A 57,671-nucleotide genomic window follows, 5' to 3' on the forward strand; every position below is an offset into this window, starting at 1 on the left:
TACTCAGTGTGAAGAAAAGCATGGCGTTGATGAGGTAGAGGCCATTCTAGATTCTTGTCACGCACTCATGAACTATGGCGTAGATAGATACAAACGCCCTGAAAAAATATCCATTGCAGAAGAAAAAATTCGTCAAGAAGACAGAGAGGCTTACCTTCAATCACAAGTAAATGACCTATGGCGAACCGTTCCAAAAACCAAGCAAGAAAACAACGAAGAAAAAGAAAGATTCCCCTCTGAGCCACAAGAAAATATTCTGTATTTTATTGAAAAACACGCACCACTATTAGAATCATGGCAACGGGAATTGGTCAGGATTATTCGTAAGATAAGTCAATATTTTTATCCACAAAAACAAACACAGGTAATGAATGAAGGGTGGGCAACATTTTGGCATTACACTATTTTAAATCATCTTTACGATGAAGACTTAGTGTCCGATAAATTCATTTTAGAATTCTTACATAGCCATACCAATGTAGTGGCTCAACCAAGCTATAACAGCCCTTATTATAGTGGGATAAACCCTTATGCATTAGGGTTTGCCATGTTTCAAGATATTCGCCGTATCTGTGAAGAGCCCACAGATGAAGATAGGGAATGGTTCCCAGATTTAGCAGGAAGTGATTGGTTAGACGCCGTTCATTTTGCGATGCATAACTTCAAAGATGAAAGTTTCATAAGCCAGTATTTATCACCTAAATTAATACGTGAATTTAAATTATTTGCCATATTAGACGATGATAAAAGTAAACACATTGAGATTAGTGCTATTCATGACGATGTCGGTTATCGAGAGATTCGAGAAAAGTTAGCTGCTCAATACAATTTGAGTAATTTAGAACCGAATATTCAAGTATGGAATGTGGATGTAAGAGGTGACCGTTCATTAATATTAAGGCACGTCCCACACAATCGAATTCCTTTAGATAAAGGACACCAAGAAGTAATGAAGCACTTACACCGTTTATGGGGGTTTGATGTGGTATTAGAAGAGGTTATTTCATTTAACCGGGCAGAAATAATTTCATCTTGTCCAAAGCGTAATTATTACAATACCACGATTTAATCACCTAAAAACATCACGACATAGATAACAAAAAGCCTTGAGATATAACTACCTCAAGGCTTTTTTAGTTAATACGTATTCACGTTACAATTTAAAAATAATTCAAACTATAAAGTCGCTAATGCCGCATTCAACGTTGCACTCGGACGCATTTCTTTTGCAGCAAGTTCAGCAATCGGTTGGAAATAGCCCCCAACATTGCCAACAACACCTTGCGCTGCATTTAACTCTTCAACTATTTTAGCTTCATTTGACGTTAGTGTTTCAGCCAATGAACCAAAATAGGCTTGAAGTTCTGCATCACCCGTTTGCGCTGCAAGTTCTTGAGCCCAATACATTGCTAGATAGAAATGGCTACCACGGTTATCCAACTCACCGACACGACGTGATGGCGATTTATTCGTTTCAAGGAACTTAGACGTTGCAGCATCAAGTGTATCAGCAAGTATTTGTGCTTTTGCATTGCCAGTCGTCACACTTAAGTGTTCAAACGACGCCGCTAATGCTAAGAATTCACCTAAAGAATCCCAACGTAAATGGTTTTCTTTTTCGAATTGTTGAACGTGTTTTGGAGCAGAACCACCCGCCCCCGTTTCAAACAGGCCACCACCATTCATAAGAGGGACAATAGACAGCATTTTCGCTGATGTTCCAAGCTCTAGAATTGGAAATAAATCCGTTAGATAATCACGTAATACATTACCCGTTACCGAGATCGTATCTTCGCCTTTAATAATACGCGCTAACGTAAATTCAGTCGCCGCAACTGGAGACAAAATTTGAATATCAAGACCTGCTGTATCATGATCTGCAAGGTAAGTATTTACTTTCTTAATCAGTTCAGCATCATGTTGACGATTAGTATCAAGCCAGAAAATAGCCGGAGTTCCAGTTGCACGAGCACGGTTTACCGCTAATTTAACCCAATCTTGGATTGGTGCGTCTTTTGCCTGACACATACGCCAGATATCGCCTTCACCAACGGAATGTTCAATCAGTGCGGTGCCTGTCGCATCAACCACTCGAACGGTACCCGCAGCAGGAAGAATGAAGGTCTTATCATGAGATCCATATTCCTCTGCTTTTTGAGCCATTAATCCTACGTTTGGCACAGAGCCCATCGTTGTTGGATCAAACGCGCCATTCACTTTACAGAATTCAATAACCGATTGGTACACACCAGCATAACAACGATCTGGGATCATTGCTTTCGTATCTTTTAGTTGACCATCTGGTCCCCACATACGACCAGAAGTACGTAATGCAGCAGGCATAGAAGCATCAATGATTACATCACTTGGTACATGAAGATTCGTGATACCACGATCTGAATCAACCATTGCAAGCTCTGGTTGATATTCATAAACCGCCGCTAAATCCGCTTCAATCGCGTCTTTTTCAGCATCAGGAAGCGATACTATTTTAGTATAAACATCACCAACACCATTATTTGCATCAACACCAAGTTTTGCAAATGTCGTCGCGTATTTATCAAAGACTTCTTTATAGAATACTTTAACCGCGTGACCAAAAATAACTGGATCAGAGACTTTCATCATCGTCGCTTTCATATGCAGTGAAAGCAGAACATCTTCTTCTTTGGCTTTTTTAATTTCAGCTTCGAAGAATTCAACCAATGCTTTTTTGCTTAGACAAGAACCATCAATGATTTCTTTGTCTTTCAGTGCCAGTCCCTCTTTCAGTACTGTTACATCGCCATTATCAGCAACAAATTCAATATTAACGTTTGTTGCACCGTCAATCGTCACTGATTTTTCGCTTGCGTAGAAGTCACCTTCACTCATGCTTGCAACGTGTGATTTTGAATCCTTCGCCCACGCACCCATTGAGTGTGGGTTATTACGCGCGTATTGCTTAACCGCACCCGGTGCACGACGATCAGAGTTACCTTCACGAAGGACAGGGTTAACTGCTGAGCCTTTAATTTTATCGTAAACCGCTTTAACGGCTTTTTCTTCGTCCGTTTTTGCTTCTTCAGGGTAATTAGGCAGAGCATAGCCTTTCGCTTGAAGCTCTTTAATTACCGCATGAAGTTGAGGAATCGACGCACTGATGTTCGGAAGTTTAATGATGTTTGCTTCAGGCGTTTTAGCGAGTTCGCCAAGCTCTACCAATGCATCACTAATACGTTGGTCTTCTGTTAGGTATTCAGAAAAATTTGCAATGACACGACCCGCAAGTGAGATGTCGCGAGTATCAACATCAATGTTAGATGATGCTGCAAATGCTTGAATAATTGGAAGAAGTGAATGCGTCGCCAATGCTGGCGCTTCATCAGTGATGGTATAGATAATCTTAGATTTTTGCGTTGTCATTTAATTTCCCTATTTAATCTACAAAACCAATAACAAAACGTATAATAGGCTTTGTAATTTACCGACTTTATTTTTATTAGTCTTTTGTTTCACGCGCGTACTATAGCGAAAAGCCGTGAACTTTAAAACTAAACACCACAAAAGCTTTACAATTTTGCAAGGTAGTTAACATGACATTCAAGCGTTCTCCAAATTGGAAAAAACCGGCCTTTAAGAAAAAAACCACACAAAAGCCACGCCCTGCACCAGAAGATCGTAAAGTCCTTATCTTTAATAAACCTTTTGATGTATTGAGTCAATTTACCGATGATCAGCATCGACAAACTCTTGCAGATTTCATTTCTGTGAAGGATGTTTACGCAGCAGGACGCCTTGATCGTGACAGTGAAGGATTATTAATTCTTACCAATGATGGTGTGCTTCAAGCACGGTTAACACAACCTGAATCTAAGTCACCAAAAACCTATTGGGTACAGGTTGAAGGTGCTCCGACAGAAGACGATTTAGAGAAGCTTCGCCAAGGCGTTGAATTAAAAGATGGGATGACACTTCCCGCAAAAGTTGAAGTAATGACAGAGCCTGAACTATGGGAAAGAAACCCTCCCGTTCGCTTTAGAGCCGCTATTCCGACAACATGGATAACAGTGACTATTATTGAAGGAAGAAACAGACAAGTTCGCCGAATGACGGCTCACATTGGGTTTCCAACGTTACGCTTGATTCGTTACTCTATGGGAGATTGGACGATCAAAGATGTCCCTCATGGAGAATGGAAAGAAGTGACAATTAATAGTAATAAATAGAAATGTAGCAAATAAGTTAAAAACAACTACGTATTTACGTACTTTTCACTTAGACTAAATAGATAATCACATGAGAATAAAGGAATAAAAATGAAGATAATCATCAAGGTAGCAGGGATAGCTAGCGTATTATTTTTAAGTGCTTGTGCTCCAGCAGATAGAGAAGACATTAATTCTACCGAACTCACTAATGAGCACTATGACAATCAAGAAAGACAGCAACAAAACTGCATGTTGACTGGCGAAATTGGTTGCGCAAACTAGCATTATTGAATAAAAAAGGCGAGATAGAGTTTACACTCTGTCTCGCCTTTTTATTTGATCATTGCTTGGGATTATCCAAGTAATCTCGGTATTATTCGTCGCCCATAAAGCTCATGTCTGGCAAAGATTCTAAATTTTCTTTATAACGCTTTTGGTTAAATTCAGCGCCATTTTTCATCACATCAAACACTTCAATCGCGAGTACACATGCCATCATTTCAATCGCATCTTCACGAGGATTACCCGTCATAACTAAACGCATTAGTGTTTCTTTAACTGCAATTGGGCTGCCGTCTTCAATTTGATTTTTTACGGTTTCAATCAAAGTTTCTTCCGTCATGAAATCGTCTTGTTGATCTGTCATTTGTTCTGCTCACTCTATAATTTCGCTTACTATGCCATAAATGAAAAGAAGAGTGACAATTATTTAGTGTTGAACATTTTCTTTCCAGTTTTGTCTTGATCTGACCAGAAATTAATATTGAATTGAGCATCCTCACTTAACTCAACTCGGTGCCAATACTGAGGAGGGCTTGTCGCAAACTCGCCCGCGTTAATGACCACTTTAACTTCAGGCTCTATTGCCTCTTCATCTGCAAAACCATAATAGGTAACGACACCTTCCATCACACACAACTGCCCAAACACATCAGCCGCAGTATTGTGGTGGCTAAGCAATGCCGCAGGTACATTGTCACGAGTAAAAAAAGGGGTTGAACGTTGAATCGTCCAATTTGCTGGAATACGTAAATGACTCATAATAACTCTCCAAATAAATGTAATGCTTCTATGTGTAATTACCAATAATTCTCAGAGCTAAACTGCCCTGCTTTCTTACGAAGATGTTTTTGAAACCCTAATTCATTTAAGGCGCTTGCTGTGTCTTTAACCATGCAGGGATTACCACAGAGATATAAGAAACTATGCGCTTTATTAAGGGGACATTGGGTTTGTTTTTCGATGCTTCCATTGAGTAATAAAGACGGGATTCGTCCACGTAGAGTTCCGGTGACATGTTCTCTAGAAACAATTGGCACATAATGAAGCCTCCTATTAAACCGATGAAGTAATCGCTGAATTCGATCGTGATAAATCAACTCAGCATGTGTTCTTACTGCATGAACTAAAATAATATTTTTAAATCGAGTCTCAAGTGACGGTGTTTCTAAAAGAGAGATAAAGGGGCCTATCGCCGTTCCCGTTGACAATAACCATAAATCATCCACATGCACTGGAACTTCATCTAACGTCATAAACCCCGCGGCATCTTTACCAACAAAGATATCATCGCCTGAATTTAAGCGATGAAGACGAGGAGATAACTCCCCGAGATCATCTGCAATGATCAGAAACTCCATATGTTGATGCCCTATCGCTTGCTTAGGGTTATTCACAATCGAATACGCCCTTCTTACCCAACCACCACTGCCATCAGGCAAGGCAAGTTTCGTAAATTGCCCAGCAGTGTAAGCATCAATCGGGGCCTCAACATACAAACTGAATAAACGATCGGTCCAATCATAGCGACTCAGAACCACGCCTTTTATTAAGCCATGAGGAATTTCTGTCATAATTCACCTCTATTAATTCGTATTATGTATCTCTCTAAATAAAGGAAATGCCTTTTTCATCTGTTCTTTTGTCACAACAAATCCGGTTAGGTTATCCTTTTCATCATAAGCTTTAGCACATATCCCCTGTTCATCAAGTTCAATAGACCAACGATGGATATGACTTGATGTATTACCCGCAAGCTGTATTGGATAGTGTGGAGTTTTCACCTTCACCATCATATTTGGTAATGCCAATGCAGTTTCTGTACCCAATAAGGTTTTTGCTAACGCATTAGCACTCAATAATATTGGCTGAAGATACGCCATTACCTTACCTTCAATTTCTGCGCAATCGCCTAACGCATACACATTTCTAACCGATGTTTGTAAGGTTGAATCCACCACAACTCCACGATTAACACGAATATCAGCGTCTTTCGCTAACTGAGTATTGGGTTTTAGACCAGCGGCTGAAATAACACAATCAACTTGATAAGACTGACCCTTCATTGTCGTGACTATAAAACCACTACCACTCTGATTTACACTTTGAACACCATCAGAAAGCGTAATAATCACGCCTTTATCTCTGCACGCATTCTCTAAAGGCAAAGAAATAAAGTCAGGGATCATATTGGCAAGAAGATGCGTATTCGGCTCAACCACCGTTACGTGTTTACCTGCACCCGCAAGATCCATTGCTAACTCTGTGCCTATCAGTCCACCACCAATAACGAGTATGCTTTGTGAACTCACCACTTTTTTATGAATAACCGCAAATTCTTTTAAGCTGTTTAACGTAAGGATCTCACTACATCCGTCCCCTTTAAAAGGTGGGATAAACGTTTGAGAGCCCGTGGCTAATACCAATTTAGCGTAAGAAAACACCTCGTCTTTCACCGTAATGGTTTGACTGATGGTATCAATCGACTCAACTAAAGTACGGGTATGCAATACCACATTGTATTGTTCAGAAAAATCGGAGCCTGATAGCGTCACTACATCATCATGACTCTGTTGCTTTGAAAACACATGACTTAAATCTGGCTTGTTATAATCGTGGCCATCATCATTCGTAAATACATGAATAGGACAATCTACGTCTGTACGACGGATCGTTTTAATTAGTTGATAAGAAGCAAAACCACTGCCAATAATAACGATTGGTAAACTCATTATTTCACTCCCTATTTAACTTCAACAAAGACATCTTTGCCTAAATTACACTCAGGGCATAAGAAATAATCGGGCACATCAATCCACGCCGTGTTTGGTTCCACCCCTTGATTTGGTTCACCGATTTCAGGATCGTAAACCCAATTACACACAGTACATAACATGCATTGTTTATCGCCATTTGACGCATTTGCATTAATGTCACTTTTAGCTGCAGAATTCATTGATGGATCAACCATGGCCACAGGCTCAGCAATAGACGCCGGAATGGTTTTCTTTTCAACATTGATCGTCTGAAACGTTGTAGTTACGGGTTTTAAGGCCCACTGCTTTGCTATAAATTGTCCATGTTCTCGGCACAATTGCATCGCTTTACCATCTGGACGCCATTTTGCTTTTAAGCCTACCGCCGTTTCAAAACCTGCATCAGTTAAACGAGAATGTATTCTGTCTACCGCTCCGCCATTCCAACCATAACTCCCAAATGCTCCTGCTTTTTTCGCTCGAAATCGAAGCCCTGTAATTTCTTCCAGCATACCTGCGATCTTAGGCATCATCACATTGTTCATGGTTGATGAGCCAACCAAAATCCCTTTTGAACGGAACACACTGGTTAAAATGTCATTCTTATCTTGTCGAGACACATTAAAGACTTTTACCGCGACACCAGGATCTACATCGTGAATACCTTGTGCAATCGCATCTGCCATCATTCGAGTATTGTTTGACATAGAATCATAGAAAAGCGTAATTCGATCTTCTTGGTAGTTGTCAGCCCACTCCAAATATTGATGAATGATTTGAGTTGGGTTATCTCTCCATACACACCCATGAGAGGTTGCAATCATGTCTACGGGTAAATTAAAGCTTAATACTTCTTTAATTTTTGCCGTCACTAACGCACTGAATGGCGTAAGGATATTGGCGTAATAACGTAAACATTGATCCATCAACTCAGTTTGATCGACTTCGTCATTAAATAAGCGTTCATCACAATAGTGCTGACCAAAGGCATCATTACTAAACAAAATTGCATCACCTGTTAAGTATGTCATCATGCTGTCTGGCCAATGCAACATTGGTGCTTCAACAAACACCAATTGTTTGCCATTACCAATATCTAATGCATCACCCGTTTTAATTGGCTTAAAGTTCCATTCAGGGTGATGATGGTGACCAACGATTGAATCAATCGCATTTTCAGTACAATAAATTGGTGTACCTGGGATTTTTTCCATTAATGCAGCAAGCGCACCTGCATGATCTTCTTCTGCGTGATTTATAACAATGTAATCAATGCTTGTGAGATCAATTTCCATTTCTAGGTTTTGAATAAATTGATGACTAAAACGATGATCAACCGTATCAATTAATATCGTTTTTTCTTCTTGAATCAAGTAACTGTTGTAGCTTGTGCCTTTGGTCATTTTAAATTCAGTACCATGGAAATCAGAGACCTCCCAATCACGTTGGCCAACCCAGTTAACATTGTTTTTAATATGAATAGTCATTATTTGTCTCATTTAATAATTAGCGTTACTCGTCATATTGCATCGAGCATGCCAACTATCTATCTATTTGTTTTATAAGTAAATAATAAAAACAAGATACCGAAAGGTGTCAATTTGACACTTATTTACTTCTGTCAAAAAGACAGTACAATAGTCAAATTGACATTAAGAAAGAGGGGTAACAATAATGAAAAACATTAAAGAAGAATGGATTCAGATAGCCTTAGATTTAACGTCTGGATTATCAAATAAAGATCGCTTTGAACGCTTACTCTCGACGATAAGAAACGCCTTAAAATGCGATGCTTCAGCCTTGTTACTGTTCAAAAATCAATATTTTTCTCCTTTAGCCATTAATGGTCTTGATGGTGATGTCATTGGTCGTCGCTTTTCCATTTCACAACACCCTCGTTTAGAAGCGATAGCCAGAGCCGGTGACATCGTTCGGTTCCCACCAGACAGCGATTTACCCGATCCTTATGATGGATTAATCGCAAATAAAAAAAGCCAGTTACACGTCCACTCCTGCATAGGCCTTCCTCTCATCGTCAATGAACGTCTCATTGGAGCGGTAACCATTGATGCATTCGATCCTGCCCAATTTGATAAATTCACAAATAAAGAATTACGTATCATCAGCGCATTAGCGGCAACAAGTTTGAACACCGCCTTACTCATGGAAAGATTAGAAAAACAATCAGGAGAAAGTAGCACAGCGTCTTCTTTTGAAAGTCCACAACACCACGCGGCCGAGATGATTGGTGAGTCTCAAGTAATGCAAGAGTTGCAAAACAACATTAACGCCGTAGCCAACACCGAATTGTCAGTCTTAATTACAGGTGAAACGGGAGTCGGAAAAGAATTAGTCGCCAGTGCTCTGCACGAAAGATCGGCGCGTTCAAATCAAAATTTAGTCTATTTAAACTGTGCAGCGCTACCAGAGTCGGTCGCAGAAAGTGAGTTGTTTGGTCATGTAAAAGGCGCATTCACAGGCGCAATAAGTAACCGAAAGGGAAAGTTTGAATCCGCAGATAATGGCACGTTATTTCTTGATGAAATTGGCGAATTATCTTTAGCGCTGCAAGCCAAATTACTGCGTGTTTTGCAGTATGGTGATATTCAACGTATTGGGGACGATAATCACATTAAAGTGAACACTCGAATTATTGCTGCCACCAACAAAATGCTTCATGAAGAAGTCAAGAATGGCAATTTTAGAGCCGATTTGTATCACCGCTTGAGTGTCTTTCCCATTTTTGTTCCCCCACTAAGGGACCGAGAAAATGACATTACGATTCTCGTTGGGTATTTTGCAGAAAAAAGCCGCATCAAATTAGGTGCTTCAAGTTTACGTATCACTCGAGAAACAATCGCCCTTCTTAACGATTATTCATGGCCAGGAAACATCCGAGAGTTAGAGCATGTAATGAGCCGAGCAACCGTACTTTCTAGAGCACAGAGTAATGAAACGGGCTTAACCCTTACGCCGCTGCATTTTTCAATTAAAAAAGACACTGACTTGGAAGTAAGCCCCATTCAACAAACAGAAAACACACTCATAGATGAAACGAAAGGATTACGCCTTGCAATCGACGAATTTCAAACACAATTAATAAAAAAAACACATCAAGAAAACCAACACAATTGGGCGGCTACCGCCAGAGCTTTGCAGCTTGATACAGGAAATTTACATCGTTTAGCCAAACGCTTAAAACTAAAGGACTAAATCAACATAAATAACCTACATTTCACAGATATAATCTGTGATTTTAGTCTCGGATCTGTCCCATGCAAATTCTTTCTGGTAGAATCTGCTTCAAGTTTTATTAGTGGTGTTAAAGAATGTCAGACAACAGCCAAAAGAAAGTCATCGTCGGAATGTCCGGTGGTGTAGACTCTTCAGTATCAGCCTACCTACTTCAGCAACAAGGATACCAAGTTGAAGGTCTTTTCATGAAAAACTGGGAAGAAGACGACAACGAGGAATATTGTACCGCAGCTGAAGATTTAGCCGATGCACAAGCCGTGTGTGACAAATTAGGTATTCACCTTCATACCATTAATTTCGCAGCTGAATATTGGGACAACGTCTTTGAATATTTCCTAGAGGAATACAAAGCGGGTCGCACGCCAAATCCAGACATTCTTTGTAATAAAGAAATTAAATTTAAAGCATTCTTAGAGTTTGCTGATGAAGTGTTGGATGCCGATTTTATTGCAATGGGTCACTACGTTCGTCGTACTTTCCCAACCGCAGAAGAAATCGCAAATGGTGCTAAACCACAAATGCTTCGTGGTTTGGATTCAAACAAAGATCAAAGTTACTTTCTGTATACATTAAGCTCAGAGCAAGTTGCACGCAGCCTGTTCCCTGTTGGTGATCTAGAAAAACCAGAAGTACGTCGCATTGCCCAAGAGCAAGATTTGATCACGGCGAAGAAAAAAGATTCTACTGGTATTTGCTTTATCGGTGAACGTAAATTCACTGAATTCTTAGGCAAATACCTACCAGCACAACCAGGTAATATTGAAACGCCAGAAGGCAAAGTTATTGGTCAACACCAAGGCTTGATGTACCACACTCTAGGCCAACGTAAAGGTTTGCACATTGGTGGCTCTAAAGGCGGCGGCGGTAACGAAGACCCATGGTTTGTTGGTGAAAAAGATTTAAAACGCAATGTACTTATTGCTGTACAAGGTCATGACCACCCATTATTGAAATCACAGGGCTTATTAGCCTCTCAACTTGATTGGGTTGATCGCACTGCGATCAAAGCACCATTGAGCTGCACGGTAAAAACACGTTACCGTCAAACTGATATCCCTTGTACCATTATCCCTATCGATGATGAGAACATTAAGGTGATTTTTGATGAACCACAAATTGCGGTGACTCCAGGTCAATCTGCAGTTTTCTACTCAGGTGAAATTTGCCTAGGTGGCGGTATCATCGAAGAACGTATTTAAGGAGTCCTAGCGTGGCGAACACTTTATTTGACAGAACCATTGCATTTGCTGGCATTTGCCAAGCGGCAAGCTTAGTACAAAAAATGGCGAAAGATGGGCATTGTGATCAAGCCGCGTTTGATACCGCTATCCAATCTATTTTGGAAACCAATCCAAATAATACGGTAGGTGTTTACGGGAAAGAAGCCAACTTACGTGTTGGCTTAGAATGCCTTGTACGAGATTTTGATAACACACCAACAGGCAGCGAATTAACTCGCTACCTGATCAGTTTAATGGCATTAGAGCGCAAACTTGCAGGTCATCGTGATGGCATGAGTAAGCTTGGTGAACGCATCAGTACCATTGAACGCCAATTAGACCATTTTGATATTCATAACGAACAAATGCTCAGTAACATTGCGAGTATTTATTTGGATGTGATCAGCCCTATGGGCCCTCGTATCCAAGTTACGGGTACACCATCTATCTTGCAACAACCAATGACTCAACATAAAGTTCGCGCATTACTACTATCAGGTATTCGCTCTGCGGTACTTTGGCGTCAAGTAGGCGGAAAGCGTCGTCATTTGATTTTTGGTCGTAAAAAAATGGTCGAACAAGCAAAAATTATATTAGCTCGAATTTAAAAAATTAAAGCCTACTTGACTATCAGGTAGGCTTTATCCTTTAACCTTTATAGATATCTAGGAGATTCACATGGAATTGTCAGCATTAACTGCTGTTTCACCTGTAGACGGTCGCTACGGAAGTAAAACAATTTCTCTACGCAGCATCTTTAGTGAGTATGGCTTACTGAAATACCGTACTGTTGTTGAAGTTCGTTGGCTTCAAAAATTAGCAGCTACGCAATCGATTGCGGAAGTGGCTACATTAAGCGCAGAAGCGAATCAATTCTTAGATAACATCGCTGCAAACTTCAGCGAAGAAGACGCTATGCGTATCAAGGACATTGAACGCACAACAAACCACGATGTTAAAGCCGTTGAATATTTCCTAAAAGAGAAAGTCGCTGAGCTTCCAGAGCTTCACGCTATCAACGAATTTATTCACTTTGCTTGTACTTCAGAAGACATTAACAATACGTCTCACGCTCTTATGCTTAAAGAAGCACGTGACACGATCGTTCTTCCTGAAATCCGTAACGTTATCGATGCAATTAAAGCATTAGCGAACGAGTACCGTGATATTCCTCTTCTTTCTCGTACACACGGTCAGCCTGCTTCACCTTCTACAATGGGTAAAGAAATGGCGAACGTTGCATACCGTATGGAACGTCAATACAAGCAAATCGAAAACGTTGAGATCCTAGCGAAAATCAACGGTGCTGTTGGTAACTACAACGCTCACCTTTCTGCTTACCCAGATGTTGATTGGCACAAATTCAGTGAAGAATTCATCACTGAATCTCTAGGCGTTAACTGGAATCCGTACACAACTCAAATCGAACCGCATGACTACATTGCAGAACTATTTGATGCGATTGCACGTTTCAACACAATCCTTCTTGATTTTGACCGTGACGTTTGGGGCTACATTGCTCTTGGTCACTTCAAACAAAAAACGATTGCGGGTGAAATCGGCTCTTCAACAATGCCACACAAAGTTAACCCAATCGATTTTGAAAACTCAGAAGGTAACCTAGGTCTTGCTAACGCAATCTTTAATCACCTAGCGCAAAAACTGCCTGTATCTCGCTGGCAGCGTGACCTTACCGATTCTACGGTTCTTCGTAACCTAGGTGTTGGTTGTGGCTACGCAATCATTGCATACACGTCGACTCTAAAAGGCATTAGCAAATTAGAAATCAATCGTGCAGCACTTGAAGCTGAGCTAGATAAAAACTGGGAAGTTCTTGCAGAACCGGTTCAAACAGTAATGCGTCGTTACGGCATCGAAAAGCCATACGAAAAACTAAAAGAGCTAACTCGCGGTAAACGCATTGATGGTGAAGGCATGCGTTCATTCATCGACAGCTTAGAAATCCCTGCAGACGAAAAAGTTCGTTTAAAAGAGATGACGCCAGCAAACTACATTGGTCAAGCTATCGAGCTAACTGACAAGCTGTAATCTTTACGGTTATTTATTAACCTAACCGATTTATAAGCACTAAAAAGCCCCGTATCAAACGCCTTTAAAGAGCGATTGTTACGGGGCTTTTTTATTTAGTATTACTCATTCAAGATTACATTACGCACTCTGTCATGTCTTGTGCACGTTCGACACCTTTCTCAATTAAGCTTTCAGCATTTTCATTTGAAATTGTTGCCATTACTTTATCAACCACATTTTCTGCTGTTGATTCTGATGATGCCGCCACTAAACAGCTATACGCATTCGAAATGTGTGCTTTCACTTCAACCAATGCTTCTGGGTTGCTGTAATCGGCATTCAACGCTTCATCAACCGATGTTGCAAATGCTTTTGCTGATATAGCTGCATCACCAAATTCATCAATATTAAGATCACTTAAATTAATTAATTCTAATTTTGTTTGAGCCATGTCTACTGCTTTATTTGCTGCGTTTTGTGCTTTATCAATGGCTTCACTTGCGTCATCACAACCCACTAAAACAACCGAAAATAATAAAGGTAACAATAGTTTTTTGTTCATTTTTTATCTCACTATAAAATTGCCAATATAACCAAAACAGAGTAACAGAAAATTAATTAAATGAGATGGTTAGCGTGTATCTAAGTATGAACCGCGGAGTATAAATGAATCTCCGTGAACTCAATGTGAACACCGGTGTAAATTTTATTCATTCAATTCAGTTATTTTAGCTAATGAATATTCACTCCAAGTCGATAAGTAATTCTATAAAATAATTTTAGTTTTGAGGGATTATGTTTAAATCAATAAAAACACGTATCGCGGTAAGTGCCGGACTTGCCATCTTTATCACATTAAGCACCGCCATGTTTTTTACTACCGTATCTTATAACGGAGTAAATAAAGAAATAACAAAACATGTCTCTGATCAACTCGCTGAAAATATTGATTATAAATTACTGTCTATTGCGAATCAGCAAAGTGCGGAACTCAATGGTCAGTTTTCCCCAGTGATCAGTAACTTAAAACAACTAAAATCATTGCTAGAACTGTCAAACCAACACCAAGCAGACGCAAGTCTTCTTATTGAGCAATTCATATCATCATTAAAAATACAAAATGACAGTGTATTTGCAGGTTATATGGTGTGGGAAGACGCTAATTTTACTAAAGATGAATCGGTTCTTACTCAAAAAGCATTAAATAAAGAAGGCGTTCTATCTCCATTCTTCTCTCCGACCAATTCAGGCTTTGAAGCCATTGGAATGGACAGCTTTAAAAACACCGCGTTAAACAACAATGGCGAACGTACTGATGAATGGCATTTAGCGCCTTTTGAAACGGGCAAAAGCTTTGTAATGGAACCTTACTATTACAACGTAAGAGGAAATGAAGAGCTTATTACGACGATCAGTTTGCCGTTACGACATAACAATAAGATTGTTGGTTCTCTTGGTTTTGACTGGTCAATAAAAAGCTTCCAAGCAATAAGTCAAAAATCAGCAAAAGCAACAGGAATGCCTGATGCGATTGTCTCTATCGCCTCATGGGACGGACGATTACTATCTTTTAGTAAAGATGGGAGTTTAGTCGGTCAAAAAGTAGCAGATGAATTTGCACGTAATTGGGGGTCGATTCAGCAAGAAGCGAAAAATAATAAGTCATTCTTAAAAGACATCGGCCATTTGAAAATTGCTGTCTCTACCATTAATACAGGGGCAAAACCGTGGATAGTCATGGTGTCGATTCCTTCTGAAATTTTGAAAAAAGAAATTACCGATTTCAATGTGTTCAGCACTGAATTAGGAAGCGAAGCGCTTTCTAATGGTTTATTAAGTGGCGTCATCTCTTCAATTGTTGGTATTTTTATTATTTTCCTTCTGGCAAAAAATATTGGTTCAACACTGTCTAATCTCACGACTCGCTTTGAAAACATAGCTCAAGGTGATGGCGATTTAACACAGCGCATTGAGATAGACTCTAAAGACGAAATTGGCCAGTTAGCTTTTTGGTTTAATACTTTTGTAGAGAAAATTCAACTCACTCTTCATAACGCCAAAAACACCGCTGAATTGGTGTCTCAATCATCAATGAACACCATGGCTGAAACTGAAAAATCACAAATTAAGCTGCAAAATCAAGTTAATGAAGTGACCCAATTAGCAACGGCGATTAATGAAATGAGTGCAACGGCTCAAGAAGTTGCGTCTTCTGCTTTGCAAGCGGCAACCGCTGCAAACCAAATTCAAACAAGCAGTGAAGATGGTCAAAAAATAATGAATAACGCCGCCTCTTCAGTAGAAGAGTTAGCCGCATTCATCAATGAAGCTCAATCACAAGTCGTTAGCTTAGCGGCATCAAGCAATGATATTCAAAAAATTCTAACGGAAATCGGCAGCATTGCTGAGCAAACAAATTTATTGGCTCTGAATGCCGCTATTGAAGCCGCTCGCGCTGGTGAGCAAGGCCGTGGATTTGCAGTCGTCGCTGATGAGGTGCGTAACCTTGCAAGTCGTACGCAAAGCTCAACTCAAGAAATCAACAGCATGCTTGTAATATTGCAGCAAAATACACAAGGCATTGTCACCGTAATGGACAGTAGCCAGAAACAAGCGCTAGCAACCAAAGAAGACACATTAATTGCACAACAAAACTTAATTGAAATAAGTAATGCAATCCTTGTGGCAAATGACATGAACAATCAAATTGCTTCTGCCGCTGAAGAGCAAAGCTCGGTTTCTGAAGAGATAAATCGCAATGTAACCAGCATTAATGAAGCCGCTGATGAGGTTCTTGCTGATATGCATACCTCACTCAATGATACGGCTGAACTAACAAGAGAAAGTCATGAATTAGCACAAAGGCTGAGTGAGTTTAAAACTCAATAAGCCCATCTAACAAAGCCACACAACTCTCCCTCGGTTGTGTGGCTTTTATCTCTTGACCTATTAATCCCCCTCTATCTCTATCTCTATCTCTATCTCTATCTCTATCTCTATCTCTCATGAACTTTATGAACAAAACGTCCTTTATGTTCTAAATAACCATTATTTTCTCTAACTGTTCATCTCGGCAGAAAAGCAATAACATTTTCGCAACAAACAAAGAAAAAGCAGTAAATATATAGAACGATGACAACCCAAAGAGGTTGCAATACCAATCAGAATAAAAAGTTAAACAGAGAAAACGCTTATTTGGGTTGGTATCCATTACTATCATAAGGACATGCTATTCATGCTTACTTCATTTAAAAAACAGATCTCAGCTTCCATTATTGCCGCCACGTTTGCTCTTTCAGGATCTGCATTTGCAGCAGACCTTGAAAAAATACACTTTATTATTCCTGGTGGTGCCGGAGGCGGTTGGGATATGACCGCTCGTGGTACGGGTGATGTACTATTAAAATCAAACCTGATTGAGCAGGCCTCTTATCAAAACCTTTCTGGCGGTGGCGGTGGTAAAGCCATTGCTCACCTTATCGAGACTGCCAATCGTCAAACAGACACCTTAATGGTGAACTCAACGCCTATCGTGATCCGATCGTTAAGTGGTATTTTCCCACAATCATTCCGAGATCTAACGCCGATTGCTGCCACTATCGCCGATTACGGTGCTATCGTGGTAAATAAAGAGTCAAAATACACCAGTTGGGAGCAAGTCGTTGCTGATTTTAAGACAGACCCTCGCTCAGTAAAAATTGCAGGCGGTTCAGCTCGCGGCAGTATGGATCATCTTGTCATAGCGGCCGCATTTAAAGGGGAAGGGTTTGATCCAAGAAAGGTACGCTACATTGCTTATGATGCCGGCGGAAAAGCCATGGCCGCTCTACTTTCTGGCGAAACGCCTCTTCTATCAACAGGTTTAGGTGAAGTTCTAGAAATGTCGAAAAGCGGTCAAGTCCGTATTCTTGCGATTACCGCCCCTAAACGTTTAGAAAGCGCACCAAACATTCCAACACTGACCGAATACGGTAATGATACGGTTTTTGCTAACTGGCGTGGCTTCTTTGCCGCACCCGGTACACCTCAAGCAAAAATTGATGAATATACCGAAGTCTTTAGCAAGATGTATGAAACAGAACAATGGGCCGTTGTTAGAGATCGTAATGGTTGGATTGATAACTTCAAAGCAGATAAAGAATTCTATGCCTTTCTTGAGAACCAAGAAAAGATCATGGGCGACCTAATGCGTGAACTTGGCTTTTTAAAATAACCTTTCAGTGGCCTTGGACAGTTAATGACTCCCCCGGATATGGCTCATTAATCCTGCTTGTAACCTAGGGGTTTTACCCTATAAGAGGTTCCTTGCTCTGTACTTTCAGGCCGCTTTTTTATTTCTTTTCACCGAATGAATTCATGGAGAGAGCTCATGTCGTACTCTAGATCTTCTCTATTATGCAGAGATCGCGTTGGCGCGATTATCTTCTTATTAGTTTGCCTTTGTTATGGTTACCAAACCAGTTTAATCGCTCTTTTCCCTGGCGATGAATACGAACCTTTCACAGCAAGAACCTTACCTTACATACTCACATTCGCAGGTATTTTCTTATCATTACTATTAATTATCTCCGCTCAACCCGATGAAAAAAGTGGCGCTGTTTTAGGATTTAATTGGAAGCTACTTTGTGGGTTTTTGATCCTGATGGTGCTGTATGGCATTGGTCTAACTTGGCTTGGGTTTGTGCTAGCAACCAGCTTGTTCTTATTAGCCGGATTCTACTTATTAGGCGAACGACGTAAACCTATTTTATTTGGGGCTTCGTTTCCTTTTGTTACTGGATTCTGGCTACTTCTTACCAAAGGTTTAGATATCTATCTTGAACCTGGTTATCTTTTTCTTGCTTGGTAAACCCTAGGACTTAATTATGTTAGATGGAATTTTAGCAGGCTTATCCACCGCAATAATGCCAACCAATTTAATGATGGTAATGATCGGCTGTTTTGTCGGTACCTTTATTGGAATGTTACCGGGACTTGGGCCAATTTCAGCCATTGCACTTATGATCCCAATCAGCTACGGATTAGACCCTGCATCAGGCATGATCTTAATGGCTGGTGTCTATTATGGTGCGGTTTTTGGTGGCTCAACCTCCTCAATCCTTATCAATGCACCGGGTTGTTCATCAACTGTTGTCACCGCCTTTGATGGCTATCCGATGGCACAAAAAGGTCAAGCAGGTAAAGCCCTTGCGCTAGCCGCTTACTCCTCTTTTACGGGTGGCACTCTGTCAGCCATTATGCTGCTCATTGCAGCGCCTGCTTTAGCAAAAGTATCATTAAGCTTTCAATCCTCCGACTACTTTGCCTTAATGCTGGTTGGCCTTTCTGCTGTTGCTGCATTCGCAGGTAATGGGCAAGTAATAAAAGCATGGATGATGACAATATTAGGCTTGATGCTTTCAACCGTTGGGATTGATAAAGGCATTGGGGTTGAACGATTCACCTTTGGTTTAACGGATTTAATGGACGGGTTCAGTTTCCTATTACTTGCTATGGCAACCTTTGCTTTAGGTGAAACGTTAATGGGGATTTTGAAACCAGAACAAGACACTCGTGGCGATGAACAGCATAAAATGTCAGATCTTGGCAGCATGAAAATAACGAAAGAAGAATTCAAAGAAGTCGCCCCGGTTGCCATTCGATCGTCTATCTTAGGTTTCTTTACAGGCGTATTACCCGGTGCTGGTGCAACTATTGCCGCATTCTTAAGCTATGGCATGGAGCGAAATTTAGCACCAAAAGATAAACGAGATGAGTTTGGTAAAGGCAGTATTCGCGGGTTGGTTGCTCCAGAATCAGCAAACAATGCGGCATCTAGCGGGTCATTTGTTCCACTATTAACCCTTGGCATTCCAGGTTCAGGCACGACGGCCATCATGCTTGGTGCGTTAATCGCTTATGGTATTCAGCCAGGCCCAAGACTGTTTGTTGATCACCCTGATATTTTTTGGTCGGTTATTATCTCAATGTATTTTGGTAATATCGTATTAGTTATCCTTAACTTACCGCTTATTCCTTATATTTCTAAATTATTAGCGGTGCCAAGAACCGTATTATTGCCTATGGTGTTATTCTTCTCTATTACAGGTGTCTATTTAGTCTCCTTTAATACCGTCGATGTCTTCATTATGATCTTTATCGCAATGGTAGCGATAGCACTTCGGCTTGCCAATTTTCCTCTCGCCCCCTTATTGCTCGGTTTTATATTAGGCGGGATGATGGAAGAGAATCTACGCCGATCTTTAATGCTCAGTGATGGAGAACTTAGCTTTCTATGGGAACGACCAATCACCTTTAGTTTCACCGTTATTGCTGTTTTGGTTGTGCTGTGTCCGATACTCATCTGTTTACTAAAAAAGATCCGTATCAAAAAAACACCTATTAGCAACTAATCACCCATAAAAAAGGCTCATACGATGAGCCTTTTTTATTGCCGATAGAAACGCTTTATTATCACTCAATATGTGCGGATTTAATTTCGCGCAGATAACGATAAACCGTATGAATTGATATTTCTAATTTTTCAGCCACGGCAGGTATACTGTCTTTTAAATCAAACACACCAAGATCGTGTAAACGAAAGACGATTTCTCTGCTTTTCTTGGATGCCGAAATGTCAGGATCATTGATAACTTTATGTCGAATGCTCTCAATCGAACTTTGCATCATTTCTTCATTATTACGAGCAAATGTTTCAGGAGAAGCGTGATTGTCCTGAACAGGAAACGCTTCAGGCAGTAAAGAACGGATAACAGACTGAAAAGAAGCGTCGATATTAGAGTTAATACACAGCAATCCAATCGCTTCATTCTTAGGGTTTCGGATTACCGTAGTAATAGAGCGTAACGCTTTACCGTCTGGAGATTTAGTTAAATACGAATCCGATACATCATGACCATCATTTAACTTCATTAATGCTAGATTGGTAATTGGAGCACCAACGGTTCGTCCAGTTATATGCCCATTTGCAATTTTTATAATTGAAGCATCTCGAACATCTAAACTGTGTAACAATACTTCAGTATGTTCTCCATACATTGCAGCAATGCCATCAACGACATTTTTCATGGCTTCAAGAATATCAAAATCACTTTGGGTTAACTCATTCACGTCCTACATCCTATTGAACAAAAACCACCAATTAATAGTGGCTTTTCAATTACATCAACAATACAGCGATCAATGCTTACATTAACTCTGCTTATGCCGACATTATATCGATAATCATCGCGTCTGTCGCACCCATGCCATTTGTCACTAGCAGGCCAACATTACGAATGCTCTTTTCTACATCATGAGCAACAATACCTTGATCGTGCGCTTCGGTCGAGTTCATTGCCAGCATCGCCCCATTAATAGCACTGCTTGTCGACGTTTTCACCTTCATTGCACAGGTTGACTTAGCACCATCACACACCATTCCAGTGCAATCACACAACACATTTTGTATGGCGTAACACGATTGCTCATAATTACCCCCCGCTAAATACACCATTGCCATTGACGCTGCAGCACTGGTTACTGTATTACCACAAAAAGCAGAAAGAGGAGGATAGAAAGACTTAATATAAATGGCAGCTAAATGACTTAGGATCAAACCACGGGCAAGCTGCTCTTCACTTGATTTACAATGTTCGGCCATTAATACCACTGGTAATGTTGCGGCAATGCCTTGATTACCACTACCAAAATTGCTCATCGCTGGTAGCGTCGCGCCGCCCATTCGAGCATCAGAGGCTGAGGCCGTTCTCATGATAATATTGTTGGCTAAATCTTGAGACATAAAACCATTTTTAATGCTTTTTTCAATGGTTCTACCGACTTGCAAACCATATTCATTCAATAACCCTTCATCTGACAATTTACGGTTTAGATCAGAAGAGGCGAGAATAAACTTAATTTCATCGAAATCGGCATGCATAGCAAAGTCATAGATACCTTCAATACTAATATCAACGCCATCACAAATAGATCCCGTCGATACCGTTGCACTCTTATCTTGAGTGAACACCACGTTATCATTGAGTGTTTTCTTGATTATCTGTGTATGGCCGCCACTGATCTCAACTTTAGCAATATCATTACCCGCGTGAAGCTCGACATGACAATAGATAAATTCATCGCTATTAATACGGCTAACACTGATTTTACCTGCATCAATTAACGTTTGAGCATTATCGACTTGCTCTTGAGTTATTGCCGCTAATACTTCTAGTTCAGCGAGAGGGTCCCCACCAATAGCACCAACAGCGGCAGCAATAGGCAAACCGATTTTTCCTGTTCCTGGCACAAACACACCCATTGAGTTCTTATATAAATTATCAGATACATGAACAATAATTTTCTCAGGGGTTGTTGTTACCATATCAGCCGCTACTGCTGCTGCATAGGCCGCTGCAATTGGTTCAGTACAGCCTAAAGCAGGTTTAACGACAGCGTTAATAATTGCTTTATATTGTTGCCATTGCTGTTTCATGGGGATCCCTCAATTCTGTTTAACGATTACTCACAATGAGCAATGGCTTCAATTTCTACTTTGACACCTAACGGTAAATCTTTAACGGCAAAACAACTGCGTGCAGGGCATTCTGTTTGAAAATACTCTGCGTACACTTTATTAAACTCAGCAAAGTCAGTAATGTCGGATAAATAGCATGTCGTTTTTAAAACAGTATTCAAAGTGCCACCACCCGCTTCTATAACCGCTTTTAAATTCTCTAGCGATTGACGAGATTGTTCAGAAATACCGCCATCAACAACTCCGCCTTTTTCTTTACATACTGGTAGTTGACCAGAAGTAAAAATAAGACCACCAAATGTGTTGCCATGTGAATATGGACCAATGGCGTCTGGAGCACGGTTTGCTGTAATTACTTTTGTCATTTATTTGCCTTTCATCTTTATTGTGGATGAACCAAATAATACCAACAGCAAAAATATTTGCAATAATAAATGCAAATATTTTTTAATTATATATATTTAACTCGTAATTACAGGTATTTGGTGACATTTATTTGCAATAAAAACCATACTTGCATATTTTTTTTCATTTTATGCTTGAGTGTGGAATTACGACAGCATACAATTGCAAAATAATTTGCAAAATAAACATTTTAATTTTTAGGTGTACTTATGAATAAATTATCTATCCGAATGGGACTTAAAGCAATTTTTCCGCTATGTATCGGTGCCTTTCCTTTCTCTTTTATTGTTGGTGCCATTAGTATCAATGCGGGAATGTCCGTTACTGAAAGCACCTTATGGTCTTTCACTGTTTTTGCGGGCTCCGCTCAAATGGTTGCATTAGGTTTAATTCAATCTTCAGCCAGTGTTCTTGTCATTATGCTTACCACTTTTGTGATTAACCTTCGCCATCTTCTTTATAGCGCATCAATGTCCGAATACATGAAAGAGTACTCGTTACCAATGCGAGCTTTAATGGCCTTTGGATTAACCGATGAAGTCTATGCATCAACGATTGATGAGATGAAACTGAATAAAAAAGATCGTCATCAGTTTTATTTAGCCGCCATGATTGGTTTTTGGGTTAACTGGGTGGTCGCAAACTTTTTAGGGGCGTTAATTGGCTCGTCATTTCCTGAAATTGCTAACTATGGTTTAGATTTCGCAATGGTTGCAGCCTTCATTGCAATCGTCATCCCTCAAGTTAAAAATCGTGAATGTATTGTTGCTGCGGTCGTGGCAACCGTCACTGGTATTTTACTGTCCGGTTTGCCTTATTCTCTAGGTTTAGTGATTGCCGCTGTGGTTGGTGTCTATGCTGGCTATCGAATGGATTTGTCTACTGAAGCAATGGAAAAAGAAGCTCAACATTCAGACACTCTTGAACTCCCTAATACCGAAAAAGGACTTGTATAATGGAACATATTCACTTCGATACATTCATTACAATTACTGCGGTTATGGTTGCAGCAACGTTTCTTATACGCTTTTCCATTATAGGAATGGCTGGCAGTTTTAAAATGTCTGATCGCTTTAAAAAAACATTGCGCTTTGTTCCGGTCACGGTGCTTCCAGCCATTATTGCCGTCTCTATTTTAGGGTCAGGTGCGCACATGGAATTTAACTTACATAACCCAAAAGTACTGGCTGCCATTGTTTGTACTCTCGTTAGTTTACGGTTCAATCTTATTTGGGTTGTTCTCAGCGGTATTGGCTCTCTGATCTTATTTCAGCATGTCTTTTGTATTTGCTAATGCATAACAACGTAATATAAAGCCATATCAAAAATAAGTATGGCTTTCTCTTCCTCTCTTCATGCTACAATCCTTTCCTAATTTGCTCTCTGTTTATCGCTTTTGCTTTAAACTGTTTTTATTCTTCATATACCTGAGATTTCACATGCCATTTTCTAACCTTGGATTAAGTAATCCAATTTTAAAAGCCATTAATGAACTAGGCTACAAAGCCCCAACGCCAATTCAAGAAAAGGCGATTCCTGTTGCTCTAACAGGAAAAAACCTGATCGCAGCGGCACAAACTGGTACAGGTAAAACCGCAAGTTTTGTATTACCAATCTTGCAAATGTTAAGTGAAGAACAAACGAAAGTTCGAGCAAAACGTATTCGTGCATTGATCTTAACGCCAACACGCGAACTTGCCGTTCAAGTTGAAGATAACATCAGTAAGTACAGCAAGCATTTAGATCTTACGTCACTCGCTATGTATGGTGGTGTTGATTATAAAGAGCAGAAACAACGCTTAATTGAAGGGGTTGATATTCTGGTTGCAACGCCTGGTCGTTTGCTTGATATGTACACTCAACGTGCTGTGCATTTTGACGAAGTTGATATTCTCGTACTCGACGAAGCCGATAGAATGCTAGACATGGGCTTTATCGAAGACATCAATAAAATTATTGAACGTTTACCGTTAGAGCGCCAAAACTTATTGTTCTCAGCAACCCTGTCAGAACAAGTTCGTGCATTGGCAAGAACAGCAATCAATAATCCAATTGAAATTACCATTGAGCGTAACAGTAACGCTGAGCCTAAAATTGACCAATGGTTAATTACGGTTGATAAAGACAAAAAATCGGCGCTAATCAGTCACCTAATTAAAGAAAACGATTGGGATCAAGCGTTGATCTTCATCGAAACAAAACACGGTGCAGCGAAACTGGTAGGTCAACTTGAAAAACGCGGCATTACCGCTGAAGCGTTCCACAGTGGTCGTAGCCAAGATGCTCGCTCAAAAGTATTGAATGACTTTAAAGAGGGTCGTTTGAAGTATTTAGTCGCGACAGGGATTGCGGCTCGTGGTATTGATATCGATGAATTGACTCGAGTCATTAACTACGATTTACCGTTCCCTGCTGAAGATTATGTTCACCGTATTGGTCGTACAGGCCGTGCTGGTTCATCTGGTGAAGCGATTTCATTTGTATCTCGAGATGATTTTAAGAACTTGTGTATGATTGAAAAACGTCTGGGTCACTTAATTGTCCGTAAAGAAATTGAAGGATTCGTCCCTAATAAAGACGTACCAATTTCAATTTTGAACTTTAAACCGACAAGAAAACCAGCACCAAAATTTTAAGTACTATTTCTGTGTAACTCATTTATTCACTTAATGAGCGACAAAAAAACGCCCATTTCTATCATAAAGAAATGGGCGTTTTTTATTCAAATTACCTACAACAAATGCTTTAGTACTTCTTCTGTTTTTTGATAGCCTAAATCGATCATTTCCGCAGTACGTTCAAACTCAAAAGTACCACACGCATCACGTGCTATTTCCACCGTAATATCGGGCGGATAAGCAGCTAACTTCTGTCTCGCTATCGTACTTTGCATTGCATCAAACGCTTGATTTGCGATGTCATACATACCTAAATCAATTCTTGATGTTTTCGCTGTTAATGACCCAAAATAATCACTCACTTTACGATGAAAAGACGTATCGCCTTCAGATTCCGCCTCAGATATATCTATTTGTTTATCGGCAAAGTCATCAATTTGATGTGTCATTTCACCCGCAAGATTCACCGCTAATGTAATATCAGAATGATCACCAAACGTCGGGGCAATAGGGACAGGGTTTAATACCCCACCATCAATTAACGTTCTGCCATTGAGTTCAATTGGCATTAAATACAGAGGCAATGAAATTGAAGCCCGCATTGCTTGAAGAAGCGGCCCTTTTTGTAACCACACTTCTTTTTCATTACTGATGTCTGCCGCAACTGCCGTGTATGGGATAGACAAATCTTCAATATTTAAGTCCCCTAAAAGATGACCCAGACGATTCATCACTTTATCGCCTTTTATTAAGCCGCCCTTACCCCAATTAAAATCCATTAGAGAAACAATATCGAGCTTTGTCACTGTTCGCATCCACGCTTCAAACTCATCGAGTTTTCCTGCAGCATAGAAGCCACCAATAACCGTACCAATCGAGCAACCAGAAACAGAAACAATAGTAAAATCATGTTCCTCTAGCCAACGGATCACGCCAATATGAGCAAGACCTCTTGCACCACCACTGCCTAATACTAAAGAAACTGTTTTACCCATTACACTCTTCCTTTATGAGGTTAATTCTGTATCAGTAACGTCTTATTCTGACGTAATATCGGCAAATTGAGCGACCAATGTATGTTGTAAATCTTGTGGCGACAACCCAATATCAAGTCCTCTTTTTCCACCACTCACGTACATGGTTTTAAATTCTTCAGCACTGATATCAATCACCGTTTTCAAACGCTTCTTTTGACCAAGAGGACTCACTCCTCCCATCACATAACCACTGCTTTTTTGTACTAATGCTGGATCCGCCATTTTGGCTTTTTTGCCTTTAACGGCTTTAGCAATTAATTTCATGCTTAATTGCTTTGCCACTGGAATAATGCCAACAACCAGATCTTTTTCATCCACTTGTACAACCAGCGTTTTAAACACCTCTTCATGAGGTAAACCCAACTTTTCAGCCGCTTCAAGTCCATAAGCTTGCGCTTTAGGATCATGATGATACTCAAGCGCCTGATGATCTATTTTTAATTTCTTTAATAATTTTGTTGCTGGGGTCATGTTGCCCTCTTTAATGCTTAAAGTAAGTTCTCTCTGGTCGCCCCACACTGCCATAAGACAGATCAGCACTCAACTCTCCAGAGCTAATCAAATATTCGAGATAACGACGCGCTGTTGTTCTGCTTGCGCCAAAGAGTTCCCCCGCCTGATCTGCGGTTAATTTAGTTTTACTCTCAAAAAGACGTCGTACCTTTTCTAAAGTTACTCCATCAATTCCTTTTGGTAAACGAGTAACTTGCGATGCGGCCCCAGAATGTAGCATCGCATCCACCATTGATTGATCAATATCAAGCCGAGCAGTCAGTTGTTTCTTTTGGCTCAAATACTTATTTATGGACTCTTCTAATCGGCTAAAGATGACCGGTTTTAGCAAATAATCAATCACACCACCACGCATGGCTTCTTGTAATGTATTTACGTCTCTGTCTGCGGTAATTAAAATGACGTCTGGAGAGTTTTCTTTTTGGCGTAGTTCACGCAAAATATCCAACCCATTACCATCAGGTAAATAAATATCGAGTAACACCATATCTGGGTTCAACACATCAAACAAGGTATCGGCTTCTTCTTTACTTGCGGCAATACCGATCACCTCAACCGCGTCTATTTTATCTAAATTACGACGATGTATCTCCGCAATAGCAATGTCATCTTCGACAATAACGATGGTTACTTTACTGCTCACTCAATATCCTTATTTCATTCTTTTTATCATGACGACTTTTTAAGCCATTCTTTTGGTAAATAGATGGTCATCACTGTACCTACGTCCGTTTCACTGTGTACCGTGAACTCACCTCGATAGTGATCAACAAGTTGCTGAATTAGATGCAGTCCAACACCTCTTCCCTGATCTGATTTGGTAGAAATACCTCTTTTAGTCAGTTGCTTTAACGTTAGCGATTCTGGTAACCCACAGCCTCTATCTTCCACCTCAATGATCAACTCTTGACCAAAATCAGTCACACTCACTACGATGGGATATGTGCTCTGCTTTGCCACACTTAACGTAGCATCAAAGGCATTATCGATAAGGTTACCAATAATCGTGACCAAATCTTCTGCACGAATATGCTCAGGTAATAGGCCTAACTGTGTTCCTTCTTCTATTTCGAGTTGTAAACCAAGCTCTCTTGCTCGTTCACTTTTTCCTAAAAGCACCCCCGCAATCATTGGTTCTGAAATACTCTCTCTTAAGAATTCAATTAACTTTTGATAGCGAAGGCTTTCTTGACCAATTATCTGTTGAACTTCTTCAATGCGATCAAGTTGGATTAACCCACTAATGGTATTTAATTTATTACGATGTTCGTGCGTTTGTGAGCGCAGTAAATCTGCGTATTGCTTCACTTGAGACAGCTGAATCGTTAACTCACTGATTTCGTCTTTACGCCTAAAACTCGATACCGCGCCAATGACTTCGCCATCCATTTGAATCAATTCACGGTTCGCTATTACCGCTTGTCCGTTCAACAATAATTCGATGTCATGCTCTGATTTATGTGTCACTAATAATTTGGTGAGGTCACTGTCTGGTAATACGTCGGAAAAAGGTCGATTCAGAGAGCGTTTAGGGTCAATACCTAAAATCTCACACGCACTGTTATTGATTGAACGTAATTTACCACTCGCATCAATACTTAATACGCCCTCTCGTAACGTAGAGAGGGTGACTTGTTGTTCTTTATACAAACGTCCAAACGCTTCTGGCTCAAAGCCAAAAATCGACTTTTGAAAGCGACGTGCAATGTAATTGGCAATAATGGCATTCGCAAAAATAACAAGTACCGCCATCCCTAAGAAGAAAAATAAAAAATGAGATACTTTATTGTCTATGGTCGTCAATAAATAACCGACAGACACCACCCCAATAATCTCACCAGAGTCATCTAGGATCGGTGTTTTACCCCGAACTGATTTACCTAGCGATCCCTTAGCATAAGAAATATAAGAATGACCAAACAGCAAAGCTTGCTGATTGTCCCCCCCTTGCATTGCTTTACCTATGCGTTCCTTTATTGGATGAGCGATACGTATGCCTTTCTCATTACCAACAACAATAAATGCCGCACCAATGGATGAGCGAAGACGCTCTATTTTTTCTGCAATAATTTCAGGATCATTATTTTTAACGGCTAATATTACGTGAGGAGATTGAGATAGAAACGTCGCAATACCGAGCGCCTTTTCACCACTGTCTTGAGATTCCCAATGCTTTACATAAAAGAAGGCACACACAGATAAAATAAATAACTTCCCTATCCCTGAAATTGTCATTACTGATAGCAAACGACGTCGGAAACTTAAATCACGCCAAGACATTACTTCATCATTCCTTGATAATAAAACTGACAATAAATCGTATCACACGCTGTTAACCTATTCTTAAACCTTGTTCATACTCTTTGATCACAGCTTATAAATATTTCCATCAATTCCACATTATTTTTAGGTAATTCATTCTGTCTCCCCCTATTTATGTGGTATAAAACAGGCGCTTCTTTTCTGGTGTTTAACTCTTTCCTAAAGGTTCCCGTTATTATGAAAAGCGATATTGAGATCTGCCAAACTGCGACACTTATAAGAATGAAAACGATTGCGTCTAACTTAGGGCTGCATGATGATGACATTACGCCACAAGGTCGCTATAAAGCGAAAGTCAATATTGATGCCTTAAAACACCTTGAAGATAAACCAAGTGGAAAACTTATTTTGGTTACCGCAATCACTCCAACGCCTTTAGGGGAAGGAAAAACGGTAACAACCATAGGATTAGCACAAGGCCTAGCTAAATTAGGGGAATCCGTCAGTGCTTGTATTCGTCAACCCTCAATGGGTCCCGTTTTTGGGGTAAAAGGCGGTGCCGCGGGTGGTGGTTATAGCCAAGTCGCTCCTATGGAAGAATTAAACCTACATTTAACAGGTGATATCCATGCAATAACGGCCGCACATAACCTCGCTTCCGCCGCTATTGACGCACGTATTTATCACGAACAACGTTTGGGTTATGACATTTTTTCAGAAAATAATGATCTCCCCGCATTACGTATTGATCCAACCCAAGTGGTTTGGAAACGAGTGATGGACCATAATGACCGTGCTCTACGCATGGTGACCATCGGAAAGAATGAAGACAATAAAACCATTAATGGTTATGAACGCGAAGATGGTTTCGATATAACTGCCGCTTCAGAATTAATGGCCATTCTCGCTTTAGCCACTGACCTTCAAGATCTTCGTCAACGTATCGGTCGCATTGTTGTTGCTTATAACCTTGATGGACAGCCTATCACCACAGAAGACTTGCAAGTGGCTGGCGCAATGACAGTCACAATGAAATTCGCAATCAATCCAACGTTAATGCAAACACTTGAAGGCGTTCCAACGTTCGTTCATTCTGGGCCATTCGCAAACATCGCTCATGGTAACTCGTCGATTATTGCTGATAACATCGCCTTAAAATTGACCGATTATACCGTGACAGAAGGTGGTTTTGGTTCAGACATGGGCTTAGAAAAAGCATGTAATATCAAGACAACGGTTTCTAAAAAAGCGCCTGATTGTGCCGTGTTAGTGGCCACATTACGTGGAATAAAAGCAAACTCAGGATTGTTTCCTCTATCATCAGGTCAATCCTTACCTAAAGCACTCTTTGTACCAAATCAAGAGGCATTAATTGCAGGATTAGATAATTTACATTGGCACATCAAAAACTGTGCTAAATATGGGTTGCCTGTTGTTGTTGCCATAAATCGATTCCCTGAAGACACTCAAGAAGAGCTCGATTTCTTAGCTGATTGGGTTACGAGTCAGTCTTCTGAATTAAATGTTGATGTTGCCATTAGTGAAGCATTTGGAAAAGGAGGCGAAGGCACTCGCGAACTCGCCCAAAAAGTGCTCATCGCATGCGCACAAGAAACAGAGTTTACGCCACTTTATACTCCAGACATGAGTTTACTAGACAAATTAACCGCTGTAGCCATAAAAGGATATGGCGCTGAACGCCTTGAACTTTCAGAAAAAGCACAGCAACAACTCGCTATGTTTGAACAGTTAGGCTATCAACACTTATCAGTATGCATGGCAAAAACACCGGCATCGATATCGACTGATGGCAACATTAAAGGCGCTCCAACTGACTTTATTGTACCGATTCGTGAATTACGATTGTGTGCTGGTGCAGGCTTTGTGTATGCCTTATGTGGTAACGTGATGACAATGCCTGGCTTGCCTGAAAAACCCGCATTCATGAATTTAGATATTGATAGTAATGGAAACATCACAGGGCTAAGCTAAGATCACATTACTTAATGTAGATCATGTTCTATGTGTTACATTTACTGTTAATCTAGCTTCAACTTTTTATATAAATTTAAATAATAATTTTGAGGTTATCCTAATGGATATGACTAATGCTCAACGCTTGATCCTTTCAAACCAGTATTATCTGATGTCACAAATGGATCCAGAAAACGCGGAAAAATACCAACGCCAACAACTGATTGTTGAACGTGGTTATGAACTGCAAATTCGTGAATTAGACAAAGATTTTGGCAGTATCTCTGAAACAGAATGTCGTGAAATTATCGACTTCATGGAGATGTACCATGCAATGCAAGAATCTTACAATATGCTGATCCCTGAATGCCAAGCAAAAGTAGATGCACGTCGTTTACAGTTTTTAGGTTTTGATATTGCGACTGAAGCACAGCAAGTAAACTATGTGCGTTTCCTTACAAACTCTGAAGGTCTATACCCTCAGTTTGATAAAGCGGATCATCATTTTAATAGTCAAATGCCTATGATGGACAAATATCGTCGTATGTTAACAACATGGCGCAACTGCCCACGTCAATACCATTTATGCTCTACTGAAATGGCGCAAATTTTTAACGCATAATCAGAACACAGTAACTCAATTCTAAATCCTCGCTCTTGCGGGGATTTTTTATATCCGATCTTCACTGAATATTATGCCCTTAAATAAAAAATCCTCGCTAACGAATTAGCGAGGATTTGAGTATTCTAACCTGATTGATAATTAACTAAGAATCCACCCTTATAGATAAACAGCAATATCAATATTATTGGTCAGATTAGAATTCATAGCGAAGACCTAAGTGGTAGTAATCTTCTTCAGCGTCATTCCAGCTCATCACGTTAGTGCTCGCTGGTACTGCTTTGCCATTTTCACCGTTACGCATCACGTAACTTGTGTAGATAGAAGAACGAGCCGTTAAGTGGTATTGAACTTCAAAGGTAGTATCTTTGTATTCCGCTTCATCACCACCGCTGTTTTCTAATGAGCGGTAGCCCATGCGCGCCGTCCAATCATCATTGATGTTGTATACCGCTGTTAATTCATAGCTCTTATCTGTTGATTTGTCAGAGTACACACCTTCGATTTCATCTTGGTTATACATTGCAGCAAGCGTTAATTCATTCAGTTTGTATTGAAGACCCGCACCCCAGAATGTGTAATCACGATTAGCATTATTGCCCGTATCACTAGTACTGTTTGCTTGATATGCAACAACAGGCGCTAACGTACCAGCATCACCTAAATCAAATGTGTAACGACCTACCGCATTGTAAGAACCATCTTGATTTGATTCTGAGTTACCTAAAATGTAAGCAACTGACATATCAAAAGCACCAAAACTGTTTTGATATTGAATAGTGCCATCTTGACGGAATGTTTGTGCTGAAGAGTTATCAACTAATTCTAATTGACGACCTAAAACCACATCAGAAGCAGCGAATACATCGCCTAAATCAGAAAGCATAATGATGCCAGAAGCAACACGACCAAAGGTCACTTTACCCGCTTCAGAAGCGTCAATACCTGCCCATACGTAACGAGGTGACCAGTTTCCATCACCACGAGCTTCAGCCGCATTTACTTGATATTCAGCCCAACCAATAACAGACACTTTATCATTAACGACTTGAGAACCACCTAGACCGATACGTGCGTCAAAATTACCAACTGAATCGCCCTCTTCACCCATGCCTGCACGGTCAGTAATGTTAAAACCTAAACGGCTATATACATCAATTGTCGAACCATCTTCTGCTGTGTATACCGTTGTTGCTGATGCAGAGCCAGCCATAAGTAATGCTGGTACCGCTAATGCTAAAAGTGTCTTTTTCATGTTATATACCCTATATTTTTGAACTTATATTGGTTTGGCGGTTCTATAAGTTGAACGCCTAACTCAAGAATTCTTGCAATCCATACATGTTTTGTCGAATCCGTTGACAGCAATCATGCAACATTAATTCGCTCTGCAAAATTAATAGGGTAAATAGTTTGAACGTGGTCAAAAACAAGTGACGTAAAAAAACATAAATCAAACATAAACAGTAAGATATAAAGATTGAATCATTTTTAAATTTAGACTTTTTTAACTTCATTTCGATCGAGATCACATATTAATGCGAGAGTCGAATAAAGTAGAGTGAGCCTGATCACTTAATTTTTATAACAAAAAAGGTCTTATTAGTTTCTATTAGCCGCTGTATTTGAAGTAAATCACATTATGAACGTTGAGATTCTAAGGTAATTATCGCTATAGAATATTTATCCGTGGCTCTTTTTATTCCGCCAATGAAGAAGTACACTTCGGCTAAACTAATTTTCAGGTGTTTCCATGTCTTATCAATGCCCTTTATGCCAGCACAAATTACACTTTACGCATAATCAATATCGCTGTGAAAATAATCATCAATTTGATAATGCAAAAGAAGGGTATGTGAATCTCATGCCTGCACATCATAAACGCTCGAAGAACCCGGGTGATAATAAAGAGATGATGCAAGCAAGACGTGCTTTTTTAGAAGCAGGACATTACCAGCCTATGCAACAGCTGGTTGCTGATTTTTGTCAAACCTACCTTACTGATGAATCATCTACCTTATTAGATATCGGTTGTGGTGAAGGTTATTACACTGCTGAAATTCAGAACCGCCTTGTAGAAAGACGCGCTCAAGTATTTGGACTAGACATATCAAAAGTAGCAATTAAATTTGCCGCAAAACGTTATCCAAACTGTCAATTTAGCGTGGCATCGAGCCATCGTTTGCCTTTCTCTGATCAAAGTTTAAATGGCATTGTTCGTATTTATGCGCCATGCAAAGCCGAAGAGTTACAGCGTACAATTAAAGACAAGGGTTATTTGTTTACTGTAACCCCTGCAAGTCATCACTTATTTGAGCTACGTGAAGAAGTTTATGGTGAAGTACGCTTACACGATGAAGCCGCTGAGGAAATTGAAGGCTTTGAATTAGTAAAAGAAGAGAAGCTTACTTATGATATGTCATTAACGGGTATTGAAGCATTACATTTACTGGATATGACGCCCTTTTCATGGAAAGCCACACCTGAATTTAAACATGATTTAGCAAATAAAACCTCGTTCATGTGTAAAGCTGATTTCATGATCAGAGCTTATAAAAAATAAACCCACTAACCAATCTCAAAAATAAGAAACGAAGATAACCTATTAATTTTAAATGGGTTATCTTTATAAAACACAATAAAAACAGCTTTGAATTTAACAATACCGCAACATCTGGAAAAACATAATCCCAAAAGGTCTAGACTAAAAGCATTAGATAAGACGTCCGTTTTAAAATAAAAATAACTAAGACGACTTATATGCTTAAAGCCAATACTTTTTGATGATTATCAATATGGATGGAGCCTATGAAATATGTATTTATATGCCTTATTTGCTTGTTCTCGACCAACAGCCTAGCAAAAATCGAGAGTATCTATTTATCTTCAGGGTTACAAAAGTCATCGTTAACTTTAAATGGCGCAGAAATTGATTTAGAAGATAGCTTGTTCATTAAAGCAGGTTATCCGTTCATGTTGGCCCCAAATTATTTTCTAATTCTTGAATTTGAATATAATAAAATAGGTAGCTTTGAACGAAATGTTTCTGACGGCCTTAATTATGAACGAACCAACGTCGATGTAAGCTCTTATGGCATCAACTTAAAATACCTTTCTTATCTTTTTGATTCTGATTTTTACTTAGCAAGCCTATTAAGTGCAAATAAGTACTCTCTGGATCTCATGATTGACTCTTTATCTCAAGAAACCACGAATGGCACAACACTCCAAACTACCATCAAAGGTGCAAAAGAATTCGATGAGTTCGGTTTATCTTATGGTGTAGAAATTGGTTACTCACTGCCATATTCGATGAATATAGCAGCAAGTTACACGATGGGACGTATGGTTGCAGATGGTATTGCAGTGGACTTCATTTCGAGTCAATTAATACTGAGTTATCTATTTTAATTACTTGCTGGGCTATTTTTATCAACCCTCAACTCTTTATCCTCAAGTAACGATTGTTTGAGTAATGCTGAATACAACGGTTGACCGCCTAAAGCTTGCGCAATAAAGGTCGCCCCTAGGCACGTCACTAATAATGGTAAAATTAGTTGATAATTATTTGTCATTTCAACAACGAGTATTATCCCCGTTACCGGAGCTCGAACTGTGGCAGCAAACAGTGCCCCCATACCTGCAATCGCGTAAACTCCGGGTTCTGAAACCCATTCAGGAAACCAAGCCGCCATCACGATGCCATAAGACAAACCTAATAAGGTACCTAGAGTTAGCATTGGGGCAAAAATCCCCCCCGGAGCACCAGATGCAAAACAAGCGACGGTAACAATAATTCTCAGAACAAAAAATCCAACCATTACCATCCACATCATTGGACTATGAAACATTTCGGTAATGATCTCCATCCCACTGCCTGACAGTTTAGGAACCACCAATTGTAAAAAAGCAAAAGTACCACCAAACATCGCACCAACAAGCACTAATCGTGATAATTTATTTTGATGATATTCTTTAACTCGACTTGTCCCTTTCAAAATCCACTTATTAAAGTTAACCCCAATCACCCCAAATAAAATACCCAAAACAGCAAATAAGATAAGAGATCGTAATGGAGGGACATCAAAGTGAGGTATATCCAAGAACGCGGCTTGTCCATGCAAAGAACGCATAACAATAGTGGCGACTGCTGTCGCTAATGTAACGCATTTAATCGACGTAATACTGTAGCGAAACTGCGGACGCATTTCTTCGACAACAAATAGGATACCAGCAAGAGGTGCATTAAATGCCGCAGCCAACCCAGCCGCCGCACCTGCTGCGGTTAAAATATGAGTTGTGTGACTAAAACGCTTACCTTTACTGGCAATCATTCGTCCAACGGCACCACCAATTTGAATAGATGGCCCTTCTCGACCCAGTACCATCCCGGATCCAATCGTTAATGTGCCAGCAATAAACTTAATCGGTAATACTCTATGCCACCGGATTTCATGCGTACCATCAAGTGCCCCTTCAATATGGGGAATACCACTGCCCGCCACTTCTGGTGCAAATTTAAACGTTAACCAAAAACCAACCGCAGCCATAGCCGCCCCGGCTAAAACAGCCGCAACCGGAGCAATATATTCAGCGTAAGGAAGCGTATGAACAAACGTTAAACGCTGCTCTGTTATCCAACGAATAGACTCTTCGAATAATGCAACTACAGAGCCGGTGATCCCCCCAACGAGTGCCGATAAAAAAAGCAATGAAAAATATTCAGTTTGAGTTGTTAAGAATTTCGGTGTGGTACGGTGTTTTAACAGACCGCCTTGAAAAAAGCGGAAATTGGGTGATTTAGGCATTTATTTGGTCAACTTAGCGCTAAACGGCATTTTTATTTGAACAGAGAACACGTGGAACTAAAGAGGTATAATGTAATAAGAAGTATACGCTTTGAGAAAAGATAGACCCTAGCCATTTGTTAAAACTTAGATTGATTAAATGATTAAGATCTCTTTTTTAACAAAAATATTGAATTTAACCAGATACAAACTGTCCCCCTATCAAAGAGTCATCTCTCACAGAATAAATTCAACTTGAAATCAAATACTTAGATAAAATTAAAACATGATAATCTATTTTTTATCTTGTGTTTTATTCTACACAACTATTGACTTTATAAACACACAAATAATTAACAATAAGAATACGCTATCAATAAGAGCACTATTATTAACAATTTATAGCAATAAAAAGCCCGCTTAGTGTTTCCACTAAACGGGCTATAAACGATATCAACCTCATTCTCTATTATTTAATAGAGACGACTGCCATCTGGTCGAGAACGCAATAAATTAAGCACCCACATATATTGCTCAGGATGCCCTTCAAGTAATTGTTCAATCGCAATATTCATTGACCGAGCGTCTGTTTCTTCATCACCTGCTGGGAAATCGGCAATCGCAGGTAAGGTAATAATTTCAAATTGACCCGTTTCTGCATTATATGATGGCAACATTGGAACCACTTTCGCTTTAGACAAACGCGCCAATTTACCAAAGCCTTTAAGCGTTGCTTTTTGCGTACCGAAAAAAGGAACAAAAACACTGTTTTGTGGCCCATGATCTTCATCTGGAAGGTAATACGCTAAGTACCCTTCTTTAATCGCTTTAATCAATGGTTTTATTCCAGCGCTACGTGCGTAAATCTTCCCGCCATATTGCATACGCTGAACATGCATTAACCAATCAGTGATTGGGTTTTTCTGTGGTTTCATCATCGTAGTCACATGGTAGCCACGCGATGCAAGTAAAATAGCAGGGAAATCGATAGCCCAAGCATGAGGGGCTAAAATAATAATATTCTCTTTTTGTTCAAGTAAAGGAAATAAATTTTCTCCACCAACAAAAATACCACGCGCTTCATTATGCTTACGACTACGAACAAGCAGCTCAGAAAGACCAAGCATAACTTGAGCTCCCGTAATGTATGTTTTTTCTAACAATTCTTGTTTTTCTTGCTCAGATTTTTCAGGAAAACACGTCGCAATATTCAACTTCGCTCGTTTAATACCGCTGCTTGGTTTCTTTAAAACTAATTTAACGATTTTAGCGGCAAGTTTATCGCGCAATCGAAAAGGAACAAACGCTAAAATAATACCAAAACCAACAGCTAACCACGTAGGCCAATATCTAGGATGAAGGAATGCCCATTGAAAAGTTGGGTTATATACATTTTTATCGATTTTTTCGCTCATGAATCGCTTCACTTATTCTTTATTATGAACTGATTATGATATAACAAAGCATTACTGATAGAAACCAAGGAAATGGAATGGCTTTTCAATTACATCCACGTTTACAGCAAGATTGCGTCCTTTTAGGGGATCTTCCACTATGCCAAGTTTTATTAATAAAAGAAGACATTGGTCCTTGGCTTATTTTAGTTCCTCGTATAAATGATCTAAAAGAAATTCATCACATGACTCCAGAACAACAAGGTCAGTTTATTCAAGAGTCGAGCGCTGTCGCACAACTTTTAGAAGATAATTTTTCTCCAGACAAAATTAACCTAGGCGCATTAGGTAATTTAGTTCCTCAATTGCATATTCACCATATTGCTCGTTTTACGACTGATGTTGCATGGCCTGGGCCTGTATGGGGGAATACAACGGGAACCATTAGAGAGCAATCATCTCAAACTAAGTTAGTGGATTTACTTAGAGATAAATTAATTTCTTTAGGTACATTTAAGCGCTAATGTAAAGAAAAGACCTAGCCAATCATTAATGCATTAACTAGGTCTTCAATTATTTATTATTTACCATTCGAGTGACATTCAACTCATCTCTTGGCATTAACTCAAAGTGATGCTGACGGGTTTCATGACAAATTTGTTTCGCTTGATACATTTTATTATCCGCAGCAATAATCAATTTATCCATGCTCAATTTAGCCCCCGGATACAGCGATGCCCCGCCAATACTTAACGTAACAGGATGCTCTGAGCTTTTATCAAACAATTCAATTAAACGTAAACATAAATTCTTTGCTTCTTCGATTTTAGTGTTCGGTAACACGATACAAAATTCATCGCCGCCATAACGGGATACAAAATCCATCTTTCGTATAATTTGCGTTGCCGATTGAGCAAAACCAACTAAGACGTCATCCCCCGCTTTATGTCCATGAGTATCATTCACTTCTTTAAAGAAATTGATATCAATATAAAGTAAAGTCAGGTGTTGTTGGCAACGCTCTGTAATATTGAAACTTTTCTCAAGTAATTCATAAAATGCACGTTGATTATATAATCCAGTCAATGCATCTTTCATCGATAAGTCCGTCAGCTCTGCCGTGCGTTTTGCCACCACGTTTTCTAAATTATGAGCGTACAATTCAAGCTGTTGATTTGCAGATTCAACTTCAATTTGCAAACTGGCAATATAAGTATCAAACACCAGCTGATTATCAAAATAGAATAACTTTCTTAATGATAGTGTGATGTCTTGAGAGGATTGATTATAAAGGTGGGCTTGTTCTGCAATAACTTCTTCAATCAGTAACTGAAGTTGATTAATACCAGAAAGGTAAAGCTTTGGACTGACACCAATACGATGGTGAATTTTACCAATTCTTAACCGTTTATCGACATACGCTTGGTCATACAGGCCACTGAATAACTCTAACGTGTACTTAGCCATACTAACATGCAGACGAGATAACGTTTCTTTATCTCCGATCACTAAAGAAATTTCAGGCAATTGCGTTTGAGCCACATAAAATCGAGCAACAATAGCATCGACAAAAGGTTCTACCCATTTTAAACAATGCTTTAGCGTATCCGCATCTTCATCGATAAAATTAAGCAGTACCTTTCGTCGTTCAATTTCGTGGTCATTGATGCGCATCTGTTCAGACAACGTCTGTTGTAGTTGCTGCATTTATATCTCCAACGTATAAAATAAATAAAATTTAATTATGTAAATTATACGTTATTGATATAAATGTTTGTGTAGGGTACGTAAGATTAACCTTAAAAAATTAAGGTTAATTGCGTAAAAGATCCCATAAATCAGCAACAATGATTCTGTCTGCTGGAGATAACTCAGATTTTGCGGCTTCTAAACTGTCATTAATATGCTGTTTTAATACATCAAGATCACTAACGCCCTGCTCTTCACATTTCGCTACTGACAGGGAAATATGCCCACGTAAATACCCACCAGCAAATAACTCATCATCTGATGCAGTTTCAATACGAGCATCAATTAATTCAAGCAGTTTTTCTTCAAATTCAATGATCATTTCTTTCCTATTGGACAATAAATTGTTCTTTAGTTAATGGGGCGGTTTGGTAAAAGTCACGTAACGCAGTAGATAACATCTCAACTCGCGGTGGTAAACCGTCATCTAAAACAGACATCACTTCATTATGCACTTTAGCCATGAATGCTAAACGATCTGGTTCAAAATCGCCATTTAAGTTGTCACAACTGACATTAAATTTTAACCCTGCACTCAATGATAAAATCCACTCATAAGCTTGAGGACGAATTTCTACTTTTTCAAATTCAGCTTGTACTTTTTCAGTACGCCCATCAGGCTCATACCAATAGCCAAAATCTTCAAGTAAACGTCGTTCAGGGCCTGCAACACACCAATGAGCAATCTCATGCATACCAGAGGCATAAAACCCTCTTGCAAAGATAATACGATGAGAATCATGTTCCTCATCTGCTGGCAAATAAATAGGTTCATCCCCCCCCAATTCTAACTTGGTATTAAATGAATCTAAAAAGGTGGCGTTAAACACTGCAATCAAATCTTGGTATTGGTGAGACATAAAACAGACTTAGCAATAATAAATAGACGAGTATTTTACTCTATCAATCCCAAAAGAGACACGTAGATGAATAATTTTTATCTTCTCTTTAAAAATTATTCATTATCTGTTCAAAATACCAACTGCTATTCTCCGCTTTCTTTACTAACCTAACTATATTAGTGATACATACGGGAGCCTTTCTCTTGATGGAGAACACCATATTTAACCTAGAACACTTACTTGACCTAGGCCCATTTTCTTGGACGGCACTCATTGCCTGTGCTTTTAATGGTTTTCTTATCGGTACTGAACGCCAAACAAGAGGAAAGCCTGTAGGCATTAGAACCTCTATTTTAATCATTTCAGGAACTTATTTTTTCCTTGCGATGGCGATGTCCCTCTCAGAAAACTCACTTGATCACGCCAGAGTATTAGGTCAAATAATTACAGGCATTGGATTTCTTGGTGCAGGTGTCATGATGACATTGGATGGAAAGATACACGGCGTAACCTCTGCGGCAATCATTTGGGTGCTCGCGGCATTAGGAATGATGATTGCTCTAGGCTACATTCAACAGTCCATCATAATTACGCTGCTTGCTCTCTTTGTACTATTGGGTATTGATAAACTTGAAAATACATTTAAAAGTCTTCGTAGAGGCGTACATCAAAAGATACTGAATATAAGAACCCATAGACCTAAAGATCATTAATACCTATATTTGGATTAAAAAAACTAATCTGAAAACCATCAGAATAGTTTTTTTCATTCGTCATGAGAGCTTAAATTTCATAAAATCCTTTTCTTATTATTTCGCCTACATGGCACGCTATGGTATTAGAAAATGTTATTAACAATTCTTTATATTATTGGAATAACCGCTGAAGCAATGACAGGTGCATTGGCAGCGGGTAAGAAAAAGATGGATTGGTTCGGAGTAATGTTAGTAGCGAGCGCAACCGCAATTGGTGGTGGAACGATTCGTGACATTTTACTTGGTCATTACCCTGTCGGTTGGGTTAAAAACCCACACTTTCTAGTCATTACTTGTATTGCAGGTGTACTCACTACGTGGGTCGGTCCATGGGTAGCGAAAAATCATCGTTTCTTTGTATTGCTTGATGCCATTGGATTAATTGTATTTAGTATCATCGGCTCTCAAGTGGCTTTAGATATGGGCTTACATCCCCTTATTTGTGTGGTTGCTGCGATTGTCACTGGTGTATTTGGTGGGTTATTACGTGATTTATTTTGCCGCCAAATGCCAATGGTCTTACACAAAGAATTATATGCTTCAATCTCTCTGCTATCGTCAGTGTTATACATTGGACTATTACGATTTGACGTAAGTGAACTAATTGCGACAATCGTCACTCTGACTGTCGGTTTCTCTGCGCGCATGGCCGCCGTAAAATTTGGTTGGTGCTTACCTGTATTCCATTTGGATATCGCAGAAGATCAGCAAGAAACAATTGAAAAAAATTAAATGTTAAAGACACTAAATTTTAGGCAAAAGTAAGCACAACTTAACACCAAGAAATTTAGACCCTATTGAGAAAAAAAAAGCCAGATTGAAATGGTATTCAATTTGGCTTTTTTATTTATCTCTATTTTATAATGCAGAATATCTTCCTGCTTTTACTCGTCTGTACCGTTGAGTTCTTAGGCTCTTCTTTAAATTTTTGGAGTTTCAGTTTGTACGCCAAAATTTTGACCACGATGACGAACTAAATGATCCATAACCACAATGGCAAGCATTGCTTCAGCAATCGGTACCGCGCGAATGCCAACACATGGATCATGACGACCCTTAGTAATTAGCTCTGTTTTTTCACCACGACGAGTAATTGTTTCACCCGGAACCGTAATGCTTGAGGTTGGTTTTAATGCAATATGAGCAATAATATCTTGCCCAGATGAAATACCACCCAAAACACCGCCGGCATGATTTGAACTGAAGCCTTCAGGCGTTAATGGATCACGGTGTTCAGAACCACGTTGCTGAACAACCTCAAAACCATCACCAATCTCAACCCCTTTAACAGCGTTAATACCCATAAGTGCATGTGCAATATCAGCATCTAAACGATCAAACACTGGCTCACCTAAACCGACAGGCACACTTTTAGCCACAACCGTGATCTTAGCGCCAATGGAGTCACCTTCTTTTTTCAACTTACGGATAAGCTCATCAAAGGCATCAACTTTACTTGCATCTGGACAGAAAAAGGCATTATTTTCAATTTCATTCCAATCAACGGATTCAATAGCAACATCACCCATTTGTGATAAGTAAGCTCTGATCTCAATACCAAATTCTTGTTGTAGATATTTCTTTGCTACTGCACCCGCAGCCACACGCATTGCGGTTTCACGAGCAGAAGAACGACCACCACCTCGGTAATCACGTTCTCCATACTTTTGGTAATAGGTGTAATCGGCATGTCCCGGACGGAACTTATCTTTAATCTCAGAATAATCTTTAGATCGTTGGTCGGTATTTTCAATCAATAAACCAATCGACGTACCCGTTGTTCTGCCCTCAAAAACACCAGATAAAATCTTAACTTCATCAGCTTCACGGCGTTGAGTTGTGTATTTTGATGTGCCAGGTTTACGACGATCTAAGTCAATCTGTAAGTCAGCTTCTGTCAGCGCTAATCCCGGAGGACAGCCATCCACAATACAGCCTAAAGCTAAACCGTGACTTTCACCAAACGTCGTTACTCGAAAATGTTGTCCTATAGAATTTCCAGCCATTACTTCCTCTGTAAATTTTGTATATAAATCGTTATAAAACCATATTCGCTTGAATCAGAGTAAGAGTAAACCCCCTATGTGGTGCGTTTCTCTGTTTATCGGAATAAAAAATAAATAAAATAAAAATAGAACCACAATTATTAATACAAAGAGTAAAGATTCAGCGGACACTGTCGATATATCTATCAATAACAAGCATGAGGCTAGCGTTAACCTTGGCTTGATTATTGCTTATATTATCAATAAGAAAACTATGTGGTAAGAAATTCATTATGAAATTATTTCGTTTAGTTCTAAAAGTATTAAGTCGTGATCAATCTGCTCAAAAACAACAAAACCTACGTAATCGCTTAGATTTCGCGATGTCTCAGACTAAAGAGCTATAAAAAAAGCCCGATGAAAACATCAGGCTTTAAGTATCAACGTATTTTAAGACAATAATAATTGTCTAATTTTTAATCTCGGTATAATGAGAACTCATCAGCACAGTCAAGAAGTTGTTGTTTAGTTAACATGAATACACCATGTCCACCGTCAGCAAATTCGATCCACGTGAATGGAATATCTGGGTATTGCTCCATCATGTGTACCATTGAATTACCCACTTCACAGATCAAGAAACCTTCATCTGTCAGATAATCAGGTGCATTTGCTAAAATACGACGAACTAACTTCAATCCATCCGTACCCGCAGCCAAACCTAATTCAGGCTCATGCTCAAACTCTTCAGGTAAACTGTTCATGTCTTCTTCATCCACATACGGTGGGTTAGAAACAATGAAGTTATACTGATCTTTTGGAATATCACGCAATAAATCAGAACGCATAGGGAACACTTGTTGTTCCATACCATGGTCTTGAATATTTTGTTCCGCAACCATTAATGCATCTGTAGAGATATCAATCGCATCGACTTCTGCTTCAGGGAAAGCATGAGCACACGCAATAGCAATACAGCCACTGCCAGTACACAAATCCATAATTCGTGTTGGAGTTTCAGTTAACCATGGTTCAAATTGTGCTTCAATTAACTCAGCAATTGGAGATCGAGGCACAAGAACGCGTTCATCAACAAAAAACTCTAATCCACAAAACCATGCTTTATTTGTTAAATAAGCCGTTGGAATACGTTCATTGATACGACGAACAACACGCTCAACAATACGTAAACGCTCACTCGTAGTAAGACGAGATTCACGTACATGCGCAGGCACATCGATAGGCAGATATAATGTTGGAAGTACAAGCTGAACCGCTTCATCCCACGCATTATCTGTTCCGTGACCATAAAAAAGGCCCGCAGCGTTAAAACGGCTTACCGTCCAACGTAACATATCTTGTAACGTATGAAGCTCAGAAACTGCCTCTTCTACAAAAATCTTATCCAAAATTGCCCCCAAAACAAGTACAATACTGCTGTTAATTATTGGAATCTAAAAATGAGTAAAAACGACCACCTATCAGATGACGAACTTTCTCTGTTCCGTGAAGCAGTACAAGGCTCTAAAAAGTTGCGACAGGATACCATAATCCATCAACCGAGTAAGAACTTTAGCGAACAACAAAAGCAAAGAAAATCATTAAAAGAAGGGAAAAATGAAGAGTTTTTCTTTTCTGACGAATTTGTACCACTTCTTAATGAAGACGGCCCAGTTCGTTACGCGCGTGATGGCGTATCAAAGTATGAAGTAAAGCGTCTACGACGTGGGGTTTATGTCCCTGATGTATTTTTAGATATGCATGGCATGAAGCAAGATGAAGCCAAACGAGAGTTAGGCTCAATGATTGCGTATTGCTTAAAAGAAAATATATCTTGTGCCAGTGTCATGCACGGTATCGGCAAGCACATTTTGAAACAAAAAGTCCCTTTATGGCTAGCCCAACACCCAGACGTAATGGCATTCCATCAAGCACCTTTAGAATTTGGTGGCGCAGGCGCCATTTTAGTTTTACTTTCGATCCCAGACCGATAATATAATTTGAGGGAATAACGTACCCTCAAATTATCTCTCTTTATTTATGGCTGCTGTAACCACAATAAATCGCTTTTTCCTGTCTGATGAGAAAACTCAACACATGAAATAGCCGATGTAGGAAACATTGGCGGCATAATCCCCGGAACAAAATCAGCCGTTAAATACCCAACTAACGGTAAATGAGACACAATTAATACATTATTAACCGCTTCAACGCTGCCTAATGCTTTCACGTACTCTACAACATCATCAGAATCACCATAAGGTGTTATCTCATCTGATATTTCTACCTTAGCCCCTACTACATTCAATATTGGCTTAATCACTTGCCATGTTTGTTGTGCTCGAACATAAGGGCTGACTAATACATAATCAAAAGCAACTTGATGTGTTTTCATTAACCAGTTGGCAATTACAGCTGATTGGCTTTCACCGTGCGATGTTAAATTACGCTCTTCATCAGAGGCTGCATACGCTTCAGCTTCACCATGACGCATTATGAATACTTTCATTGAATCATTCTCAAATCATTACTAACCTCACAATAGTAGCAAGCAATTGAAAAAAGAGGAAAGAGAGAGTTTGCTACTCTGTGGTATCAGCGCCATAATTAAGTAATAAATATAATAATTAAGACGGTTTACGTCTTAAAACAGGAGATACCTGTGCATATCAGCCCTAATGATCAAAAGAAATATCGACTTATTGAGCTCGATAACAAACTTTCCGTTCTATTAATTCAAGATGACAGTGCCCCTCGTTCTTCTGCTGCCCTCTCTGTGAATGTTGGTCATTTTGATGATCCTGAACATCGCCCAGGTCTTGCTCATTTTTTAGAGCACATGCTGTTTCTTGGAACAGAAAAATACCCAAAAGTCGGTGAGTTTCATTCGTTTATAAACCAACACGGTGGATCTAATAATGCGTGGACTGGCACAGAAAACACCACGTTTTTCTTTGAAACATCACACACCGCTTTTGAAGAAGGTCTAGACCGTTTTAGTCAATTCTTTTACGCCTCTCTTTTTAATGCAGAAGCCGTAGATAAAGAAAGACTCGCTGTTGATTCTGAATATAAATTAAAATTAAAAGACGATGTTCGTCGTATCTATCAAGTCCATAAAGAAACCATTAATCAAGCGCATCCTTTTTCTAAATTCTCAGTGGGTAGCATTGATACGCTTGCTGATACTGAAACATCAACAATCCGCGATGAAATGCTTGAGTTTTACCAACAATATTACTCTGCCGATCTCATGACCGCAGTCGTATTAGGTAATCGCCCTCTTTGCGAGTTGGAATTATTAGCCACGCAATCTTTCGCGTCGATCCCTAATCAAAATTTACGTCCAAAGACCGTCGCGGTTCCATATGTCACCCCAAAAGAGCAATCGTGCTGGATAAATATCGAACCTCTAAAAGAAGTTCGAAAACTGAGCTTGGCGTTTCATTTACCAAATCAAGATCCAATGTACAAAACAAAACCATTAAATTACCTCGGTCATTTATTGGGTTATGAAGGTGATGGCAGCCTCATGCTCCACCTAAAGAAATTGGGCTACATTAATTCATTAACGGCCGGCGGCGGTGTCAGTGGGAGTAATTTTAGAGAATTTACTCTGTCCTATAACCTCACAGAGAAAGGGGTTGAACATACCGACGAAATTATCAAAACCACATTTCAATACATTGAATTAATTAGGCAACAAGGACTTGATGAATGGCGTTACACAGAGAAAAAAGCAGTCTCTGAATCGGCTTTTCAATTTCAAGAAAAAAGCAAACCATTGGATCTTGTCAGCCACTTAGTCATGAACCTTCAACGCTATAATCCAGAAGACGCGATGTATGCTGATTACATGATGAACGGTTATCATGAACATCAAATTACCGAATTGCTTGATCTTCTAACACCTTCGCAAATGCGAGTGACTTTAGTTGCACAAGGATTAACGTATGATCGTCAAGATAAGTGGTATCAAACCCCTTACTCTGTAACACCATTAACGGATCTGCAATTGGCCTCATGGAGTGAGCTTGAACTTCATACCGATCTCTGTCTACCAGAGAAAAACCCTTATATCTGTTATGACTTAGAGCCTAAAAAAATTGCAGAACACAAAGAAAACCCAACACTCATAGACGATCTTCCTGGCTTTCGTTTATGGCATAAACAAGAAGAAGAATTTCGAGTTCCTAAAGGCGTTGTTTATATCGCGATAGACAGCCCTCACTCGATTTCAGATCCTAGAAAAATAGTAAAGACACGTTTATGTGTTGAAATGCTGATGGACGCATTGAGTGAGCAAACATATCAAGCAGAAATCGCAGGAATGGGATACAACCTGTATTGCCATCAAGGTGGAGTAACGCTCACATTATCAGGCTTTAGTCAAAAACAGCTCTTATTACTCGATTTAATTTTAAAACGTTTTGCCACGAGAGAATTCAGTGCAGAACGATTTGATATCATCAAAAACCAATTAATTCGTCATTGGAGTAACGCATCAAAAGAGCGTCCGATATCTCAACTTTTCAATGCGTTAAGTGGTATTTTGCAACCAAACAATCCACCTTACCCTGTATTATTAGAAGCATTAGAAAGCATTGAAGTCGATGAACTGCCTAACTTTGTTCAAGCGATGCTCGCCGAACTTCATGTCGAAATGTTTGTTTATGGTGATTGGACAGAAAAAGAAGCGCAAGAGTTGGGGGATTCATTAAAAGACGCATTAAGAATGCAGAACCAAAGCTACGGTGAATCCTTCCGTCCTTTAGTCATGCTCGGTGGCTCTGGTACTTTTCAGCGCGAATTATTCTGTGACCATTCCGATTCTGCACTGTTAGTTTATTACCAATCGGTAAAAAAAGATCCTCGCAGTTTTGCTATTTATACACTTGCAAACCATTTAATGTCAGCGTCTTTCTTCCATGAAATCCGTACAAAGCAACAATTAGGTTATATGGTTGGTACTGGTAATTTACCTCTAAATAAATACCCAGGGTTGATTCTGTATGTTCAATCACCAATGGCTCCTCCTGCTTTATTACTCGATGCCATTGATGAGTTTTTGAATGCGCTTTATATGGTGCTATTAGAACTGAATGAAGCTCAATGGAACAGCAGTAAACAAGGGTTAATCGATCAAATCGCCGATCCTGACACCAATTTACGTGGTCGAGCACAGCGATTCTGGACATGCATTGGTAATAAAGATCTTAGTTTTGATCATAAAGAGCGAGTAACAGAAGAATTAGAAAGTGTGACTCGAACTGAAATGCTTCGCTTTGTCGTCGGTATACTAAAACCAAGAACGGCGAATCGATTAATCATGCACAGCCAAGGTACTGAACATCAACACTATGATCGTCTCGATGAAGGATTAGAAATTGATTCAATTGATGATTTCCAACTTAGAGCAAAAGACATCACATTAGGGTAAATCTTCATCTCTAAAAACAAAAAGGGCTGCATAATGCAGCCTTTTTTATTTTAATTACTCAGAAAACCCATTGAATGAATGACATTTAATGTCTATTTCGATGGCATAAATCTATCGCCATATTTTTCTGCGTATTTAGCCATGAGTTTTTGCAGTTTTTCTTCCCCTAGACTGTCCATATACCTAAATGGACCACCTAAGAAAGGAGGAAATCCGATACCAAAGATAGCACCAATATCGCCATCTCGTTTTGAACTGATAATCCCTTCCTCTAAACAACACTGTGCTTCTGCAAGCATTGGAAGCACGCAACGCATTGCAATTTCTTCCTTACTTAATTTCGCACTCGGTTTTATCGCAAGCAAGGTATACACCTCTTGATCGGGCTCCTTCTTCTTTCCTTTATAAACATAAAAACCACGCTTTGTTTTTTTACCTAAGCGCTTATCATCAATTAATGTTTGGAAAACATCAGGACTTCTAAATCTATCGCCTAATTCGGCTTCTAATATCGGCATTATCTTCGCACCAATATCCACACCAACCTCATCAAGTAAAGAGATTGGCCCAACAGGGAATCCAAAATCAAGTAACGCTTCGTCGATAACGTCCATTGGTTCACCCGCTAGCAATAAGCGAGCAGCTTCGTTCATATAAGGCGCTAAAATTCGATTAACATAAAAGCCTGCACAATCTTTTACCACGATTGGCGTTTTACCTTGTTGTTTCGCTAATGATACGACTGTAGAAATGGTCTCATCACTCGTCGTTGCATGAGGAATCACTTCTACCAAAGGCATTTTTTCTACTGGACTAAAATAATGTAAGCCCACAATATTCTCTGGTTTATCGGCTCCTTCCGCAATTTGGCCTATCGGAAGTGAAGACGTATTTGTAGCAAAAATTACATCTTCTCGACCTTGTTCTTGCACCGCTTTGACCATTTCTTTCTTTAGAGAAAGCTCTTCAAATACGGCTTCAACCACAATATCTAACTGCGTAAACTTAGAAAAATCCGTCACACCCGTTAACTGCAACATCTGTTGCTGTAGTTCTGCTTTTGAAATAATACGACGCTTTCTTAATTTATCCAGTCTCTGATACTGGTATTGGTAAGCATTAAGCAACCCATCATTGTTAATGTCTTTTATCGTGACGTGTTTATTCGCTTTATTAATAGAAACATGAGCAATACCCGCGCCCATTAATCCACCACCTAGCACGCCAACTTTAGTGATTTTTTTGGGCTCAGCTCCACTGCCTTTTTCTTTTTTCATTTCAGTCATGGCAAAGAAAAGTGAGCGTAATGCCGCTGATTCTGGTGTCATGGCTAGTTGACCAAACAACTCCGCTTCACGTTGGAGTCCTTTTTTAATGCCTTTCTCTAATCCTGTATTAATACTCTCTAAAATGGCATCAATTGCTGGGTAATTTCCTCGAGCTTTTTTCTGTGCTTGCTTTACGGCTTGAGAGAAAATAAGGTTACGCCCAAGTGGATTTCTCGACATTCCCCATTCTTTGAAATCAATTTTCTTTTTCGCTTTCTTTTTAAGCGCAAATTCTGCGGCAATGCGTGACAGAATAGTCAGTGGTACTGATGCATTCACAACGCCTAATTTAAGCGCTTTTTTAGGACGTAACTGCTTACCCGTTAAAATAATATCCAAGCTTGGTAGTAACCCAATTAAACGAGGTAAGCGCTGAGTTCCTCCTGAACCGGGCAGTAAACCTAATTGAACTTCAGGCAGCCCTAATTTCGTTTTATTGGCATCACTGCATACTCGATAATCACACGCTAGGGCTAATTCTAAACCGCCCCCTAAACAAGGACCGTGAATCGCGGCAACCGTTGTAAAAGGCAGGTTTTCAATACGTTGAAATAATTGCTGACCTTTCTCTGCGAGATCTTTTGCATCAGTTTCATTTTGACAACCCGCAATCATACTAATATCCGCACCAGCAATAAAATTATCCGGTTTACCTGATTGAATAATTAATCCTTTAATTTCTTTTTTCTGGGCTTCCATCTCATCAAGCACTTGAGATACTTGTTCCGCGAAAGCCGCTTGTAACGTATTCATTTTTTCATTGGGGACGTCTATCGTCAGCCAAGCCAAATTATCGGCATCTTTATGCCACACAAAGGCACTGTTGGTTTCTTTATTACTTTCTGCCTTTTGATTTATGTTTTCTACTGTCATTTATTCAACCTCCAACACCATTGCAGCACCTAGACCACCAGCAGCACACGCTGTATTTAACCCAAAACCACCACCTCTACGCTTTAATTCTCGCAACGTTTGAATGATCATTCGCGCTCCAGTTGCAGCAAAAGGGTGGCCATAAGCCAACGAACCGCCAAGGACATTGAATTTATCCATATCGATCTCCCCAATGGCTTTATCTCTGCCAAGACACTCTTTAGCAAACTTGGTTGAGGAAAACATTTTCACGTTCGATAATGTTTGCGCAGCAAAGGCTTCATGCATGTCAATTAAAGTAAGATCAGATAATGAAATGCCTGCTTTATCTAATGCGATTGGGGTTGCGTAAGAAGGACCCATTAACATATCGTGATGTACGTCCATTGCACTAAACGCAAATGAACGAATATAGCCAAGCGGTTCATAACCTAATTCTTTTGCTCGCTTTTCACTCATCAATAAAATTGCGGCTCCACCATCGGTTAATGGTGTACTGTTTGCTGCCGTTACTGAACCGTATTTTCTATCAAACGCGGGACGTAATTTTGCGTAACTGGCCAGATCAGAGTTATAGCGAATATTGTTGTCTTGATCGATCCACTCTTTATAGGGATCAGGGAATGCCGTCATCACTTCGTCTTGAATTAACCCATCTTGCCATGCTTTTGCTGCCAAAGAATGAGAGCGGTGAGCCAATGCATCTTGTTCTTCTCGGGTAATACCGTGACTTTTTGCCATTTGTTCTGCGGTTTGCCCCATCGAGATCCCCGTTGAATATTCAGCAACGGCAGGAGGTACAGGAGCAATGTCTTTTAACGATAACGTTCGTAATAAAGACAGTTTTTGCCCTACCGTCTTAGTTTTACTTAATGCTAATAAGGTTGAAGCCAATTTTTTTGACACACCGATTGGCAGGACTGACGAAGAATCTGCCCCGCCTGCAATTCCGATATCAATCGATCCTGCCATGATACTTTCAACGACATTGGCTGTTGTTTGAAAGCTGGTCGCACAGGCACGCGTAACACTATACGCATCCGTCCCCACATTCATTCCTGTGCCAAGAACGATTTCACGAGCAATATTCGGGGCTTCTGGCATTTGAACAACCTGACCAAACACAACTTGATCAATCAATTTAGGATCGATCTCTGTTTTATCCATCAAAGCTTTTACTGCCAATTTACCCAGATCAACCGCAGGCGTTGAACTAAAGGCGGTAGATTGCTTAGCAAAAGGAGTACGGATCCCAGAAACCACAGCAATACGGTCACCTTGTCGTGTCGTTAATGGCTGATAATGTCTTGATAATGATGAGCTTGAACGTTGTGAGTTTGACATCGCGTCTCCTTGCGAAAATATCAAATGAGTGGTCAGACCTCAAATTGTAACTAACTTGTTAATTTTGAAAAGTAGATTATAGTAGAAATGTGATATAGGGGAATATTCTGCTGAATAAATAAAGAGTGGCAATATTTAGATAAAAAAAAACCACATCAATCGATGTGGTCAGAATAAAAAACAATTAACGTGTAGCCAATTGTAAAATCAGTTTCACCTGATAAGGAGAAAGTAAAGTCAGCCTTCAAAAGGAAATGTTATCTTGCTCAACGGGTTGATTACTCAACCAGATAACGAGGATTACTATAACGTGAATTTCAATTCATTTATTGAAATAGATCAATTTTATGTTCTTTTACTACGATTTGATTTGATGAATAAATCAATAGCAAAACAATCACCATGGTCATATGTTTAACTAAAACATCACATTCTGCTTATAAATCGCTGAAAAAACAATAAATAACATGAATAAATCGAGTTAACCAAACACTTTTAGAGCCTTAGCTCTAAATTTTCGTTCCTGTCGTTTAATTTCATTAAAAATCAAAAGGTTAACAACACCTTAAAATCAATAAAAACCGACCTTTTATAGAGTTAAAACTCTAGTTTATGTATTTCATGTGCTTTTTATCAACAAATCACGACGAGATCACGAATTTTAACGTTTTTTTGGTAGTGGTCGGATTTGTCGTCTATGCTCTGATCGTTATTATCTCGGCAACGAGATCTAAGTCTCAACTAAAAAACTCTTTTCAGTTTTGACAATTGAAAGGAAATAACAATATATGGAATATAATAATTATGAATAAGAAGCGTCTGTTTTCAAAAACACTTCTAGCAGCGACTATCACTCTTGCAACACAACAGGCTACCGCTGCTGGTTTCCAACTAAACGCTCAATCAGCAACAGGTCTAGGCCGTGCATTTGCTGGTGATGCTGTAATCGCTGATAACGCATCAGTAATGTCACGTAACGCCGCTGCAATGGCTCTTTTTGATTCATCACAGTTCTCAACTGGTGTTAACTACATCAAAACAGATATTGATGTGACTGGTATCGAACATACTTCAGCATTTGGCGGCGGTGCTCAACCTATTGATGATGCAAGTAATGGCAGCGGTACCGCCGTCCCTAATATTTATTATATTCATCGTATTAACGATCAATGGGCTTTAGGTGCTGGCATATATTCCAATTTTGGTACTACTAATAATTTTGATGATAGTTTTGGTGGTAGTAGCCCAGCGGTACCAACAGCAAAACGATACGGTGGCACAACTGAAGTTAAAAGCATTAACTACGCACTTACTGCATCATACCGTATAAATGAACAATTCAGCGTTGGTGCTGGTCTAGATATTGTCCAAGGTACTGGTAAATTAATTCGTGAAACAGGTGCAACTCAAAACCCTATGGTTCCAAAAACAGCTTTAGATGTTGAAGCTGATGGTATTGGTTTTGGTTGGAACTTAGGCGCGGTTTATGAATTAGATGAACGTAACCGTTTTGGTTTCTCATACCACTACAGCCCAGAAATTGAAGCAGAAGGTGATATGGAGTATTTAGGTCAAGATATCAGTGACCAAAAATTACTAATGCCTCTTCCAAGCATGGCTGAATTCTCTGGTTACCACGAAATTAAAGACACTAAATTTGCTGTCCATTACTCTATACAATGGATCGATTGGAGTGATTTTGATCAGCTAAATACTTCAGGTGGCACAACGCTAAATGAATATAATTGGCAAGATGGTATGCACTACGCAATTGGTGGTACTTACTTCTTAAACGATGCGTGGACATTGCGTGCCGGCTACATGTACGACACTTCAGCTCAAGATGAAAAAACCTCAATTTCTGTACCTGATTCAGACCGCCAATGGTTCTCTGCTGGCTTCAGCTACAATTTTGAGAAAAAACACACGGTTGATTTTGGCTTCACTTACCTGTTAGGCGAAGATGTTGATGTAAATGAGACGGATGCTTTTGGTTCTCTAACTGCAACTACACACGCAGATGCAATTCTTGCTGGTGTTCAGTACAGCTACAGCTTCTAAGACTCATTCTTGAAAGTGTAAATCCAAAAGGTCAGCACACGCTGGCCTTTTTTGATCTTGAAGAAACAGTTTTAAGAACGCTTCGCTTCAAGGTACTAGGGGCGGGAAAGAGCAAGCAAACAACCCCCTCTAACTCCCCCCTTCTATTTACTTTATCGATTTCAAAAGATCATAGATAAAGGGGGAGAACAGTATTGTGATCGCGGTGGTTACAACAAATGATAGGCAGTCCCCTCCCCTTAATAAGGGGAGGGTTAGGGAGGGGTTACTGCGATACAGGTAGAATAAAATATCAATTTGACTTGATTTAACGCTGTGAGTTCTTTATCCCCTCCCAACCCCCCCTTAGTCAGGACGAGGAGCTTAAAGCCAAAAGCGATCATCTCTGAAATCGGAAAGCGCAGCGATCTGCTCTTCCTAGTCCCTAAAAACTAGTCCTCATTCACTAAAATTTCAGCGTACACGCGTACCCCAAAACAACAATTCAAACCTACACCTGTACGCTCAATTAACACATCAGACCAGATAAATACAGAAAATTCATCTGAAATGGAAACTTTTTACAGAAAAATCCCCTTAAAATGTGAAAAATACCATTTTTTATTTGAAGTTTTTACTCTAACTCGTATTATCCACGTCTAATTATCACCAACAAATTCAGCGAACATTTGAATTTGCTCATGGAAACAAGAATGAACAATAATAAAAACCGTCTTTCTATCGCAGTGGCTCTTGGCCTTTTAGGTTCAGTAGCAAGCTCACACACTATGGCTGCCGGCTTCCAACTTGCTGAATATTCAGCAACAGGTTTAGGCCGCGCATACGCAGGTGAAGCCGCTATCGCAGATGGCGCTGATGCACAATGGCGTAACGTAGCGATGCTAACTTACTTAGAAGGCACTCAAGTTTCTGTTGGCGGTATTTACGTAAACCCAAATATTGACGTTGAAGGTGTTTCTACTCAAAGATCTGGAACCACATCAACTAAATCAGAAGATTTTGCTCACGATGCTTTTATCCCTAACTTATACGTTTCTCATCGAGTAAATGAACAAGTAGCGATTGGTTTTGCGGTTGGCACTAACTACGGTATGGAAACAGACTTAGGTTCTGATTTTTCAGCAACTAACTTTGGTAACGAAGCAAGCGTCATTACTAAAGAAATTAACGTAAATATGGCTTACAAAATTAACCAACAATTCAGTGTTGGTGGCGGTGTTCGTTATGTTATTGCTGAAGGCAGTTTTGGTGCAACAATTCCAAATCAAAGTCCGACTCATATCCCAACACCAATTGGAAATATACCGTTACCACCAGCAGGAACAACGCTGAAATACATGGAAGGCACTGATGAAGCGTGGGGATGGCAAGTTGGTACTGCATGGCAAATCAATGATGCTAACCGTATTGGCTTTAGCTACAAATCAGAAGTAAAACTTGATTTAGCTGGCCATGCAAAAGGGGCGGCTTTCAATCCGAAAAACCCAACACAACACTTTGCTGGTTCAATGGCTTTAGATTTACCAGCAACAGCCGAGTTAGCAAGTTATCACCAATTAACAGATAAAGTCGCTATTCATGCGAGCTTTAACTGGACAGATTGGAGCAGCTTTGAAAAATTAGAAGCTAATATCCCCACATTAGGTGGCAAAGACCTAATCAAAGAAGAGAATTGGGAAGATAACTACCGTTTAGCCTTTGGTGGTACTTATCAATTAAACCAAAAAGTAACTCTACGATCTGGTGTTGCTTATGACACATCGGCAGTAAGTGATGAAGACCGCACCGCGACAATTCCTGAAACTGACCGTTTATGGCTGAGTACTGGTGTAGGCTACGCGTGGTCTAACAATTTAACTCTAGATGCTGGCTTTACTTACATCTTCGCAAAAGATGCAAAAATGTCTGAAGGTCAGGGAGATGAAGCAGCTCTATTCGGTGGTACTTTTGAAGGCGAAACCACAGGTAACGTATGGTTAGTGGGTGTTCAAGCGAACTACCGCTTCTAATTAATTACATTACTCTATAGGCCTCTTTTTATGAGGCCTTTTTCTTATCTAATGAGGGGTTAATTCTAATCATTGTATCGTGCAATTTTTCTTTCATTGATCTCATTACCTCGCCCTTATACTTGTCCCATAATTCATTAACGCTACAATTACCCTTAGTCTTTTATTCAAACATTCAGGTGTGATTAATCATGTCGATTTTTATGACTCTTAAAAAGCAGCCTATTTTTCTCGTATTAACCAATATTTATTTCGTCGTTTTATTGTTCTCAGCAATTGAGCCTTCATCACGAGCCGTTTGGTTTGCGGAAATCTTACCAGCCCTACTCATTTTAATGGGAATTTATTACGTATCCCTTCGATTTACGTTCAGTAAAACCGCCTATGCCTTAATGTTTATCTGGCTTATTCTTCATACTATCGGCGCTAAATATACGTTTTCTGATGTTCCCTTTGATTGGTTTAATCAATTGATCGGTTCTGACCGTAATAACTTTGATCGGGTCGCTCATTTCTCTATTGGTTTTTACGCTTACCCGATTGCAGAATATTTGATTAAAACAAAAAAATGTTCTGCTCCACTTGCCATGTTATTCGGTTTATTTGCATTAATGAGTGTTGCTGCAGGCTATGAAATTATTGAATGGTGGTACGCGGCAGTTGCAGGAGGAGAAGAAGGCATCGCTTTCTTAGGATCACAAGGCGATATCTGGGATGCTCAAAAGGACATGTTATGTGACACTTCAGGATCACTCGTCGCTTTATTATTGATGATGGTTCAACGTAAAAATAATAACTAGAGTTCAGAGTTCAGAGTTCAGAGTTCAGGCAGTATTTGCTCTGAACTCTGAATAGATCAATTACTCATCAATTTCGTCTAAGAAATCATCTAAGTCTTCTTCTGAATTACTATCACTTTCTGGTTCTATTTCAGCTTTAAAATCTTGTCTTTGTAAATAAACATCTCGGGTTAATACGTAGGGATCGGGGGATGCTTCTAACATTGGCTCTTGAGATATTAAACCAACTCGTGACTCCATGCCTTCTAATCCCCATTTACCTAAACCTTGCCAAAAGTTTAAATACGATAACGGCATGTATAAGCCATCAACAAAATCCCCGGCTTCACGCAATGTCCATGGACCATAACCAGGTAACATAAAGTAAGGCCCGTTACCGACACCATAATAACCTAATGCATCCCCAAAAGAACGACTGTCTGGTTTTTGAATCTCAGCGGCACTGGCAATATCAATAAGTCCAACAAGACCTAGTGTTGTGTTCAACCAAAATCGATTGAAATTCACCATTGCTTGCTCACCATTCCCCATAATTAAATTATTTACCATGCTTGAGGGTTCATCTAAGTTCGCTAAGAAATTTGCGATCCCGATTCGAATTGGGCTTGGCGTATAATCAACATA

At 39.6% G+C, this 57,671-nt stretch carries 52 protein-coding genes (2 of these 52 cut by a window edge); 26 read left to right on the plus strand and 26 right to left on the minus strand.

Annotation, left to right across the window (positions count from 1 at the left end):
• Positions 1-1,069, plus strand: partial view of a SpoVR family protein gene (locus A6E04_RS08625; RefSeq protein ID WP_017022121.1) — the 3' portion only. It extends 449 nt beyond the left edge of the window; 1,069 of the gene's 1,518 nt are visible here — the last part of the coding sequence; the start codon falls outside the window, past its left edge; it ends in the stop codon at positions 1,067-1,069.
• A gap of 107 nt (positions 1,070-1,176) precedes the next feature.
• On the opposite strand, the gene A6E04_RS08630 is transcribed toward A6E04_RS08625, so the two are convergent.
• Complete coding sequence (locus A6E04_RS08630) at positions 1,177-3,405, minus strand: NADP-dependent isocitrate dehydrogenase (protein WP_065610890.1); 2,229 nt, start codon at positions 3,403-3,405, stop codon at positions 1,177-1,179.
• Positions 3,406-3,575: 170 nt separating this feature from the next.
• On the opposite strand from A6E04_RS08630, the gene A6E04_RS08635 reads away from it, so the two are divergent.
• Positions 3,576-4,208 carry a pseudouridine synthase gene (locus A6E04_RS08635; protein WP_017022123.1) on the plus strand — a complete coding sequence of 211 codons (633 nt, stop codon included), beginning with the start codon at positions 3,576-3,578 and terminating at the stop codon, positions 4,206-4,208.
• A 90-nt stretch (positions 4,209-4,298) separates the two neighbouring features.
• The gene (locus A6E04_RS21145; protein WP_017022124.1) at positions 4,299-4,472 is read left to right on the plus strand and encodes a hypothetical protein; all 174 of its coding nucleotides are present in this window, start codon (positions 4,299-4,301) and stop codon (positions 4,470-4,472) included.
• A gap of 91 nt (positions 4,473-4,563) precedes the next feature.
• Here A6E04_RS21145 and A6E04_RS08640 read toward each other — a convergent pair whose 3' ends face one another.
• The 5 genes from A6E04_RS08640 to norV are packed head-to-tail and all read right to left on the minus strand — an operon-like array spanning position 4,564 to position 8,712.
• Entirely contained in the window at positions 4,564-4,836 is a 273-nt protein-coding gene (locus A6E04_RS08640; protein ID WP_065610892.1) for a hypothetical protein, read from the minus strand.
• Between the two features lie 59 nt (positions 4,837-4,895).
• On the minus strand, positions 4,896-5,231 hold the full coding sequence (locus tag A6E04_RS08645; RefSeq protein WP_012550718.1) for a TehB family protein: 336 nt from the start codon (positions 5,229-5,231) through the stop codon (positions 4,896-4,898).
• Positions 5,232-5,269: 38 nt separating this feature from the next.
• A complete protein-coding gene (locus A6E04_RS08650) occupies positions 5,270-6,043 on the minus strand; it encodes a ferredoxin--NADP reductase (protein ID WP_065610894.1) in 774 nt (257 codons plus the stop codon).
• A 12-nt stretch (positions 6,044-6,055) separates the two neighbouring features.
• Positions 6,056-7,201, minus strand: a complete 1,146-nt coding sequence (gene norW, locus A6E04_RS08655) for an NADH:flavorubredoxin reductase NorW (protein ID WP_065610896.1) — start codon at positions 7,199-7,201, stop codon at positions 6,056-6,058.
• A gap of 11 nt (positions 7,202-7,212) precedes the next feature.
• Positions 7,213-8,712, minus strand: coding sequence for an anaerobic nitric oxide reductase flavorubredoxin (norV, locus tag A6E04_RS08660; RefSeq protein WP_065610898.1), 1,500 nt, complete (start codon positions 8,710-8,712; stop codon positions 7,213-7,215).
• Positions 8,713-8,899: 187 nt separating this feature from the next.
• On the opposite strand from norV, the gene norR reads away from it, so the two are divergent.
• From norR to purB, 4 genes are all read left to right on the plus strand, one after another.
• Entirely contained in the window at positions 8,900-10,438 is a 1,539-nt protein-coding gene (gene norR / locus A6E04_RS08665; protein ID WP_065610900.1) for a nitric oxide reductase transcriptional regulator NorR, read from the plus strand.
• 116 nt (positions 10,439-10,554) lie between these two features.
• Positions 10,555-11,679 (plus strand): tRNA 2-thiouridine(34) synthase MnmA, encoded by a 1,125-nt coding sequence (gene mnmA / locus A6E04_RS08670; RefSeq protein ID WP_017022131.1) that lies wholly within the window; start codon positions 10,555-10,557, stop codon positions 11,677-11,679.
• Positions 11,680-11,690: 11 nt separating this feature from the next.
• On the plus strand, positions 11,691-12,308 hold the full coding sequence (gene hflD, locus A6E04_RS08675; RefSeq protein WP_065610902.1) for a high frequency lysogenization protein HflD: 618 nt from the start codon (positions 11,691-11,693) through the stop codon (positions 12,306-12,308).
• A 70-nt stretch (positions 12,309-12,378) separates the two neighbouring features.
• Positions 12,379-13,749 (plus strand): adenylosuccinate lyase, encoded by a 1,371-nt coding sequence (purB, locus tag A6E04_RS08680; RefSeq protein ID WP_023603853.1) that lies wholly within the window; start codon positions 12,379-12,381, stop codon positions 13,747-13,749.
• 115 nt (positions 13,750-13,864) lie between these two features.
• Here purB and A6E04_RS08685 read toward each other — a convergent pair whose 3' ends face one another.
• A complete protein-coding gene (locus tag A6E04_RS08685) occupies positions 13,865-14,293 on the minus strand; it encodes a hypothetical protein (RefSeq protein WP_017022133.1) in 429 nt (142 codons plus the stop codon).
• A 233-nt stretch (positions 14,294-14,526) separates the two neighbouring features.
• Between A6E04_RS08685 and A6E04_RS08690 the strand changes: the two genes are divergently transcribed.
• The 4 genes from A6E04_RS08690 to A6E04_RS08705 all read left to right on the plus strand — a co-directional run bounded on the left by A6E04_RS08690 (position 14,527) and on the right by A6E04_RS08705 (position 20,123).
• Entirely contained in the window at positions 14,527-16,620 is a 2,094-nt protein-coding gene (locus A6E04_RS08690) for a methyl-accepting chemotaxis protein (protein WP_017022134.1), read from the plus strand.
• 346 nt (positions 16,621-16,966) lie between these two features.
• The gene (locus A6E04_RS08695) at positions 16,967-17,944 is read left to right on the plus strand and encodes a tripartite tricarboxylate transporter substrate binding protein (protein WP_023603855.1); all 978 of its coding nucleotides are present in this window, start codon (positions 16,967-16,969) and stop codon (positions 17,942-17,944) included.
• 135 nt (positions 17,945-18,079) lie between these two features.
• The gene (locus A6E04_RS08700; protein ID WP_017022136.1) at positions 18,080-18,580 is read left to right on the plus strand and encodes a tripartite tricarboxylate transporter TctB family protein; all 501 of its coding nucleotides are present in this window, start codon (positions 18,080-18,082) and stop codon (positions 18,578-18,580) included.
• 16 nt (positions 18,581-18,596) lie between these two features.
• Positions 18,597-20,123 carry a tripartite tricarboxylate transporter permease gene (locus tag A6E04_RS08705; protein WP_065610904.1) on the plus strand — a complete coding sequence of 509 codons (1,527 nt, stop codon included), beginning with the start codon at positions 18,597-18,599 and terminating at the stop codon, positions 20,121-20,123.
• A gap of 61 nt (positions 20,124-20,184) precedes the next feature.
• Here A6E04_RS08705 and A6E04_RS08710 read toward each other — a convergent pair whose 3' ends face one another.
• From A6E04_RS08710 to A6E04_RS08720, 3 genes are all read right to left on the minus strand, one after another.
• Positions 20,185-20,841, minus strand: a complete 657-nt coding sequence (locus tag A6E04_RS08710; RefSeq protein WP_017022138.1) for a helix-turn-helix transcriptional regulator — start codon at positions 20,839-20,841, stop codon at positions 20,185-20,187.
• Between the two features lie 91 nt (positions 20,842-20,932).
• A complete protein-coding gene (locus A6E04_RS08715) occupies positions 20,933-22,207 on the minus strand; it encodes an L-cysteine desulfidase family protein (protein WP_065610906.1) in 1,275 nt (424 codons plus the stop codon).
• A 26-nt stretch (positions 22,208-22,233) separates the two neighbouring features.
• A complete protein-coding gene (locus tag A6E04_RS08720) occupies positions 22,234-22,614 on the minus strand; it encodes a RidA family protein (protein WP_065610908.1) in 381 nt (126 codons plus the stop codon).
• Positions 22,615-22,863: 249 nt separating this feature from the next.
• On the opposite strand from A6E04_RS08720, the gene A6E04_RS08725 reads away from it, so the two are divergent.
• From A6E04_RS08725 to A6E04_RS08735, 3 genes are all read left to right on the plus strand, one after another.
• The gene (locus A6E04_RS08725) at positions 22,864-23,610 is read left to right on the plus strand and encodes an AzlC family ABC transporter permease (protein WP_017022140.1); all 747 of its coding nucleotides are present in this window, start codon (positions 22,864-22,866) and stop codon (positions 23,608-23,610) included.
• A complete protein-coding gene (locus A6E04_RS08730) occupies positions 23,610-23,948 on the plus strand; it encodes an AzlD domain-containing protein (protein WP_035470534.1) in 339 nt (112 codons plus the stop codon). Before A6E04_RS08725 ends, A6E04_RS08730 begins: the two co-directional genes overlap by 1 nt.
• A gap of 145 nt (positions 23,949-24,093) precedes the next feature.
• Positions 24,094-25,290, plus strand: a complete 1,197-nt coding sequence (locus A6E04_RS08735; RefSeq protein ID WP_017022142.1) for a DEAD/DEAH box helicase — start codon at positions 24,094-24,096, stop codon at positions 25,288-25,290.
• A 95-nt stretch (positions 25,291-25,385) separates the two neighbouring features.
• On the opposite strand, the gene A6E04_RS08740 is transcribed toward A6E04_RS08735, so the two are convergent.
• The 4 genes from A6E04_RS08740 to A6E04_RS08755 are packed head-to-tail and all read right to left on the minus strand — an operon-like array spanning position 25,386 to position 29,102.
• A complete protein-coding gene (locus A6E04_RS08740; RefSeq protein WP_017022143.1) occupies positions 25,386-26,267 on the minus strand; it encodes a patatin-like phospholipase family protein in 882 nt (293 codons plus the stop codon).
• A gap of 42 nt (positions 26,268-26,309) precedes the next feature.
• Positions 26,310-26,780: a Cys-tRNA(Pro) deacylase gene (ybaK, locus tag A6E04_RS08745; protein WP_065610911.1), complete on the minus strand. Its 471-nt coding sequence runs from the start codon at positions 26,778-26,780 to the stop codon at positions 26,310-26,312.
• A 10-nt stretch (positions 26,781-26,790) separates the two neighbouring features.
• Positions 26,791-27,465: a response regulator gene (locus A6E04_RS08750; protein WP_017022145.1), complete on the minus strand. Its 675-nt coding sequence runs from the start codon at positions 27,463-27,465 to the stop codon at positions 26,791-26,793.
• Between the two features lie 26 nt (positions 27,466-27,491).
• Positions 27,492-29,102: an ATP-binding protein gene (locus A6E04_RS08755; RefSeq protein ID WP_065610913.1), complete on the minus strand. Its 1,611-nt coding sequence runs from the start codon at positions 29,100-29,102 to the stop codon at positions 27,492-27,494.
• Positions 29,103-29,321: 219 nt separating this feature from the next.
• Here A6E04_RS08755 and A6E04_RS08760 point away from each other — a divergent pair, with 219 nt between their 5' ends.
• Complete coding sequence (locus A6E04_RS08760) at positions 29,322-31,076, plus strand: formate--tetrahydrofolate ligase (RefSeq protein ID WP_065610915.1); 1,755 nt, start codon at positions 29,322-29,324, stop codon at positions 31,074-31,076.
• A 103-nt stretch (positions 31,077-31,179) separates the two neighbouring features.
• On the plus strand, positions 31,180-31,680 hold the full coding sequence (locus A6E04_RS08765; protein ID WP_012550700.1) for a YfbU family protein: 501 nt from the start codon (positions 31,180-31,182) through the stop codon (positions 31,678-31,680).
• 196 nt (positions 31,681-31,876) lie between these two features.
• On the opposite strand, the gene A6E04_RS08770 is transcribed toward A6E04_RS08765, so the two are convergent.
• A complete protein-coding gene (locus A6E04_RS08770) occupies positions 31,877-32,935 on the minus strand; it encodes a porin (RefSeq protein ID WP_017022148.1) in 1,059 nt (352 codons plus the stop codon).
• A 498-nt stretch (positions 32,936-33,433) separates the two neighbouring features.
• Here A6E04_RS08770 and rlmA point away from each other — a divergent pair, with 498 nt between their 5' ends.
• Both rlmA and A6E04_RS08780 read left to right on the plus strand, forming a co-directional pair.
• On the plus strand, positions 33,434-34,243 hold the full coding sequence (gene rlmA / locus A6E04_RS08775; protein ID WP_065610917.1) for a 23S rRNA (guanine(745)-N(1))-methyltransferase: 810 nt from the start codon (positions 33,434-33,436) through the stop codon (positions 34,241-34,243).
• A 245-nt stretch (positions 34,244-34,488) separates the two neighbouring features.
• Positions 34,489-35,091, plus strand: coding sequence for an outer membrane beta-barrel protein (locus tag A6E04_RS08780; RefSeq protein ID WP_065610919.1), 603 nt, complete (start codon positions 34,489-34,491; stop codon positions 35,089-35,091).
• Here the strand turns inward: A6E04_RS08780 and clcA are convergent.
• Complete coding sequence (gene clcA / locus A6E04_RS08785) at positions 35,088-36,488, minus strand: H(+)/Cl(-) exchange transporter ClcA (RefSeq protein WP_017022151.1); 1,401 nt, start codon at positions 36,486-36,488, stop codon at positions 35,088-35,090. The two genes, A6E04_RS08780 and clcA, sit on opposite strands and share 4 nt — an antisense overlap.
• A 452-nt stretch (positions 36,489-36,940) precedes the next feature.
• Entirely contained in the window at positions 36,941-37,882 is a 942-nt protein-coding gene (gene lpxM, locus A6E04_RS08790) for a lauroyl-Kdo(2)-lipid IV(A) myristoyltransferase (protein ID WP_012550696.1), read from the minus strand.
• A 77-nt stretch (positions 37,883-37,959) separates the two neighbouring features.
• Here lpxM and A6E04_RS08795 point away from each other — a divergent pair, with 77 nt between their 5' ends.
• Positions 37,960-38,385: an HIT domain-containing protein gene (locus A6E04_RS08795; RefSeq protein WP_012550695.1), complete on the plus strand. Its 426-nt coding sequence runs from the start codon at positions 37,960-37,962 to the stop codon at positions 38,383-38,385.
• Positions 38,386-38,434: 49 nt separating this feature from the next.
• Here the strand turns inward: A6E04_RS08795 and A6E04_RS08800 are convergent, their stop codons facing one another.
• The 3 genes from A6E04_RS08800 to A6E04_RS08810 all read right to left on the minus strand — a co-directional run bounded on the left by A6E04_RS08800 (position 38,435) and on the right by A6E04_RS08810 (position 40,470).
• Positions 38,435-39,568, minus strand: coding sequence for a GGDEF domain-containing protein (locus tag A6E04_RS08800; RefSeq protein WP_023603865.1), 1,134 nt, complete (start codon positions 39,566-39,568; stop codon positions 38,435-38,437).
• Between the two features lie 106 nt (positions 39,569-39,674).
• Positions 39,675-39,932, minus strand: coding sequence for a YfcL family protein (locus A6E04_RS08805; RefSeq protein WP_012550693.1), 258 nt, complete (start codon positions 39,930-39,932; stop codon positions 39,675-39,677).
• 7 nt (positions 39,933-39,939) lie between these two features.
• Positions 39,940-40,470, minus strand: a complete 531-nt coding sequence (locus tag A6E04_RS08810) for an elongation factor P hydroxylase (RefSeq protein WP_065610921.1) — start codon at positions 40,468-40,470, stop codon at positions 39,940-39,942.
• 188 nt (positions 40,471-40,658) lie between these two features.
• Here A6E04_RS08810 and A6E04_RS08815 point away from each other — a divergent pair, with 188 nt between their 5' ends.
• Together A6E04_RS08815 and A6E04_RS08820 are read left to right on the plus strand one after the other, a co-directional pair.
• On the plus strand, positions 40,659-41,165 hold the full coding sequence (locus A6E04_RS08815) for an MgtC/SapB family protein (RefSeq protein ID WP_012550691.1): 507 nt from the start codon (positions 40,659-40,661) through the stop codon (positions 41,163-41,165).
• Between the two features lie 132 nt (positions 41,166-41,297).
• Positions 41,298-41,939, plus strand: coding sequence for a trimeric intracellular cation channel family protein (locus tag A6E04_RS08820; RefSeq protein WP_012550690.1), 642 nt, complete (start codon positions 41,298-41,300; stop codon positions 41,937-41,939).
• A gap of 188 nt (positions 41,940-42,127) precedes the next feature.
• On the opposite strand, the gene aroC is transcribed toward A6E04_RS08820, so the two are convergent.
• Both aroC and prmB read right to left on the minus strand, forming a co-directional pair.
• Positions 42,128-43,213 (minus strand): chorismate synthase, encoded by a 1,086-nt coding sequence (aroC, locus tag A6E04_RS08825; RefSeq protein ID WP_012550689.1) that lies wholly within the window; start codon positions 43,211-43,213, stop codon positions 42,128-42,130.
• A 455-nt stretch (positions 43,214-43,668) separates the two neighbouring features.
• Entirely contained in the window at positions 43,669-44,601 is a 933-nt protein-coding gene (gene prmB / locus A6E04_RS08830; RefSeq protein WP_023603867.1) for a 50S ribosomal protein L3 N(5)-glutamine methyltransferase, read from the minus strand.
• 51 nt (positions 44,602-44,652) lie between these two features.
• On the opposite strand from prmB, the gene smrB reads away from it, so the two are divergent.
• Positions 44,653-45,186 carry an endonuclease SmrB gene (gene smrB / locus A6E04_RS08835; RefSeq protein WP_012550687.1) on the plus strand — a complete coding sequence of 178 codons (534 nt, stop codon included), beginning with the start codon at positions 44,653-44,655 and terminating at the stop codon, positions 45,184-45,186.
• Between the two features lie 44 nt (positions 45,187-45,230).
• Here smrB and sixA read toward each other — a convergent pair whose 3' ends face one another.
• Positions 45,231-45,701, minus strand: a complete 471-nt coding sequence (gene sixA / locus A6E04_RS08840; RefSeq protein WP_017023427.1) for a phosphohistidine phosphatase SixA — start codon at positions 45,699-45,701, stop codon at positions 45,231-45,233.
• 153 nt (positions 45,702-45,854) lie between these two features.
• On the opposite strand from sixA, the gene A6E04_RS08845 reads away from it, so the two are divergent.
• On the plus strand, positions 45,855-48,632 hold the full coding sequence (locus tag A6E04_RS08845; protein ID WP_065610923.1) for an insulinase family protein: 2,778 nt from the start codon (positions 45,855-45,857) through the stop codon (positions 48,630-48,632).
• A 92-nt stretch (positions 48,633-48,724) separates the two neighbouring features.
• Here A6E04_RS08845 and fadJ read toward each other — a convergent pair whose 3' ends face one another.
• Positions 48,725-50,833 carry a fatty acid oxidation complex subunit alpha FadJ gene (gene fadJ / locus A6E04_RS08850; protein WP_065610924.1) on the minus strand — a complete coding sequence of 703 codons (2,109 nt, stop codon included), beginning with the start codon at positions 50,831-50,833 and terminating at the stop codon, positions 48,725-48,727.
• Complete coding sequence (fadI, locus tag A6E04_RS08855) at positions 50,834-52,177, minus strand: acetyl-CoA C-acyltransferase FadI (protein WP_012550771.1); 1,344 nt, start codon at positions 52,175-52,177, stop codon at positions 50,834-50,836. It abuts the gene before it with no gap.
• An 804-nt stretch (positions 52,178-52,981) separates the two neighbouring features.
• Between fadI and A6E04_RS08860 the strand changes: the two genes are divergently transcribed.
• The 3 genes from A6E04_RS08860 (at position 52,982) to A6E04_RS08870 (ending at position 57,047) form a co-directional block, all read left to right on the plus strand.
• Positions 52,982-54,238 carry an outer membrane protein transport protein gene (locus A6E04_RS08860; protein WP_065610926.1) on the plus strand — a complete coding sequence of 419 codons (1,257 nt, stop codon included), beginning with the start codon at positions 52,982-52,984 and terminating at the stop codon, positions 54,236-54,238.
• 692 nt (positions 54,239-54,930) lie between these two features.
• Positions 54,931-56,247: an outer membrane protein transport protein gene (locus A6E04_RS08865; protein WP_065610928.1), complete on the plus strand. Its 1,317-nt coding sequence runs from the start codon at positions 54,931-54,933 to the stop codon at positions 56,245-56,247.
• Between the two features lie 191 nt (positions 56,248-56,438).
• A complete protein-coding gene (locus tag A6E04_RS08870) occupies positions 56,439-57,047 on the plus strand; it encodes a DUF2238 domain-containing protein (RefSeq protein ID WP_065610930.1) in 609 nt (202 codons plus the stop codon).
• Between the two features lie 60 nt (positions 57,048-57,107).
• On the opposite strand, the gene A6E04_RS08875 is transcribed toward A6E04_RS08870, so the two are convergent.
• Positions 57,108-57,671, minus strand: the 3' portion of a protein-coding gene (locus A6E04_RS08875; protein ID WP_017023434.1) for an MlaA family lipoprotein. The gene runs 222 nt beyond the window's last position; only the last 564 of its 786 coding nucleotides appear in the window; the start codon falls outside the window, past its right edge; its stop codon occupies positions 57,108-57,110.

It is taken from the genome of Aliivibrio logei, assembly GCF_001691055.1.
Lineage (GTDB): Bacteria > Pseudomonadota > Gammaproteobacteria > Enterobacterales > Vibrionaceae > Aliivibrio > Aliivibrio salmonicida.

Bases quoted from the DNA above. Each gene is read 5' to 3' on its own strand.
- A6E04_RS08630 (WP_065610890.1), bottom strand. From the start codon at position 3,405: ATGACAACGCAAAAATCTAAGATTATCTATACCATCACTGATGAAGCG.
- A6E04_RS08635 (WP_017022123.1), top strand. From the start codon at position 3,576: ATGACATTCAAGCGTTCTCCAAATTGGAAAAAACCGGCCTTTAAGAAA.
- A6E04_RS21145 (WP_017022124.1), top strand. From the start codon at position 4,299: ATGAAGATAATCATCAAGGTAGCAGGGATAGCTAGCGTATTATTTTTA.
- A6E04_RS08640 (WP_065610892.1), bottom strand. From the start codon at position 4,836: ATGACAGATCAACAAGACGATTTCATGACGGAAGAAACTTTGATTGAA.
- A6E04_RS08645 (WP_012550718.1), bottom strand. From the start codon at position 5,231: ATGAGTCATTTACGTATTCCAGCAAATTGGACGATTCAACGTTCAACC.
- A6E04_RS08650 (WP_065610894.1), bottom strand. From the start codon at position 6,043: ATGACAGAAATTCCTCATGGCTTAATAAAAGGCGTGGTTCTGAGTCGC.
- norW (WP_065610896.1), bottom strand. From the start codon at position 7,201: ATGAGTTTACCAATCGTTATTATTGGCAGTGGTTTTGCTTCTTATCAA.
- norV (WP_065610898.1), bottom strand. From the start codon at position 8,712: ATGACTATTCATATTAAAAACAATGTTAACTGGGTTGGCCAACGTGAT.
- norR (WP_065610900.1), top strand. From the start codon at position 8,900: ATGAAAAACATTAAAGAAGAATGGATTCAGATAGCCTTAGATTTAACG.
- mnmA (WP_017022131.1), top strand. From the start codon at position 10,555: ATGTCAGACAACAGCCAAAAGAAAGTCATCGTCGGAATGTCCGGTGGT.
- purB (WP_023603853.1), top strand. From the start codon at position 12,379: ATGGAATTGTCAGCATTAACTGCTGTTTCACCTGTAGACGGTCGCTAC.
- A6E04_RS08685 (WP_017022133.1), bottom strand. From the start codon at position 14,293: ATGAACAAAAAACTATTGTTACCTTTATTATTTTCGGTTGTTTTAGTG.
- A6E04_RS08690 (WP_017022134.1), top strand. From the start codon at position 14,527: ATGTTTAAATCAATAAAAACACGTATCGCGGTAAGTGCCGGACTTGCC.
- A6E04_RS08695 (WP_023603855.1), top strand. From the start codon at position 16,967: ATGCTTACTTCATTTAAAAAACAGATCTCAGCTTCCATTATTGCCGCC.
- A6E04_RS08700 (WP_017022136.1), top strand. From the start codon at position 18,080: ATGAATTCATGGAGAGAGCTCATGTCGTACTCTAGATCTTCTCTATTA.
- A6E04_RS08705 (WP_065610904.1), top strand. From the start codon at position 18,597: ATGTTAGATGGAATTTTAGCAGGCTTATCCACCGCAATAATGCCAACC.
- A6E04_RS08715 (WP_065610906.1), bottom strand. From the start codon at position 22,207: ATGAAACAGCAATGGCAACAATATAAAGCAATTATTAACGCTGTCGTT.
- A6E04_RS08720 (WP_065610908.1), bottom strand. From the start codon at position 22,614: ATGACAAAAGTAATTACAGCAAACCGTGCTCCAGACGCCATTGGTCCA.
- A6E04_RS08725 (WP_017022140.1), top strand. From the start codon at position 22,864: ATGAATAAATTATCTATCCGAATGGGACTTAAAGCAATTTTTCCGCTA.
- A6E04_RS08730 (WP_035470534.1), top strand. From the start codon at position 23,610: ATGGAACATATTCACTTCGATACATTCATTACAATTACTGCGGTTATG.
- A6E04_RS08735 (WP_017022142.1), top strand. From the start codon at position 24,094: ATGCCATTTTCTAACCTTGGATTAAGTAATCCAATTTTAAAAGCCATT.
- A6E04_RS08740 (WP_017022143.1), bottom strand. From the start codon at position 26,267: ATGGGTAAAACAGTTTCTTTAGTATTAGGCAGTGGTGGTGCAAGAGGT.
- ybaK (WP_065610911.1), bottom strand. From the start codon at position 26,780: ATGACCCCAGCAACAAAATTATTAAAGAAATTAAAAATAGATCATCAG.
- A6E04_RS08755 (WP_065610913.1), bottom strand. From the start codon at position 29,102: ATGTCTTGGCGTGATTTAAGTTTCCGACGTCGTTTGCTATCAGTAATG.
- A6E04_RS08760 (WP_065610915.1), top strand. From the start codon at position 29,322: ATGAAAAGCGATATTGAGATCTGCCAAACTGCGACACTTATAAGAATG.
- A6E04_RS08765 (WP_012550700.1), top strand. From the start codon at position 31,180: ATGGATATGACTAATGCTCAACGCTTGATCCTTTCAAACCAGTATTAT.
- A6E04_RS08770 (WP_017022148.1), bottom strand. From the start codon at position 32,935: ATGAAAAAGACACTTTTAGCATTAGCGGTACCAGCATTACTTATGGCT.
- rlmA (WP_065610917.1), top strand. From the start codon at position 33,434: ATGTCTTATCAATGCCCTTTATGCCAGCACAAATTACACTTTACGCAT.
- A6E04_RS08780 (WP_065610919.1), top strand. From the start codon at position 34,489: ATGAAATATGTATTTATATGCCTTATTTGCTTGTTCTCGACCAACAGC.
- clcA (WP_017022151.1), bottom strand. From the start codon at position 36,488: ATGCCTAAATCACCCAATTTCCGCTTTTTTCAAGGCGGTCTGTTAAAA.
- lpxM (WP_012550696.1), bottom strand. From the start codon at position 37,882: ATGAGCGAAAAAATCGATAAAAATGTATATAACCCAACTTTTCAATGG.
- A6E04_RS08795 (WP_012550695.1), top strand. From the start codon at position 37,960: ATGGCTTTTCAATTACATCCACGTTTACAGCAAGATTGCGTCCTTTTA.
- A6E04_RS08800 (WP_023603865.1), bottom strand. From the start codon at position 39,568: ATGCAGCAACTACAACAGACGTTGTCTGAACAGATGCGCATCAATGAC.
- A6E04_RS08805 (WP_012550693.1), bottom strand. From the start codon at position 39,932: ATGATCATTGAATTTGAAGAAAAACTGCTTGAATTAATTGATGCTCGT.
- A6E04_RS08810 (WP_065610921.1), bottom strand. From the start codon at position 40,470: ATGTCTCACCAATACCAAGATTTGATTGCAGTGTTTAACGCCACCTTT.
- A6E04_RS08815 (WP_012550691.1), top strand. From the start codon at position 40,659: ATGGAGAACACCATATTTAACCTAGAACACTTACTTGACCTAGGCCCA.
- A6E04_RS08820 (WP_012550690.1), top strand. From the start codon at position 41,298: ATGTTATTAACAATTCTTTATATTATTGGAATAACCGCTGAAGCAATG.
- aroC (WP_012550689.1), bottom strand. From the start codon at position 43,213: ATGGCTGGAAATTCTATAGGACAACATTTTCGAGTAACGACGTTTGGT.
- smrB (WP_012550687.1), top strand. From the start codon at position 44,653: ATGAGTAAAAACGACCACCTATCAGATGACGAACTTTCTCTGTTCCGT.
- sixA (WP_017023427.1), bottom strand. From the start codon at position 45,701: ATGAAAGTATTCATAATGCGTCATGGTGAAGCTGAAGCGTATGCAGCC.
- fadJ (WP_065610924.1), bottom strand. From the start codon at position 50,833: ATGACAGTAGAAAACATAAATCAAAAGGCAGAAAGTAATAAAGAAACC.
- fadI (WP_012550771.1), bottom strand. From the start codon at position 52,177: ATGTCAAACTCACAACGTTCAAGCTCATCATTATCAAGACATTATCAG.
- A6E04_RS08860 (WP_065610926.1), top strand. From the start codon at position 52,982: ATGAATAAGAAGCGTCTGTTTTCAAAAACACTTCTAGCAGCGACTATC.
- A6E04_RS08865 (WP_065610928.1), top strand. From the start codon at position 54,931: ATGAACAATAATAAAAACCGTCTTTCTATCGCAGTGGCTCTTGGCCTT.
- A6E04_RS08870 (WP_065610930.1), top strand. From the start codon at position 56,439: ATGTCGATTTTTATGACTCTTAAAAAGCAGCCTATTTTTCTCGTATTA.